A 56,952-nucleotide genomic window follows, 5' to 3' on the forward strand; every position below is an offset into this window, starting at 1 on the left:
CCTGCCTGCCGAGCCTCCCCCCTCAAACGGCCGCCGGGCCTGTTTGGCGACAGACAGGCCCGGTTCATGCGCCTTGGCCGCGAAGTCGGCTTCGGCGCAAGTGCCCAGGGCCGCATGATGGGGATTTCCAAGCCGACCCGGTACGGGTATGTTCAGCGGGTCAGGCAGGAGGAAACGGTACATGACAGCTGCCATCAGTCTCGAAGCGCGCATGGATCTGTTAAGCGAGTGCGTCAATATCGGCCTTGGCCGGGCGGCCGAGGCGCTCAATCGCATGTGCGACAGCCACGTGAAGCTCTCGGCCCCGGAAATCCGGATCATGAGCCGCCCGACCCTGACCGCCGCCACGGCCGGACGCTGCCCGAGCCTGTGCGAGGGCGTGTTCCTGCCCTTTGTCGGCCCGATGATGGGCATGACCGCCCTGGCCTTTGCCTACGGCGACGCCGCCAAACTGACCAGCGGCCTGACCGCCGCCATGGGCATCGACGACCCCTCGGAGGCCATGCGCGACGACACCCTGCGCGAGGTCGGCAACGTCATTTTGGTCGGCGTGCTCGGGGCCATGGGCACCGTGCTTGGCCTGCACGTCGTCTACCAGCCCCTGACCACGGCCAAAAGCCTCGACCCGCTCCTGGCCGTGGCCGACGCCTGCAACACCGTGACCCTGTATGTGCGGGCGCACTTTGCCCTGGAGCGTTTCCAGGTCACCGGCGACATCATGGTGGTCCTGGCCCAGGAAGGCTTCGACGCCCTGATGGCCGCCATTGACGCCAAAATCCTGGAAATAAACGGGTAGCCGCCGTGGCCAGCATTGTCCTTTTGTCGCCGACGCCGCCGGACCTCTCGGCCTTTGGCGTGCGCAGCCTGCAAGCGAGTCTGACCGGGGCCGGCCACGACGTGCGGTTGATCCTCTTTCCCGGCAGCATCGGCCTGTCCCAGGAGGACGGGTCTTTCGTCTACCGCTATTCCGACGCGGTCATCGAGCAGGCCCTTGGCCTCACGGCCGGGGCCGATCTGGTCGGCGTGTCGTTTTTCACCAATTATTTTGACCGGGCCGTGCAGCTGACCGCCGCAGTGCGCGAGCGTCTGGGCATCCCGGTCGTCTGGGGCGGCGTCCACGCCACGGTGCGCCCCATCGAGGCCCTTGAGCACGCCGATTTCGTCTGCCGGGGCGAGGGCGAGGCCGCCCTGGACGCCCTGGCCGCAGCCCTGGCAACCGGCGGCAGCCTGACCGACATTCCGGGCCTGTGGACCATGGGCCAGGACGGGGTGATCGACAACGGTCTGGCTCCCCTGGTCCCTGATCTCGACGCCCTGCCCTTTTTCGATTTCAGCGGCGAAAATCAGTACGCCCTGGCCCCGGAACTCGGGCGCATCGTGCCGCTTCGCCCCGAAGTGCTGGCCCGGGCGCTCCCAAAGCTCCCGTATTTCGGCGGCCGGCTGCGTACGGCCTATCGCACCATGACCGACCGAGGCTGTCCGCACAGTTGCTCCTATTGCAACGTGCCGACGGTCAAGGCGCTTTTTCGCGGTGGCGGCGTGCCGTATTTCCGCCACCGAAGCGTGGCCCACGTCATGGCCGAACTGCGGGACATCACCGCCCGCTATCCGTTCATTGAAGCGATCCAGCTGTTCGACGACACCTTTTTTTCCCGCCGTCTCGACTGGCTGACCGAATTTGCCGCCGTCTATAAGAAGGACATCGGCCTGCCGCTCTACTGCCAGGCTTCGCCAACGACCCTTGATGCGGCCAAGCTCGATGTACTTATCGACGCGGGCCTTTGCTACGTGGAAATGGGCATCCAGACCGGCAGCCCCAAGCTGCGCGAAATTTTCGGCCGCCCCGAAGACGAAGCCACGGTCATAACCGGGGCCGAACTCTTGCACGCCCGCCGGGGAAAACTCCTCACCCCGGACTACCACGTCATCATCGACGCGCCCTGGGAAGACGAGGCCGATCTACTGGCCACCGTCGGCCTGCTTATGCGTCTGCCCAAACCCTTCGGGCTGGCCATCGCCAGTCTGGTCTATTTCCCGGAAACCGAACTCTACCGCCGGGCCAAGTCCGAAGGCCGCATTGGTGATGAGGAAACGGACATCTACCGCCGCCCGTTTTACATCGCGCCCCGGCGTAGCTACCCGGCCTTCCTGCTCTATCTCTTGACCTTCCAGCACATCCCGGCCCGGGTGTATGCCGCCCTGGCCTCGCCGGGCCTAGTGCGCTTTTTTAGCCGCCTAAATCCCGTCTGGCTCTACAAGGCCGCCTACGTGCTCGGCGAAGGCCTGCGTCTGGCCGCCAAAGGGGCAAACGCCCTTGGGCACGGCGACCTGGGCCGCATCACCGCCTTTGTGCGCCGCACGCTTCGCCACGACCCGACCGTGGCCGGGCGCATGGGGTAAGGCGAAAAAAAACAGGCAAAAATGCCGGGCGGCCGGAGCGTTACTTCATCCCGTCGGAAGCATCCCCCGCAACACCCTATGGCAGGCCGGCCAGCTGCCGCAACCGCTCCTGATAGGCCGCGCCCACGGCCTGGGGAGCGTGGCGGCTGGCGATCAGGTCCCGCCCGGCCTGCGTCCGCTGTCGGGCCAGTCCCGGTTGGGCGACCACCAGCCGCATGGTCCGGGCCAACTCGGCCCGGTCCGGCTCGGCCCAGAGCATCCCCTGGCCAAAGGGATATTCCCCGGGGCCGACCGGCACGAGACGATAGGCCACCGGGAAGCCTGTCTCCGGGGTCAGAAAATCGGCGTTGCCGGAATGCCCGGTGGCGATGACCGGCTTGCCCAGGAGCATGGCCTCGGCCAGGGTCCGGCCGAACCCCTCGGCCCGGTGCGGCGACACATAGGCGTCGCAGGCGGCAAAGAGTCCCAAGGCCTCGCCCCGATCCAGGGTGTCGGCAAGGATGGTGATACGGCGATCGGCGGCGGCAGCGGCGGCCAGGGTGCGCCAGCGCGGATCCTCGGCCCGGGGATTCATGGTTTTGAGCACCAGCCCCACCGGCTCGTGTCCGCCGGGAAAGGCCTCCCGGAAGGCGGCCACGGCGGCTAACGGGTTTTTCCGGGTGAGATAGGAATTGGCGTCAAAGACATAGAGAAACAAAAACCGGTCTTCGGGCAGGCCGAACCGGGAGCGGGCGATCGGCGTCAGGCGGTCCACGGTCACGGCCATGGGCATGACGCGACAGGGGACCGGGGCGGTGGTGGCAAAGGCGTCCCGGGTATAGACCGTGGACAGCCACAATTCGTCCACCAACCGGTAGGCGTCGGCCATGGCCTCGGGCCAGCCGGGCAATTCCCAGGGCCAATAGCCGATGTTGACGCGCCCGGCGAAGAGTTCGGCGCCGCGCTCCAGCCACAGCCGGGTCGTGTCCAGGCCGGTTAAACAAAAAATATTGACCGGATAGGGCAGCTCATCACTGATGCAGGCGTCAAGCCAGGTATCCGCCTGCCGGGTTCCTGGGCCGGTTTTGATGTTGACCACGGAAAAGGGCACACCGGCTGCGGCCAGGGACTCGGCGCACATGCGCGAATCCTCGCCGATGCCGAGTTCCCCCCGGGCGTAGCCAATGATGTTGACGCCAAACCGATGGCGCGGGGGCGTGGCCGGCCGGCAACCGACGACAGCCGTGGCGAGGCCCTGGATTGGCGGAATGGCCGGCGACGGCAGAGCCCGCGCCCAGGCCATGATGGCCGGACGCTGTTCGGCCCGGGCCGGATCGTAGGCGCTTCGGGCCTCTTCGTCAGAAAACCAGGCCAGAAAGGCCTGCCGGGTCAGGCCCGGCAGCTCGGGCATGTCAGCGGCAAGGGGCAGGGGCGGGGTCCAGGCCAGGGGGCCGGTGTGGCGCATTTCGACTGCGCCGTGGAGCACATACCAAGCCAGCAGGCTAAGCGCCCCTTCGGGCGTGGCCGGATCAAAGGCCGGCCTGACATCAGGCCGGGAGGCCCAGGTCAGCCGGGCGAGGCGCGGCAGCGGCAGACCGAGCGGCGGCAGCGACGGCGTGACCGGCTCGAACAACCAGGCCTGTTGCCGGGCGTCGAGGAGATAAAAAAGATCCATTTCCGGTACCGCGCTGGCGTAGAACCAGGCGACAAAAGCTGCCCGGCCGGCGGGGGTGTCGTGGTCATAGGCTGCGGTGTCGCGGCTGCGAAAGCGCCAGACAAAATCCATCAGCCGGGTAATGGGGACGTCATCGCCGCCCATCGCCGGGAAAAGAGCGACATTGACCAGGGCCACGTCTTGCGGCCGGGCCGCCGTTGCTACGGCCGGGAATTCCCGCCAGGCGCTGGTCAACCACCAGATCAGAAAATCCGTCTCCTGGGTCAGGCCGACCCGACGCAGTTCGGCCCGGATATCATCGCGCAGATGCCAGGCCAACCGCATTTCCGCAGTCAGGCACCCGTTAATGGGGGGGGTCTCTTTCATAGGCCACCAGGGTAAAGCAGGCGCGGCTCCCTGGCAAGATCGTCCCCCGGTCGCCGCGGCAACAGTGGTTCCCGTCAGGCGCAAGCACCAACGACCACGGGCCTCTCGCCTCTTTTCCTGTGCACCTGTCGCCAACCGGCCCGGCAACGCCCACTGTCAAAACAAACACCCCTCAGGAGGGGATTCCAAAGGGACTCAGTCCCTTTGGCCGCCGGAGGCCTCTTCTCCCCTACCTCCCCCGACGCCGCCACAACTTCGCCCGCAGCCCCGAAAAAACTTCACCGGGCGTGGCGTCGTCGGCCGGGACGCCGACCACGACCAGTTGCGGGGCGCGGCCGGCAGCGGCGAGCTGGGCGGCCGCGTCGGCCACGACCGGGGCGGGATCGACGAAAAGACGCACGGCCAGGAGCGCGGCGTCGGCGTGGCGGGCCAGGGAACAGGCGTCGCCGCTGGCCGTCACCGGGGCGGCGATGACCACGACGGCGTCAAAACGCCGGGTCAGGCCGTCGAGCAGTCCGGCCAGGGCCGGGCTGTCCAGCAGCCGGTCGGCGTCCTGGGCCGCAAGTCCTGGCTCGCCGGCCGGCAGCACGAACAGGCCGGGTTCCTCGCCAGGGAGGATCACGGCGTCCCGAAAGACTTTGCCGCCCACGGCTTCGGCCAGTCCGGGACCAAGGGGCAGGCCCATGCGGACGTGGAGCGTGGGGTGGGCGAGCGCCGCATCGACCAACACCACCGACCGGCCGGACCGGGCCAGGGCCGTCCCCAGCCCAACGGCCGTATCCAGGGCGTCGGCCGGGCCGGGGGTCGCTTCGGTGACGAGGAGGAGCTTTGGCGGAACGCCCGAGACCGGAAAAAGGGCGTCGCGCAGACGGCGAAAGGCCTGGGTCCTGCCCAGCCCGGGCCGCCTGGGCAGGCTGACCGGGCTGGTGGTCCCACAGCCGGCCAGGGACGCGGCCGAGGCCACGGCCGGGTCAGCATAGGCGGCCACAAACGCGGCGCACATGGCCAAAAAGCCGCCCAGGACAATGCCGACCGCCAGCATCAGGGTGAGCTTTGGCCGCATGTAGTCGTCGATCTTGCCCGGGGTGGTGGCCGGCTCGATCACGTGGGCAATGGACAGATCGAGCGACTGCCCGGCCACGGCCGCGCTGTGCAGCTGGTTTAAATTCGACAGGAAGACCTCGCCGGCGGTCACCCGGGTGGTCATCAGGGCATCGGCGGCGGCCCGGTCGGGGAAGGCCAGGATCTGTCCTTCCACGGCGTCGAGCAGCGTGCCGTAGGCGGCGTCCTGGCTCTCATACCCGGCGGCCTGGGCGGCGTATTCGGCTGCCCGTTCATTTAAATAGCTGAAGGTCTGGTCGGTGGAGATGGTTTCCGAGCCAAAGACCTTGAGGGATTCGCCCTTGATCAGCCGCTTGGCCTCCTCGATCTTGCCCTCGATCTCCTTGACCGCCGGGTGCTCGGGGGTCATGCGCGATTTGGCCAGGGCCAGATCCATATAGAGGTCACGCAGGGTGAGCTTCAAGGAATCGACCAGGGCCGAGCGCTGGATGGATTCGCCGGACTTGCGGAACTCCGGGCGTTTGGCCGCCTGGGCCTTGACGTTGGCCAACATGCCCTGGGCCTTGAGCAGCTCCAGGCGGTTGGAATCGCGCGCGCCGGACAGAATGTAATAGCGATCGACCAGCTTTTCGGCCTCGCTGTCGAGCTTGACGATTTTTTCGCGCTGGCGCACCCGGCCAAGTTCGGCCAGGGCCTTTTCATAATCCGCCTTGGCCCGCACCAGCTCCTGGGCCGAGGCCTCGGCCAGCCCCTGGCATTCGGCCTGGCGCATGGCCGTCTCGCGGGCGGCAAAGGCCTTGGCCGCCGTATTGGTCATGGCCATGGCCAGTTCCATGGAGTCAGCCGAGCTGGTGAATTCCAGAATGTCGGCCGTGTCCATCATGGCCGCCTTGAGGTAGGGCCGGGGGAAGATCAGGTGGACCAGGGATTTGTTGCTCAGTTCTTCATAGGTCATGGGCCGGCGCAGGATGCCGGGCAGGAAATGGTCGGTCAAAAGCCGCACAAAGGGGATGAATTCGATGATCTGCAGCGACTTCCGTTTGCGGGTCAAGTCCAGTTCAGTGATGACCGCGCCCATGACCGGTATGGTCTGGCCCAGTTCCTCATAAGTGGCGCGCTCGGCGTCGGTCAGCGAAGCGGCCCCCATGGCGGCCGAATCCAGGCCAATGCGCGACAGCAGGCTGGTTTTGTTGGACGAATGATATAAATAGACCTTGGTCGAGGCCACGTACTGGGTTTCGCACAAAAGCGTCAGGGCGCAGAGCCCTCCGGCCACGAGGCCAAAGACCAGCAGCATAAGCTTGCGGCGACGCCACAGCAGGGCAAGGAGTTGGCGCAGTTCCATAGGTTACTGCACCGAAATGACGCCGCCCTGGCTGTTGCTGAGGTATTCCCCGGCAACTGGCTGGCTTTGTTGGATAACGGTGGTGGTCGTATTCACCGGCCCTTTGCTTAAATCGTTGATGGCGTCGCGCAGCTGGGGCAGGAAGATGACCAGCCGCTCGGTGTTGATAAAGGCATTGACCACGGCATTTAAGTGCCCCAAAAATTCGTCGAAATCGGCCCAGGCGCTCTTGGGCACGTACAGGACGTCGCCGCCTTCGAGATAGCGGTCAAAGCCGGCCGTCCCCTTGCCAAGGGACGTTCCAAGCTTCATATCCAGGACGTAGGCCTTGGGCGCGTCGGAATCAAGACCCCGGAAGAGCACCACCGTGGACTTGCCGGCGTTGTCGGAAAAGCCGCCGGCCCGGGCCACGGCCTCAAAGAGCGGAATATCGTGGTCAACGGGCACCACGCCCTGGGTCTTGACCTCGCCAAGGACCAGGGCCGTCTGGCTGCGGATGGTGGCGGCGGTGACCGTCACCTGGGGATCGACCAGATATTTGGCATAGGACCGGGTCAGGTCGGCGCGCAGCTCCGAGATGGTGCGCCCGCCGGCGGCCACCTCGCCAATAAGCGGCAACTGGATGCGACCGGCCTCGTCCACGCGCGCCGTGGCTTTCAGGTCGTCCTGACGCCACACGGCGATGCTCAGTTCGTCGCCGTAGCCGAGCGTGGCCCGCCTGGCCGCCACGGCGGCCGACTGGGCTTCGGGCCGGGTTTTGGAGGTGGCCGTGGCCGGCGGCGGGGCCGTCGGGCGGGCACAGGCGCACAGGCACACAGCCGTCGCCAGATACACAAGCAGGATGCGGGAAGGCATAGTGGCGCAGACGGGCATGGCGGTCCTTTCGCTCTCAGAATCGATCCCGCCACGACTACGGGATTTCAGGGCCATCCGCAAGGCGTGCCTCCCTGCGTTGTGGTCCACGGCGAACTGGTGTATGGGCAAGCCGCGCCGGCCAAACAGGCCTGTTTGTCGGACAATCCGGCCAAAACGCCGCAAACAAACCGCCTTTGGGCGTACTATGACTGATATGAAAACCATCCTCGGGCTGGCCCTGGCCCTGCTGCTCTGGGGCGCGCTCCCGGCCGCCGCCGAAACCGTCACGTTTTTGGGCAAGGCCTACTGCCCCATCAAATACGACATCAACTGGCCGTTTGTCACCAAGGCCAAAAAAACCCCGGTCCAGGGCAGCGGCGTCCAGGCCAACGTCTACGAACTGCCCAAGGAAAGCTTTGAGGAAAAATCCGCCGCCGAACTCGGCTCGGATATGCGCCGGCTCACCATCCTAAGCGCCCCGATCCATGTCGGACAGCGGGTGCAGGAAGACGAGGCGCTCATCACCTACGAACTGCCGCTGGAAAGCCTCATCGTCGAAAAGGAAGCCCTGTCCCGCACGGAGCTCAACAACGCCGAACGGGCCTTGAGTTCGGTGCGCTTCCGCCTCAGCTGGCTGGAGTCCCACCAGCAGGACCTGGAAAACATGGCCAGCCAGCAGTCCGCCGCCCCCATCGACGTCAGCAGCAACGCCAAGGACATCAGCGCCCTGCTCCTGGAACGCGAGTATCTGACCGAGGAGCTGGAACTGGCCAAGCAGCGCTATGACAATACCCTGCTGATCGCCCACTCCAAGTTCGGCAAGAATATCGATCTGAAAAAACTGCCCCGGCAAGGCTTTGTCCGTTCGCCCACCGACGGCTACGTGCTGTGGGTCAATTCAAGCCTCGTGCCCGGCATGTCGTTCACCAAACAGGCCGCCCTGGCCACCGTCGGCAAGCTCGATCCCATTCTCATCCGGGCCTCGGTCCACGAAATCGCCGTCCAAAAGCTCAAGGTCGGCGACCCGGCCACCATCATTTTCCACGCCTGGCCCAAGGAGCCCTTCCAGACCACCATCTCCAAGGTGGACTACGTGGCCCAGCCGGCCATGCTCCAGCAGCCGTCCTTTTATCTGATTGAGCTGACGCTGCCCAACCACGATATGCGCATCAAGGAAGGGATGCGCTGCGACGTCGTGGTGAATCTCAACTAACGCAAGCGGAACCCCATGCGCGAAATCGTCCTGGCCATGGTCGCCAATTGTCTCGTCTTCACCGGCGTCGGTCTCGGTCCCATGGCCGCCCTGGCCCCGCGCGTCGGGCTGTTGGCCGTCCTGGCCATGGCTCCGGCGGTCGGCTATGCCCTCTATTCCGTGGCGCTGACCTGGTGGCTGCTCCAGGAAGGATCGGCCGGCAGCGCGGCCTGGCCCCTGGCCGGGGTCCTCCTGGCCGTGTCCGCCGCCTGTCTGGCCCTGGCCTGGAAATCCGTGCGCGCCCGCCTGCCCGTCGTGTCCCGGCGTCGGGCCGTGGCCGGCCTTCTGGGACTGGCCATGTGCCTGGGCCTGCTCATCGCCCCCCTGGCCGCCGGCAACAAAGGTTACGCGGTCTTTCGCGGCAATGCCTCGGATTCGTTTATCTACATGTTCCTGGCCCGCTACTTTGACGAATACCCCCGATCCTGGGCCTTCGAGCGGACCGAGGAACAGGTCACGGCCGCCGCCCCCATGCTCGGCCCGGCCCGCAACATGTTAAACATGCGCTGGACCTCCGGGGCCATGCTGACCGCCGGCTCCCGCCTGGGCGGCATGGGCATCCTCGATTTCCAATATCCCTTCACCCTGGTCAGCTACCTGCTCTTTTTCGCCGCCCTGCTCCCCTTTCTGACCGCCATGGGACTCTCGGCCCCGGCCGCCGCCCTGTCCGCCCTGGCCCTGTCCACCGGCTTTTACGCCCAACTCGTGCTGGATATCCGGGCCTTTTCCCAGATCAACACCCTGCCCCTGGCCATCCTTCTGATCTACGTCCTGTCCCTGCCCACGCCCCAGAGACGGTCCGGGGCGCTGCGCCGCACGGCCTTGCTCGGGTTTTGCTACCTGACCACCTTCGTCAACTATACCGAAATCTTCCCCATGATCTTCGGGGCCGCCGCCAGCTATCTGACCCTCAAGGCGGCGCTGTCGCGCCTGACCCGTCGAGAACTGGCCATCCAGTCCGCCGGCTTTGCCCTGGGCATGGCCGCCACCTGGCCGGTGCGGTTTTTGTGGGAACACATGCTGGCCCAGATCCATTTCACCGAGACCGCCCCCCAGCTGTGGAGCGAGGCCTATTTCACCTGGCTGTTTCACAACGTGCCGGCCGGCATCTTCGGCCTGCCGCTTCTGGAAAACGGCTTTTCCCGGCTGCCGGGCTGGGGCTTTCTCGACTGGCCGGGCTGGCTCGTCACGGTATTCGCCTGTCTGGTCTGCGCCTTTTTTCTTCTCGGCGGACTGCGGGCCATGGCCGACCGCAAACGGGATGCGCCCCTGGTTGCCCTGGCCTTTGCCGCCGCTTCCCTGGCCGCCTTTGCCCTGTTTTGCTACAAGGACAAACCCTGGGTGGCCGGCAAAGGCCTGTCCTATTTCTATCCCTGCGTCACGGCGGTATTCCTCTACGCCGCCCTGGCCCGGCCCATGGCCCGCCCCCTGGCCAACCGGGCCGTGGGCCTTTGCGGGCTGACCCTGGCCACGCTCTTCCTGGCCAGCCAGTTCACCGTCGCCGGGCTGCGTCCGGCCTACGCGGCAAAGGACCTCGATTACCCCCGCTACGTGCGCAACCACGGCCGCTACCGCACCATCGACTGCGAACTGGCCCCCATCCGGGCGGCCCTTCGCCGGGCCAAGGCGGAAAACGTCGCCATCTGCTCGGCCGATCCCTGGAAATGGGCCTTTCTCGGCCTGGCCCTGGACGGCCCGGTGCACGTGGACTCGCCGGCCCGCCTGGCCACCCTGCCCGCCGATACCCCGGTGTTCGTGGCCCTGGACCGGCCCATCGCCGGCGCTCCGGCCGAACTGGCCCCGTTTCTGGCCGGTGAAAACGCCACCTTTGCCCTGTACCGGCTGCCGGCCGGCCGACTGGCTGCGCTCTTGCCGTCGCTTGCCTGCGAAACGAACCCGTAAGAGGAGAGGAGGCAGAAGAGGCCTCCGGCGGCCAAAGGGACTGAGTCCCTTTGGAATCCCCTCCTGGGGGAAAGTTGCTTTGCCTGTGGGCGTGGCCGGGCCGGTGAGCGGCGGTTGGACACGGATAAGAGAGACGGGGCCAGGCCGCGTCCGCGACATTTGTTTCGGCAAAAACCCGGTACAGCAGACAAGTAGCATTTTTTTCAGCCAAAAAGCGATTGCATTTTGGCCGGGACGCCACCTGGGCCGTGTTTATCGACTGGGCTCTCCCTGTTTACGAATGCCGCCCTTCGTGGTAAAAGCGACGATGCCCGAGAAGCAAAGTTACACACCGCGTATTTCTGTAGTCATTCTCTGCTATAAAGCCGGGAACAGCATCCCCGCCTTCGTCCAGGACGTCTGCAACGCCATGGACCGCTTGGGCAACGACTACGAGCTGGTCCTGGTCGGCAACCGCAATCGAGGCGACACGACTGATCCCACGCCGGCCGTTGTCCAGGCCCTGGCCGCGGCCGATCCCCGCATTATCGCCTTGTCCCTGGAAAAACGCGGCATGATGGGCTGGGACGCCCGCACCGGCCTGGCCGTGGCCACTGGCGACATCATTGCGCTCATTGACGGCGACTACCAGATGCCGCCTGAGGACCTCGAACACGTCTGCCGCCAGCTCATCGACGACGACCTGGACCTGGCCATGACCTGCCGGGCCGTGCGCAAAGACGGTCTGCTGCGGCGCATCAACAGCCGCATGTACAATCTGCTCTTTCGGGCGCTCTTTCCCGGCTATCCCGTGCGCGACGTCAATTCCAAACCCAAAGCCATGACCCGGGCTTTTTTCAGCGCCCTGCGCCTGACAGCCGACGGCTGGTTCCTCGATGCCGAAATCATCATCCAGGCCCGACGCCATAAGGCCCGTCTCGGACAGATCGAAACCGTCTTTCACGAGGGCAACCGCAAATCCTTTGTCCGCCCCGACGCGGTCCTCGAATTTCTGCGCAATCTGCTCGCCGCCCGATTCAAGGAATTTTTCATCCGATGAACATCTTTGCCACCGGCGCGTCCGGAGGGCTTGGCACGGTTCTTTTGCCGGCCCTGGCCGCCGCCGGGCACACGGTCACGGCCCTGGCCCGAAATCCCCGGGCTTTGCCCGCTGTTCCCGGCTTGCAGGCCGTCCAGGGCGACCTGCTCAACCCGCTCTCCTACGCCGACGCCCTGCCCGGCCACGACGCCGTGCTGCATCTGGCCGCCCTGACCCATGCCCCAAACGCCGGCCTGTATCAGCGGGCCAATGTCGCCGCCACCGCCGATCTGCTCGCCGCCTGCGCTACCCACTGCCGGGAAGCCCGGTTCGTCCTGGTAAGCACCCGGGCCATCGGCCAGGCCTGCGGCGACTACGGCCAGTCCAAGGCCCAGGCCGAGCAGCTGGTGCGCGCCTCGGGACTGCCGGCCGTCATCCTTCGCCCGGCCGAAGTCTACGGCGTCGGGCGCGGCGAGGCCGTGGCCGCCCTGGCCCGGCGCTGCGCCCGGGGCGGCATCCTGCCCCTGCCCGGCCAGGGGGCGCATGTCCTGACCCCGGTCCATATCGATGACCTGATCCCGGCCTTCCTGGCCGCCCTGACGCGCCCGGCCGCCCTTGGCCACACCTACACCCTGGCCGGCGACCCCATCGCCTTTGCCGCCCTGGCCGGGGCCATTGCCGCCCACCATGGCAAGACGCTCATCAAGATCCCCATCCCCTTGCGGCTCATCTCCCTAGCCGCCTGGCTCGCCGGCCGGATGCTCAAAAATCCGCCGTTGGTGCCCGATCAGGTGGCCCGGCTGACCTGCCCCAAGGACGCCGACAGCACGGCCGCCCGCACGGACCTGGACTTTTCGCCGCGCCCACTGGACATCGCCGCCATGCTGGCCGACTAACCCGCCCGCGCCCGAGCTCGCCCGGCCACGTCGAAGCATTTTTCGGCTCCGTTTGCATTGTCGCCCTGCTCGCCGGCCCATCCGGCCGTACCCCCCGGTTCCCCCCGCCACGCCGTCGTCCGGTGCTGCGCGGGTTCATTCAATCAATAAAATCAGTCAATTATTCACGGTTGCCAAAAGTGCCGTCCGAGCGCAACCCCGCGCCCGGACGGCATTTTCCCGGCTGGACCGCCCTGGGACAGACCAAAAGCGCGGATTTTACCCGGCCGGCCCTGGTTTGCGACAGGAATCGACTTGTTTTTGTCCCGGGCCAAAAAATGAAAAAAGATTTGGTCATTTCCCCGGCCCATCCTTGACGCAGGCCGCTTTTCGTGGACTCATGAGAAGGTAAGAGGCCGGCCGCACGACGCTTTGCGAAATCGCAACACACTTAAATGCTTCATATTGCCTGACAAGCCCCATGACTACGCCCAAGCCCTGGCCGGCGTAGCCGGGCATATTTGGGCCTTTGGCCGCAGCTGCCGGGTCAGCGGGCGATTTGTTGACAAATTTGACCCGCAGTGAAAATAATGGATTCGGGGAAATAAGGGAGGAAGGGAAATGCCAAAACCCGTCATTATCACCGTTGGCAACAACAAGGGCGGCGTCGGCAAGACGACGACCATCGTGAATCTTTCCGCCGCGCTTGCCCGGGAAGGCAACGCGGTGTTGGTGGTGGACGGCGACCCGCAGTCCAATACGACATCCACCCTGCTGCCTGATTTAGGTCTGCGTGAAAATTCGTCGCTTGTCAAAGCGTTGGAGGATCCGGAAGGGGCTTTTTCGCCCAACGCATGTGCCACGCGCACCGAACACCTTGAAATCCTTCCCAATTCCATTCGCTGCATGGAATGGGAGGTCCGTTCCTATTCGAGCATCGACTCGGTGTTGGGCTTTTCCCGACTGATGCAAAACGACAAGGACATCGGCCGCTACGACTATGTCCTTATTGATACGCCGCCCAATATCGGGCCGATGCTGCGAAACTCCCTGCTCATTTCCGACTATGTCCTGGTGCCCTGCCCGGTTGGCGACCAGTACGCCCTGGACGGATTTTCCACCTTTATCCAGGTGCTCTCCCAGGCCAAGCAGCAAAACAAGAAGTTGCTGCTGCTTGGCGTGGTCTTAACCAAGTACGACGGCCGGGCTGTCACGCACAAAAAGAACAAGGATCGTATCCGGGCTTTCTTCGATGCCAAGGGGATTCCGGTTTTCGATACCGAGATCCGGGTCAACATCGACATTGATCGGGCGCATTCGCACCGAAAGACCATTTTCGAGTTCGATGCCACCAAGTCCGGAGCGCAGGATTATCAATCCCTGGCCAAAGAGGTTTCCGCCCGTGTCCAGAAAGAAGCCTAGGGAAATCGAGGACCAGCCCTTTGCGTCGATTCCGCCCCGGGAAACTTTTGATGCGTTCCCGGATCTGACGGCCTTTCCAGAAAGCGCCATTGCCTTCCTGACCGGCCGGGCATCGGGGGTGGAAGCGTCGCCGGCCGAAGCCGGGGCTCACGACACTACTAAGCCAGTCATAAAACCAGTCAGCCAGTCAACCAATACGCCAGCCGCAGCGTCGGACAGACAGTCCGACGCAAAGCCGGGCAATCCATCTGTCACCGGGACAGACCGTGGGCCAGCCTCTTCGTCGGCCCCTGAATCAGCCCACCAGGCCGACACCAGTCCAGGCCGCCAACCGCCCGCCCCGGCCCCGGGACGTCTGGACACCTCCGGAACGCCCAAAACCCGTGAGCAAGGGACGGCCCAGACCGTTTCGCGCCCGGACCAGGACCCGGTAGCCAAGGCTTGGGCCTCGGGCCAAGAACCGGACCCGAAACCGGAGTCCATCACCCGCCCCGCCTCGACCAGACGCCCCGCAGCCGCCGGCCCGGGGCGTTTTGCCGCCGTTTCCGACCCGGACGCCCGGGAACAGGGAACCGGGCAGGACAGCGCGGTTGCCGTCAGCCCGGCCAGGGAACCGGGGGGCGCGTCCCGTCCGGGACCGCAGAATTGGGCCGGCCCAGACGAGGCCGCAGCGAAACAGTCCCCGGCCAGTGCTTCCGGTCCGGACCAAACCAATGGCCGGGACGCAAGCCGCTTGCCCGGCCAGGTCGGTTCGGCCGGCCTGACCGAATCGGCCGCCCCGGCCGAGCACGCCGGCGGCAGCGCCGAGAGCCGTACGCCCGCTGCCCATGACCGGGACGAGGCAGACGGCCGCGAGGCCTCCGACCTTGGGGCAACGCCGGGGCCGCACGGTTCTGCCGGTTCCGGGAGCAGCGTCCCGGTTGTGCGCCCAGCCGAAACCGACCGCCTGACCACCGCCGCACGGGCGGCGGCCGGCTCGGACGCTTTGACTGATGACCCTGCAGGCCCCTGGGCCAACGCCCGGCCAGCTGGCCCAGCCGAAACGGTCGGGCGAAAGCCGGTTGCAGACGGCCCGGCCACCTTGACCGGCTTGCCCGACCCGGTCGGGCCGGTCGAGGGAACACTTGGCCTGAAGACGGCCGACGAAACGGACGAGCGAGGCAACGGCCGCAGCCAATCAAGCTTGTCCGGGTTTGGTTCCGAACGGGAGGCCCGGCCGGCGGCGAACGCCAGCCCCGGGCCTCTGGTCAGGCCCGCTTCCCCTCGTGTCGCGGCTGGTCCGACGCAGCCCGTTGACGACTGGAGCGGTCGCCAAGCCAATCAGAAGACCATACAAGAGATCAATCAGCCAGCCACAAAAAGGGACCGGCAGCCAGACGCAGAACCAACCCCTGGAGCAGCCGGCCGGCCGCTCAGCCAGAGAGCCGCACAAACCGCCACAGCGTCGCCCGGTCAACCGGCCCGTTACCCCGTCAATACGGCCCACAACCAACCGGCAAACCTGTCCCACAGCGCCACACCAGGCCGGCAGACCCCTGCCCCAGCCCACCCGGCAACCAGCCCGTCAGGCAGCCAGCCGCACAGCCTCTTTGTCGGCCAGACTAAAAGCCGCATTCCAGGTATGGCAGACGCCCTGGCAACCAGCCACACGTATAACCCGACACAAAGCCTAACAGCAGACCCGTCACAAAACGACTGGCAACCAGTCGGCCGGGTCAGCGTGGCTGATCGGCTCAATCCCAACCAGCGAAAGGTCCTTGATCTGCTGTTGGCCGCCAAACCCTACATCGTCAAATTCCGGGACATCGCCCTGGCCCTGGATATGCGCGAAGCCTCGGTCCGCACCATCTTGCGCCGGCTGGAGGCCTTGTCCTTCCTGTCCTTTAAAAAGGCCCGGGACGGCAACATTCAGGGCGTCACCGTCACCTTCAACCAGCATATTATCGAACAGTATCAGTGCGACCAGACACTGAGCCTGTCTCTGACTCCCTTTGCTGGCCTGACACGAAGCCTGCCCCCAAGCCAGCCGCAGCCTGTTGCGCCAAGCCCCTCTCCAAGCCCGCAGCAAAGCCAGCCGATCACCGGGTCAGCCAGCCTTGAAACCAGCCAACCCCCCTCTGATTTGATAGATAGAAAAGAAAATATCTCTCTTTCTGAAGACTTTGGCTGGGACGACAGCCTGCTTGACATCATGTGGCCGCTGGTGCGCGAAACCGGCTTTGGAGTGGAACAAATCGTCTCCGCCGCCCGCACCCGGGCCAAGCTTGGCAAGGAGCTTGACCGGGACCGGGTGAGCCTGACCCTGGACCGGGCCGAATGGGAGCTTTCGACCATCGGCCATCTGACCGAGTTGTCCACCAGCGAACGGGTACGAAATCCCGCCGGCTATATCTTTACCGCCCTGGCCCGGTGGGGGGTTTTGCGGGCGCACCCCCAGTACGTGTCCCGGGAAGAAGAAGAGGCGGGCAAGGCGGCCGAGGAATTGCGCCGCCGGCGCGAGGCCTCGGAAACCATCGAGGCCGAGCAGATTGAGGCCTTCAAGGCCAGCCTCACGCCCGAGGAACTCGAAGCCCTCTTGCGCCAGTGTCCGGGCGGCAACCGCGAGATCTGGCTCAAGGTCTACTGGCGACGCCATGTCCGCGACGCGCAGTCCTGAGTCGGGGGTCGCGTCGTCGTTGCGGGCCGGGGTGTGGCCAAGCGGCGAACGGGCCTTCGAGAAGCGGCGGTTTTGCCAACCGCCTCCCGATCGGCTTGGGGCTGGGAGCGCCGGGCCGGCCGGATAGCCGGTTGAGCCTGGGCGCGTGTGGCCAGAGAGGCAGACGGCCGGGCAACGTGGCCAGGTCCGTCGCCCGGCCCAGGCGCGCAGCGAAAGCCTGGCTGCGGTGAAGGGTCTTGCGTCATCCGTCATCGCTTGGCGCAGGGGTGCGCGGCAAAAACGCCTGCGCATTCGCCCCTGGCTCGGGGATGGGCAAGGACGGACGTTTGACCGAAATAACGACAAATTGACTGTTTGGCGCACCTTTCTCCCCCCGGGGAATGCCGGGTACGCGCCATGTGGGCCGGGAGGCCCTGGCAAAGGGGGGGAAGCCGTTCCCGGGCTTCCCCCAGGCCGTGGCCATCCCCGGTCGGGGCAGACGAAAAGGGATGCCTGTTGATCGGTGCGGCTGCCGTCTATTTTGCCGCTGGCGGGAAAAAGACCGGTCCGGGGATTGTGCTGGCAGGGGGTGGTGGTTTACCAAATGGTAAGAATTGTCGGCCGGCTTGGCCGGCCAGGGGCCACGGCCGCCGGCCGGGGTTCAAGTGAGAGACCCCCAAACATCGGGAGACGACCATGCTGCGACACGTTTCGGCGGCCCTGGCCGCGCTGGCCCTGGTTGGCCTTATCGGCGGCTGCGCTGCGAAAAAAACCGCCAAGAAACCCTATGCCACAACCGACGAAGTGTTCGCCGTCTATGACGCCAACAAGGACGGCAAGATCACCAAGGACGAATTCATGGTCCGTATGAAGGACAAGCAGAAGGCGGAGACCGCCTGGAAGCGTCTGGACACCGATAACAACGGCTTTGTCGAGCGAACCCTTGACGGCGACGCGCCGCTTCGGGTCTGGAACGATGTAGAGTCCGAAAACATGCCGTAGGCCTCCGAGCTTTGGCCCTAGGGCCGTGCGGTCTGAACCGACCAGTGGAGCTACGGCTTGGCCGTACGCTGCTGCTCTGTGCGGGAGTTCGCGGGCCGTCGGTTGTTTGCGCCGCCAAGCCTTTGTGCCCGGAGGGTCGGACCCAGGCCCGGTTGTTGCCGGTGCCGGGTGCAGGCAGGGCACGATGAATCCCCGGCCGGCTGGGGAACGAGTGGCATCAAGCGGCCGTCTCCGATCAGGAGACGGCCGCTTTTCGCGTGTGGCGCTTTGACCGGGTCTGGTCGGTAATGGCAAATAGCCGAGACCGACTGTTGTTCCGGGGCTCTTGGAGCGGGGGAGGGCTGGATCTTTGAAAAATTCCAATTGCGACCTTGAAGTCAGACGTGCTGTCGCACCAACGTTCCTCTTGGCGTCCCAAAACAACGACACCCAGCCAGGGCCACGTCTTTGGCCCATCATGAGCACTGGTCGTTGGGTGTGCCCATGCCTCGGACAGGCCTATAGCGTTGCTTCAAGGCCCCTTGCCTCGCAGCCGTTTCTTTCCGTTGACCGAGATACGATTCACAGATACCCCTAACATACATATTGTAATTGTATCTCTCCCTACCGATTGAAAGAACGAAGGAGTTTGTATGGGCCGTGCCGGTCGAAGATTTCTGGCCACCGTCGGAGCCGTCAGTATCGTCTTGCTCGCATTGGTCGTTTATGCCGCTGACGATACTATCCTGATGTATTTGCCAGCCATTGTAAAAGCCCAGACAGGCGCAGTGAATCCGGTAGGAACATGGTCGGGGACGGGTGTTTCCGGGGCGCATTCTGGCGATGGGACCAATGATCAACGCTGTGCCGTACCCAGTATAACACTGACAATATCCGGCACTGCCGTGGATGGGTTGTATACAGTATCTTATGTAATTCCAGGTTTTTGTATGGGTACCTGGAATGGATATATGGCGCCGGCGGTGTTGGTTGGAAACAGATTGCTTTTTAATGCGATACATTTTTCGGATATTGGGAGTTCCGGTTCCACCAAGAGAATGGCCATGGACCTTCACGGCGAAGTAGTCATCACTGGAAATACTGCTTCCCTGGTTATTCAAAACAATGGAAGCTCAGCTGTGACCGCTACGACGACTGAAGAAGCAATCGCTTGGATTATTGGTGGACAATTGACGAGGCAGTAGCCAGCCTGTCGCTTCTTGATGAGACAAAGAGCGCTTGGGGCGTCTGGATTGTATCAAACACGCAACTATGCGTATTTACCCATGGGCTTGCCCTGGAACGTGCTGTCCAGGCAAATAAAACAAGGGTTTCCGTTGAGAGAGTACAGGGTAACGCGTAGGAATAAGTAGGATTTTGATTGTTGATGAGTTTTGGCAGGGCGTCTACAAGACAGCATACGGAGTGTTTTACGCCAGTACTTCTTTGTTTATATAACAATTTTTGTATGGTGGTTCACTGTTGTGTCGCAACAGCAACGGCAGTCCTGTAAAATATAATCGCTCCTGGTGCCTGGCAAGGGGTGTCAGGCAGAAGTACGCCACAGCTTTAGACAAACCGGAAATTTTCCGATAATACCTGTGCCATGCGAAACCGTTGCCAGGGCGTCTTCGTCGGGCTGGTCCTGACTATGGCCTTTTTTGGGGGGCAGGCGTGTGTTGCGATCGCCGCCAGTCCGCCGCCCGCCGTTTTGCTGCTGGCCTCCTACCATCACGGCGACCCCTGGTCCCAAAGCGAAATCGACGGGTTCGAAAGCGGCCTGACCCAGGGCGAAGCCCGGGTTTACGTGGAACACCTCGATGCCAGACGGTTTCCGGAAACAGCCGATCAAAGCCAATTCGCCGCCTATCTGGCGGCCAAATACCACAAGACCCCGGTGGCCGTCCTGGTGGCCTGCGACGACGCGGCCCTGGATTTCTGGCTTGGGCAGCGGGCGAAACTGTTTCCCGACCGGCCCCTGGTCTTTTGCGGGGTCAATGATTTCAACCTGGCCCGCCTTGCCGGCCAGGACAACATCACCGGCGTAAGCGAATCCCCGGACGTGGTGGGCACCCTGGAGCTGGCTTTGGCCCTGGTGCCCGGGGCGCGGATCGTGCTGGCGTTTGGCTCCGACGGCTCGGTCACGGCCCGGGCCAACATGGAACGGTTTCGGCGGGCAACCGTGGCCCTGGAACGCCGGGTGCGGCCGGTTGAGATCTTAAACGCCAGCCTGGAAAGCGCGGCCGCCGCCCTGGCCAGCGCTCCCACCGACGCCGTGGCCGTGCGCCTGACCCCGCTGGCGTCCGGCGAGTACGCGGACTTTGTGCGATTGGGCAATGACATCACGGAACTGGCCCGGGTTTCCTCGATTCCGATGTTTAGCCTGTGGGATTTCGATCTGGGCTATGGGACCGTGGGCGGCCGGGTGGTGCGCGGTTTCGCCCAGGGCCGGACGGCAGCGGGGCAGGTGGCCGAGATTCTGGCCGGCCGGCCGGCCCGGGATATTCCCGTGCAGGATGTGCCGTCCGAGGCGGTGGTGGATTTTCAGGCCATGGCCCGATTCGGCCTGTCCATGGATCGGGCGCCGGCCGGGGCGACCGTCATTAACGAGCCGGCCACGGTCTACGAGCAGCACAAGGGGCTCTTGTGGGCGGGAGCGGCGGCCCTGGCGGTTTTTGTCCCCGGAGCCTTCGTGCTTGGCTGGCTGTTGACCGCCAGACGAAGGACCGAGGCCCGGCTTTTGGAAAGCGAACGCCGGTATCGGGAATTGGTGGAATGCGCCAATTCGCTGATCCTGCGTTTTGACGCCGCCGGCCGATTGCAGTTCGTCAACGAATACGCCGAACGCCTGCTGGGCTACACCCGGGAGGAGATGCTGGCCGGCAAGGCGGTCTTCTGGCCGGCTGCGCCGCCGGACCTGTCCAGCCTGCTGGCCCGGGCCATGGCCGCGCCCCAGTCCCTGGCCAGCGGCTCTTCCGAAAACGAGATTACCAGCAAGGACGGCCGGCGGGTGTACCTGCATTGGAACAACCAGCCCCTTTTCGACGCGGCCGGCCGGTCCGAAGGCTGGCTGGCCGTGGGATCGGACATTACCGACCGGCGGCTGGCGGAAGAAGCGCTGGCCGCCCGGGCTCTGGCCGAGGAAGAATTATCCCTGTTCGGACGCGAGTTGCTGACGGATGCCCCGGACGCCGTGGACCGGGCCCTGACCCGGCTTTTGAGCGCCTTTTCCCTGGGCCGGGCGACCTGGTTTGAAAATGTCGAAGACGAAACCCTTGGCCTGTGCAGCCGGCTGGCCGGGGAGGCCTGCGCGGCCGGGTTGACGCTGCGGCGCGGCCAGCCGGCTCTGGAACGTCTTCCCTACAGCCTCGACGGCTTCCAATTGGCCGACCGTCTGGCGGCCGGCGAGATCATCGCCGGAGCGGTGGAGGACTTTCCCCAGTCGACGCAAGCGGTGCTGCAGGACTTTGGCGTGACGGCGGTGCTGATCGCGCCGGTTGCGCAATTTGGCCTGTGGTCGGGATTTGTGGCTGTTGGCGAGGTGCGCGCCCCGCGCCGGTTCACCCGCCAGGAGCAAACCCTCTTGTCCACGGCGGCCAGTCTGCTTTCAGCCCATTTTTCCCGGCGCCGCTAGTCTCCAGCCGCCGTCATCCGGTTTTTTAGGGCGTCTTTTCGAGCAGATGCCCGGCCAGGGCGTCTGCAGCCAGTCGTTCGCCGGTCTCGTTGAAATGCGTGTCGTTTTCTTTGTAGCCGTTGGCCACGCCGAGCGCCTGGAAAGCAGGAGCGAGGTCAACGCGTTCCATGGAAGCCGCCGTCAGGATGCCGTTTATCTTGTCCAAATAGGCCCGGGCGTCGATCGCCCGTTTTTTTTCGCCGTTTCTGTCTGCAATGCGCTTGGCCCGCCAGTCAGGGATAAACAGGCAGTCCGGGGTGACCAGGGCCGTCAGGCGGGCTCCGATGTCCCGGCATTGCCGGGAAAGGTCGGCCATGAGAAAGCCCGTGATGTCCACGGCGTCTTGAAAGGCCTTGGGCAGGGCCTCGGTGGGCAGCAGGAACATGTCGGCCATGTCCAGGTCGTTTGGGTAGTCCCAGCCGTCGAGATCGCGGCGATAGGCGGGGTTTTGGCGCAACTGGGCCAGAAAATAGGCCGCTTTGGCGTCGTTGCCGTGCAGTTGCAGGTCCGTATCCGCTTTCAGAACGGCGTCCTTCAGCCAGCCGTACAGATACAGCGAGCCCAAGAGGGAGTCGAGCCCCTTGTCCAGGCGTCGGAAAATCGAGCGTTCCCTGGGGTCGGGCAACGGGAGCAGGGCGCTTGCCCTGGAACCCGGGACCGGGGCGATCTTGCGGTACTGCGGCGTCGGCCCGTCTATCTTTTGGTAAAACGGCATATAGGGCGTGGCCGGATCGAAGCCGAAGGCCACGGCCTGCAGGAGCGAGGTGGTGTTTTGAATGGTGGCGTGGTTGACGACCACGACAACGATGTCAGGCTGCAGCTGCTTCCCGAAGGTTTCGAAATAGGCCATCTGTCCGGGCAGGCCCATGCCGGCAAAAGCCAGGGGAATCACCTCGTAGCGGGTCCGGGGATCTTTGGCCTGGAGGGCTTTTTCCAAAAAGCCGGCAATCGGGCGGCCCGAGACGAAGGAATCGCCCAGGAGCAGCACGCGGCGCACGCCTTGGGGCTTGGCCAGGGTCCGTTCCTGGTCGATGCAGCCAAAGGAATTGACGACCGGCGGCCTGGACTGCGGCTTGTAGGCGATGCCGACGGCGTCGTTGAAGGTCCACTGGGGCGGGGAAACGTAGGCGCTGGTCAGGCGCAGCCACAGTTCGCCGCCAAGTCCAAGAAGCGCCAGGAGAAGAAGCGGCAACAGAGCTTTTGCGGGTTTGGACCGCAGGAGCGTATCGAACATCATATCCCTTTGGAGCATTGTGGCAGGGGCCGCTGCCGTTGGGGGCAGCGGCCGTCGCCAAAAATCCCTTGAAAACGTCTCCCAGCCAGAGGGTCCGGGGGGATAATCCCCCCCCGGCCGCCGGAGGCCTCTTCGCTTTCCTCTCCGGCTTCATCCTCTCTTACAACTCACCGACATCAATGCCTTTCTCTATCTTGATACGGGCCTGGAGCCGTTCGAGCCGGGCGGTTAAGTAGGCCAGTTCGTAGGGTTCGGGCAGTTCTTCGAAGTCGCTGCGGTCGGCTTCGTAGATTTCAAGGTCAATGACGGCGCGTTCGGCCACAAGACGCACGTATTCGGCGTAGTCCGGGAAATCGAGGGGTTTGCCGGGGGCGCGCAGGGAACGGGCGAAGTCAAGGGCTTCGACGTAGGCGGCGGTATCGAGCATGGTGCTGGAGCGTTCGGGCATGGCGGGCTCCTTTGGTTGGCCGACTGGTTGATGGTTTGTTTGAGTGGTTGATTGATGTACGGTTAGGCTGACTGACTGGCTTACTTCAGATACCCCTCTCTTTCAAGATACAACAGCACGTCCTGGGCCGCTTCGCTCGGGCCGAGTTCGGACGTATCGATATGGATTTCAGGCGAAAGCGGGGCTTCATAGGGGTCGTCGATGCCGGTGACGCCCTTGACCAGCCCGGCCCGGGCCTTGGCGTAGAGCCCTTTGCGGTCGCGCTGCTCGCACACTGCCAGCGGCGTGGCCACGTGGATCTCGATAAAGGCCCCATGGGGGGAAACGAGGTTGCGGGCGACCAGCCGGCCGGCGGCGTAGGGCGCGATGGGGGCGCAGATGGCAATGCCGCCGTTTTTGGCGATTTCGCTGGCCACGTAGCCGATGCGCGCGATGTTGAGCTCGCGGTGCTCGCGGGTAAAGGTCAGTTCGCTGGACAGGTGGCGGCGCACGATGTCGCCGTCCAAAAGCGAGACCGGCCGGGTGCCCAGTTCCATAAAAAGCACATAGAGGTGTTTGGCCAGGGTGGATTTGCCGGCCCCGGACAGGCCGGTCATGAACAGGGCCAACCCCTGCCGGGCGCGCGGCGGCCTGGCCTGGCGCAACTCCTGGGCGATCTCCGGCCGCAGATACCAGGCCGGAATGTCCAATTCATATTCCAGTCGCCGGGTCAGTTCGGCCGCATCGAGGTTTTGGGCGCACTCCCGGGCTTTTGCGGTGTCGGCCGGGACATAGCCGGCCGTGGCCGGATCGTAGGCCATGGGCACGGCGGCAACAGCCGTGGGCACGCCCTGGCCGGCGTGGGCGCGCACCAGCTCGAAGGCGGCCTGGCGAGGATAAAACGGCGCGTCCGTGCCGGCAAAGGGGTCGGCGTGTTCCGGGGCAACCAGGGTGTGGCTGGCCCCGAGGTTGTGGTGAATGACGGCCTCGAAAAGGGCTTGCCGGGGACCGGCGGTAAGGACGGGCAGGGGGAGGAGGGCCAGCTGGGCCGTGTTTCGGGGAAAGGCTGCGGCCGCCAGCCGGGCGCAGCGCACGCCGGTAAAATGGGCGGTTCCGCCGGCCAGGGCATCGCCAACCGTGCGCAAGAGGAGCAGGCGCGCCCCGATCGTGCCGGCGGCTTGGGCAAAGGAGGCCCGCTCCGGCTCGGTCAGGACGCCGGAAAACTGGCAGGCCACCACCGAGCGCCAACCGCGTTGGGCCAGATTGGCCTGGACGGCGGCCGGGGGCAGGCGCAGATCGGCGCAGTCCGGGTGCTGCGGCAGGCTCAGGCCGCAGACCTCGCCGGCCACGAGCCAGGGATGCCGGCGGCCGGCCACGGCCCTGGCTCCGGGGTGGGCCGCCAGATCCAGCGCGGCAAAGAGGGTTCGGGCTTCAGCGGCCGGGTCGACCTCGAAGACCTCGGAAACGACGACCACGGCCAGCATGAAGCCTTCGCCGTCGCGCAGGGCCAGCTGGGACCCGGGGGCCAGGGTCTGGGCCAACTGGGCCGGGACGTCGAGTGTCGCCGGCATGGGCATGAGCTGGCCGTCGGCCAGACGCATGGCGGCCAGGACGCTGTCGTAGTCGGCCCGGGACAGGTAGCCGGTCAGGGGAAACAGCGCCCCGGACAGGAGCAGTTCCAGGGTGAGGAGCTGGTCTTCCCGCAGGCTATAGGACGGAAAGGCCACGGAGGCGGCCTTGAGCTCCTCGGCCTGGCGGAAGTGGACCAGCAGATTTTGGGCGCGGCTCTCCATGGCGGTCGATTGCTCCTTGCGAAGGACTCAGTAGGCAGGCCAGGCCGGGTAGCCGGGACCGTAGTAGGGCGGCGGCGTATCCGGCGCGCCGGCTCCCGAGCGGCCGGATTTGGCCGGGGTTTTGGACGCGGCTTTCGCGGCGGCCTTGCCCGCCGGCTTTTCAGCCGCCGCCCGGGCGGCGGCCAGGGCGTCGATGCGGCCGGCCAGGGTCCGGATGTCGTTGGTGAGACGGGCTGTGGCTTTGGCCTCATCGGCGGCCAGGGCGTCGATTTTCTTGGCCAGGGCGGCCACGTCGCCGGCCAGGTTGGTCAGGCTGGCCAGCTGGTCGGCCTCGGCGGCCGGGGTTGGGGCGGAAAGCGCCAGGGCGTCGAGCCGGTTGGTCAGGGCGGACAGTTTGGCATTGGCGCGTTCGGCGGCAATGCCGAGCCAGATGACGCCGACCAGGGTCAGGAGCAGCAGGGTGGCCAGGGCGGCCTGGATGGCGACGCGCCGGGCGGCTTCGGGAATATCGGGCAGCATGGGGACCTCCGTGGCCGACGGGGGCGAGACAAAAGCCACATCGGCCGGGAAGCTGTAGCAAAAATTATGCCATATTCAAGGATCTTGAGGATTTTTTTTCTTGACCCCGTTGTTGAGCATGCGCACGAATATTTCTCCGGTCGAGGTCGAAAAAACGATCTTGCGCCCGGCCTCGCCGCCCACATTCGAGGCCGCCACCCGCAGCCCGAGATCGGACAAGGTGGCAAAGGCCGTCTCCACATTGCGCCGGCCAACCGACATTTCCTCGGCAAAAAGGGCGCTGGCCCCGCCAAAGACCTTGCACTCGATGTGCGAGAGCTTCACCCCCCGCCGGATGAACCGGGACACCAGCACATTGATGGCCGTATCGACGAATTTATAGGGCGAATCAACCGGATCATGCAACCGGTACTCGCCAGCCCGGGGGAGCAGGGCGTGAAAGATGGCTCCCAACCCATGGCGCGGGGCGAAAAAGGTGACGGACACGCACGAGCCCAGCACGGTATGGGCCATGGTCGGACAATCGACTAAAATACCCTGGGCCACGTTTAGAAAGGCAATTTTGTGATCGGGAAAACGGTCTAGAAGGCCTTGCATGGAAGTGCATCCTCCGGGACGCTGTCGCCGCCGTCCAGGGGGTTGTCGGCCAACCCCAGGCTGGCCAGGGCTTCCAGCAACGTCTTGGCCGCAAAGGGTTTGGTGACATAGGCCTGGGCGCCGGATTCGAACTGGGCGCGCAGCATGTTGGCCGGATCGTCCAGGCTTGAGAGCATGACCGCCGGGGTGCGCTGCTCGGGTTTGAAACCGGCTTCGGCCTCCAGACGGCGGATGCCGGCCAGGGCGTCGTGCCCGCTTAACACCGGCATCAAAATATCCATGACCACCAGATCAAAGGGTTGGTTGGCCTTTAGGGCGGCGGCAAAAAGCGCCAGGCCCTCCTTGCCGTCGGCCGCTTCTTCGACCGCAAAAAGGCCGGTCAGGGCCTGGATGATCAGGTGGCGCTGGTAGCGGCTGTCGTCAACAATCAGGGCACGAGGCATGGGCGCGTCTCCGTCAGGGTTGTCGGGCTTGGGGATGGGCGGCGGCCTGGGCCGCGTCGAGCAGGCCAGGCACGTCCAGGACCAGGGCCATGTCGCCGGACTCGGTGACCGTGCCGCCGAGCACCCCCTCGATGCGGCCTAGCGCCCGGCCAAGATGCTTGAGCACGGCTTGTTTGCGGCCGATGACGGCATCGACCACGATGCCGACCCGGCCGTTGCCCCGGCGCACCGTCACCACATGCGGGACGGCCGCCTCTTCGCAGGGTAATTGGAAAAACCGGTGCAGCCACAACAGCGGCATAGGCAGGCCGCGATGTTCCATGACGCCCAGGCTGCCGGTCAGGTGCTGCCCAGGCGGCAGCTCCAGGCATTCCTCGACATAATCGAGGTGCAGGTAATAGGCCTCAAGGCCGCAGCGCACTTCCAGGCAGTCGATGATGGCCAGGGACACCGGCAGGCGGATGGTGAAGGTCGTGCCCCGGCCGGGTTCGCTATCCACGGCAATGCTGCCGCGAAGGGCGTTTATGCCGTCGCGCACCGCGTCCATGCCCACTCCCCGGCCCGAGACCGTGCCCACGGCTTCGGCGGTGGACAGGCCGGGCAGAAAAATAAGGTCCTGGGCGGCCTTGGGATCAAAGGTCCGGGACGGGTCCTGCCGGCCGGCGGCCACGGCCTTTTGCCAGAGCCGGCCGCCGTCGATGCCGCCGCCGTCGTCGGCCACGGTGATGACGACGTCCGAACCGTCCTGGCGGGCCGACAGGCGGATCGTGCCCCGGCGCGGCTTGCCCATCAGTTCCCGCACCGCCGGCGCTTCGATGCCGTGGTCCACGGCGTTTCGCAGCAGATGGATGCACGGCGTGTTGAGCTGTTCGATGATGGTCTTGTCAAGCTCGGTGTTCTCGCCGTCCATGACCAGCTCGACGTCCTTGCCAAGACTGGCGCAGGCGTCGCGCACCAGGCGGCGGTATTTGGGAAAGCTCACCTTGATCGGCAGCATCCGAAGCCCCAGCACCTGATCGCGCAAGAGCGCCGAGAGCCGTTCGACCTCCTCGGCCACGTCCCGCAGTTCCTGGTCGCTCCGGCGCTTGGACAAGGCGGCCAGCCGCGCCTGGGCGATGCCCAACTCGCCCACCCGGTCCACCAGGATATCCAGCTCCAGGGCCGGGATGGACAGTTTGCGGATGCGGTCGTCATCGGATTTTTTCAAATTCGCCGCATCGGCCTCGCCTTCGCCGGCGGCGTCGTCCGGACAGGCGGCGGGCGGCGCGGCGTCCGAATCGGGCGACGGGGCCGGGGCGAGCAGGGTGCTTAAGCGTTCTTCATGGGCACGGATGTCGCGGCCGGCGTCGTTTCGGACGTCTTCGGCCATGTGGCGCATGGTGTCGAAGATGGCCAGCAGTTCGCCGATGAGGTCGGCGGTAACCGGCAGGCGCTCCTGGCGCACGAGATCGAGGACGGATTCCACGGCATGGCCGAGTGCGGCCAGATTGACTGCGCCGATGGCTCCGGCGTCGCCCTTGACGGTATGGGCGGCCCGGAAGATGGCGTTGACTTTGGGCACGAGGTCGCCGGCCTGGACGGTTTCCAGGTCCAGGATGGCCGCTTCGATGCCGCGCAACTGCTCCTGGCAGCTTTCGGTGAAAAGCTCATAAAGGGTATCATCATCGGCCATGGCGTATAACGGTTTCCTTCCTTGCCGTCATACGATGCAACCGTCCGGGAGGCAAGGCGATAAGCGGGGTGATTGCGGCGCGCGGCGCTCCGTTGCCGCCGGTTGTCGGCACGGTCTGGACTTGCCGATCAGATCATTTGTCATTACAAAGTGTCTATGCAATTCGCCTGGGACGAGGCCAAGCGGCTGGCAAATATTGCCAAACACGGCGTGGATTTTGTTGAAGCCAAGCGGCTGCTTGGGGATATGCCGCTGTTGCTGGACGACGACCGCCGGGATTATGGTGAGCGCAGGTGTCTTGCCGTCGGTCCGGTGGACGGGCGCTTGTTAATCGTCATTTTTACTATGCGGGACGGGGTGTTCCGAATTGTTTCCGCCCGTAAGGCGAACGCCCGGGAACGGAGGAAGTATGCCGATCAAGAGGATTGAAGACGGTAAGACTATCGTCCACTCTACAGCCGAGGACGTGCAAAATCTGCCCTCATTGACGGATTGGGCGCGGGTTGATGCCATGACCGACGAGGAATTGACCGTCAACGCCTTGTCCGACCCGGACAATCCGCCCCTGGACGACGCTTTTTTCGACCGGGCCAAGCGGATGCGGCTCACGGATTTTCTGCCGGCCGGAAAAGAAAAGGTCTGCCTGCGCCTTGACCGCGACGTGCTGGCCTGGTTTCGGGCCAACCGCGAAAAGGGCTATCAGACCGCCATAAACGCGGCCTTGCGCGCCTTTATCGCGGCCCAGCAAGACCATTCGCGCCGCTGAGTTTAGAACCTTCGGATTTAATTCCTTTTCCCGGCAGGGTAGCACCCTTGACCTACCATAAGCTATCGCTTATATTTCCCCTATGGCTTGGTCAGTTGAGTACCTAAACGCCCTCATTGAGGAGGAGTACAAAACCCTCCCCGGAGACATCCGCGCCCGGTTCTCGAAGATCATGCGTATGATCGAGGCCTACGGCCTCCCCCAGGTCGGCATGCCCTATGTGCGCCACGTCGAAGGGAAGCTTTGGGAAATGCGGGCAAGCGGCCGGGATGGTATCGCCAGGGGTATGTACGTGGCCGTGAGAGCCCAGCGTGTGGTGCTGGTTCATGTGTTCGTGAAGAAGACTCAGAAAACGCCCCGGGAAGAAATCAGAAAGGCCCTGGCCAACGCCCGGGAGGTGGATGATGGGAAAGAGAATTCTTGAAGACCATGATGCGTGGATGCGGGACGATATGCAATACCGCGAAGCCTACGAGGCTTTGGAACCCGAATTCGCCGTGGCTGAAGCCCTTGTGAAAGCCCGCTCCGAAGCGGGCATGACCCAGGCCGACGTGGCCGCCTTGCTCGGCGTCAAGCAACCGGCCGTCGCCCGGATCGAAGCCGGAAAGAACGTGTCGCTCAAGACGCTGGAAAAGTACGCCAAGGCATTAGGCCGCCGCATCAAGATCGACCTGGTCCACATCTAGGCCCCTCTCCAGGCGGGATTCCAAAGGGCTCAGCCCTTTGGCCGCCGGAGGCCTCTTTCGCCTTCTGTCTCCTGCCTTCATTCTCTTCCCCTCACCTCACATATACCCCAAATCCGACAACTCCTCGGCCATGGCGGCCGCGCCGTCGTCGTCGGCTGCGCCCACGCCGGCTGACGCGGCGGCCACGGCACCGACGATGGGCCGGGCGGCCAGGGTTTCGGCGGTAAAGGCTTGCGTCAGCACCCGGCCGTCCATGTCGCTGGTGGCGGCCTCGCCCAGGGCGTAGAGGAGCGTTGGCGTCACGTCCGGCATGGCGGCGTCGGTGAGCGTGATGCCAGGGGCAACGCCCGGCCCGGCCAGGGCGAACACGCCGTATTGTTCGTGGCGGCCGCTCCATTTGTGGCCGGCGAAAAGGCCGGTGGGCGCACCCTGGTCGTAGAGCGCGATTTCGTGGGGCACAAGCACCTGATAGCCCGGCCCGCACAGGGTCACCACATCCGGCGCGCCGGCCACGGCCTCGCCCTGGTAGAGCTCCTCCCGGGCGTAGACGGCCATGAACGGGTGCGCGCCGGTGTCGGGATCGACAATGGCGAGCAGGCCTTCCTTGAGGCGGGCGATGAGCGCTGGCCGGTCGGCGTCCTTTACTACGGCCGCATTGAAAAAAAGACCGCCGGCAATGCCTTCGGAGACGCAGGCCGAGCGCTGCCAATCGACAATGGAGGAAAAGAGGTTGTTGATGCGGGCGTGGATGGCGGATTTGCCCCGACGCCGGGCCTCGATGACCGAGGCCGGCAGCACGGCCTTGGCAACGGCGCCCACAAAGCGGCGCAGGGCCGAGGGCGGCCGGCGTGCGCCAAGGGTCGCGCCCAGGTCGCCGGTCAGCAGCAACAGGCCGTTGTCTATGAGCCACTTATTGAGAAAAATGGAGCGCCTCAGCGGCCCGGCTCCGTGGTCGGAGACAATGGCCACGGCGGTTTCCTCGCCGGCAGCGGCCACGATGCGCCCCAGGGCCGCGTCCAGGCGTTCATAGACCAACTCGATGGCCTCGCCCAGTTCGGCGTGGCGCGGGTGGGCCGGGTCGCGGTAGCCCCAGAAGAAGTGCTGCACCCGGTCGGACTCCATGAAGACCGAACAGAAATAATCCAGCGGCTGGCGGGCCATCAGCCACAGGGTCAGTTCGCACCGGGCATCCACGCCGTTAAGCAGATTGTCGAGATATTTGACCGGGTCCGGGTCGAGCATGGGCGATTCGCGGCAAGTCCCGAATTTCGCTTCGATTTCGCGCCGGATTTCCGGCGGATACGTGAACTCTTCGATGTGGGTCGGGGTGAACATGCCCGGAATGACAAAGCCGTTTACGGTATCCGGCGGCCAGGTGACCGGCACGTTGACGGCCCCGGCCGGCCGCGCCCGGTCGGAGAGCACCCGCCACACAGGCGGCACCCGGCGCATGGCCGCCGACACGAAGCGCACTTCATGGCTGGCCGGGTCCAGGGTCAGGGCATCGAAAATGCCGTGCCGCCCGGGACTGGCCCCGGTGGCAAAGCTGGTCCAGGCCACGGGCGTGACCGGCGGCACGGTCGAACACAGCGGCCCATGCGCCCCACGGGCGAGCAGCGCGGCCAGGGCCGGCATCCGCCCCCGGGCCATAAGCGGCTTTATGACGTCGAAGGTGGCCCCATCCCAACCGATGACCACCACCCGTTTGGCTGTCACGGACATTGCTTGCTCTCCTGGCCCAGATCGTGCCGGGCCTGACGCACTTGACGCAGCTCGGCCAGATCGCGCCGGCTGATTCCTTTAAGTCCCACCATCACCACACAATAGGCCACTACCCCGGCAACAGCGCCAACAATCGGCGTCTGGCGCAGCAGAAAACACGCGCCCAGACAGGCTCCGCCGGCGCAGGCCACCCGCAACAGCGCCGGGACGGCCAGCGGCGTATAGCCATGGCGCGCCCCGAAGCGCGAAGAAAACACCAGCAGCCAGGCGTAGGACCCAAGGGCCACCCAGGCAGCGCCGAGCGCCCCATAGCGCGGCACGACCACGGCGTTTACGCCAAAGGCCGCAACCAGGGCCGCCGAGGCATAATACAGGGCATAGCGCTGCCGGCCAATGGCCACCAGCAGATTATTGACCAACATGTCGAGCGCCAGAAGCGGCAGGGACAGGGCCAGCACCCGCATGACCGGCGCAGCCCCGGCATATTTGCCGCCAAAGAGCAGCACGCAGGCCGGTTCGGCGTAAAAGGCCAGTACGATCGCCGGCAGGGCCATGCCTTGCAGGGTGTGGCGGAAAATCAGGCGATAGAGCCGCCGGGCCGTGTCGAAGTCCACCGGGGCCAGCCGGGCCAGGGCCGGAAACACCGCCAGCATCAGCGCCTGGGGCACGATCTCGATTTTGAGCAGAAATTCATGCGGGGCCTGGAAATCGGCCACAGCCGCCAACCCCGACCACCAGGACAGGGACAACGTGCCGGCCCGAAACAGGTTTTGCTGGAAAAAGACACCCAACCCCACCACGGACGAAGCCAGAAACAGCGCCCGCATGGCCGGCCAGTCCGGGACAAACGACGGACGCGTCAGCCGCCCGGCCACCCGCCACACCAGGACGACATGGAGCAGCGCCGCCAGCAAAAGGCCGCCCAGGACCCCGGCAACGCCCAGGCCGCGCCACAAGGCCAGCCCCACCAGGGCCATGGAGGCCACACCCGAAATGACCGACAACGGCGGCTCATAACCCATGCGCTCGTGGGCCTGGAACACCGCACACCCGAGCATCGAAAACGACCGGCAGACCTCCAGGCCAAACGCCAGCCCCAAGGCCAGATACATGGAGCCGCCGTAGCCCGAGAAAAATCCGGCCGCCGCCAGTCCCAGCCCGGCTGCGAGAGCCAGCACGCCCCGCAACAACACCGCCCGGCCAACCACGGCCGCCGCCGTCTCGCGGTCGCACACCATCTCCCGGATCATCACCTGCTGGATGCCGAAATAGGTCAGCGCCGTCACCGCCCCGGCCAGGGCCGAAACCGAGGCGTACCGGCCGAAATCGTCCACCGGCAGGACCCTGGCCGCAGCCAGCAGCACGAAAAAGCCACTGACCGTCTGCACGCCGCGCGACGTGGCCAGGGCCAAAAAATTACGCACAAGCGATCGCGGCCGATGGGGCTGGCCAGGAGGCGGAGCATGGTGTTGCATCAGGTTTCCTTTATGAGCAGAAGGCAGAAGATGCCTCCGGCGGCCGGGGGGATGATCCCCCCGGACCCCTGCAATGGGAAAGTTTTCAAGGGGTTTGGGGTGTTGGCTGGCGATTTGGCCCCCAGAGCAACAGTGGTTCCCGTCAAGTGCAAACGCCAACTGTTGCGGCCCCGGCCCTTACTCGTTTTTTCTTACCCAACTTCCGGTCGGCGACTTGGCAACGCGCCCGGTCAAATCAAACTCCCCCCAGGTGGGATTCCAAAGGGCACTGCCCTTTGGCCGCCGGAGCAACGGTGTTCCCAGTCAACTGAAAAGCTGTGATTCACGCCGCGTTTGCGCACTGTGCCCAAGGCTGACCGGATCGCACCATCGCATTCAGAATCGTTATGAGCTTTCGCATGGAGGCAACGGCAGCGACTTTATGTGGCTTGCCTGCTTCCTTGAGGCGATTGTAAAAATCTCGTATCACTGGGTTATATTTTTTGGCAGACAAGACTGCCATATATAAAACGGAACGGACATCACTGCGACCACCCCAAACACGACGTCTTCCCCGATGTTTCCCACTATCGCAATTGAGAGGTGCAACACCAACAAGCGCAGCTATCGCCCGGCGATTTAATGTTCCAAGCTCAGGGAGATTGGAGAGGAGTGCTCTTGAAAGGACATCTCCGACGCCGGGAACACTTCGAAGTAAGTTATCACGTTCTCTCCAAATCGGACTGGCGCGCACAATCTTTCCAAGATGGGTGTCAATTTCTGACAATCGCTCTTCTAGCCAATCGATATTCTTCTCGATGTCATGTCTTACTGAGCCATAAGCCCGAGAAAAACGATTTTTCTCCATGACAAGCATTCGAATAAGCTGGTTACGCCTGGACATAAATGCACTCATTTCTTGTGCTTGCTCGTCCTTAAGAGGACGTACTTCAGGCTCCATTTGCTTGCCAAAAAGGGCTAATATCTCAGCATCAATCTTATCCGTTTTAGCCAATCTCCCCTTTGCCCTCGCAAAATCACGAGCCTGGCGGGGATTAATAACTACAACAGGGAACTTCTTGAGACTCAACGCTGTTGCAACAGGAATTTGAAGACCGCCTGTCGCCTCAATAATAATAAGATTCGGACGAAGTTTAGAAAATTTCCTACAGATAGCTTTAATGCCATCAGGGTCGTTGATGAATTGCAGATCGTTCCCATCGGGAAACGTGTGAACATCCAGAGTTTCTTTAGAGACATCAATCCCAATAAAGCACTCAACAGCCATGTAAAATCCTCCAGCACCCAGCCTTGTGATACGGGCTCTTAGCCCAAGCAACGGTTCGGGCTTCATGGAAGAAAGGGGACGACGATCATGGCTCCGGCTCGAGCTTAAAACTCAAGGCAATTTCGACCTATCGTCCCCGGGACCCCATCAAGTTATCCCCGATGGAGAAACATACAAGGCACTCTTCCTCTTCTCTCGCTCAATCAATGGCGCTCCCGCAGCGTACGGTCGAGCGGCGGTGCTTTGCGGGTTGGCACGAGGGCGACGGCCGGGCCGGAGCTGTGGCTGGTGATCGGTCCGGTCGGCAGGGTCAGGCCGGCAAAGCCGGTGTTGGCCAGATCGGCTTCCAGGGTCAGCCGGGTTTCGCCGGTGCTGTACAGCCGAGCCCCGGACCCGGACAGGGCAAAGCGCAGATAGAGCCGGTTGGCCGGGCGGTCCAGGCGCACCCGGCCGGCCTGGCGCATTTTGCCGCCGTAATAAAAGAAGTAATCGCCAACGCTGTGCAGTTCGTCCAGGTCGTAATAGGTCGCGCCGTCGGTGGACCACTGGGCGGTCACTTGATTGTGCCCGGTGTGGTCGGTGAGCGTCATGGGATACCAGGTGGCGGTAAATCCGGTAATGGGGGCAAGGGTCTTCGGCGCGCTTAGGGCATAGGTGAGAAAGCACGGGGCGTCGCCGTAGCAGGTGATGGCCGGTTCCCCGGCAACCTTGGCCAGGGCGTGGGCCAGGGCGGTGTTGGCGATGATGTCCGGCAGGGGCCGGTCGAAATCGGTCTGGAACAGGAGCCGGCCCCGGCCGTCGTCGCCAAGGCTCAGGGTCGCGCCGGCCGGGGCGGTCAACGGCAGGGTGAGTTGGGTTTGGCCCAGGGTGACGGTCTGTCCGGCAATCGTCCCGGTCGCCCACAGTCCCCGGGCCTGGGTCTGGCCGGCAAAGCCCGAAACCAGCGGCGTTTGTTCCTTGCCAATGGCTGTATAGGGCCGGTCCAGCAGCGGATCGAAGTAGCGAGCCCGCACCCGGCCGTCGTCGTCGGAAAGCGTATAGACCGGCGTATCGTCCGGATAGGCGGCCAGATAGGCGGCCAGGGCCTCGGGACCGCCCAGGTGCAGGCGGGCATTCGCCTGGTCGGCAAAGCCGTAAAGCGTGTTGCCGCCCATGAGCCGGCCGTCGGGCAGACCCGGTGAAACCTCGGTGTTGGCGGCCAGGGCGGCGGCGGATTGTTCCCAGGCCGGCGGCAGGTCGGCCGGATCGATGCTGGCCGGCGGCTGGGTTTCGAGGCTCGAGAGTTCCACAAAGCCGTCCACAAAGCCGGCCACGGCGTCGATGACCAGACTGACTTGCCCGGTGGCCGGATCGGGCGGCGGCAGGGTGGCAGCTGCGGCATATTCGCCGGCCCCGGGCTGGAAATCGGCGGCCGTGACCGTGAGCAGCGGTTGGGCCGTCTCCGGCGTGGCTCCGGCCCGCAGGGTGATGCGGCCCTGGGGCCGGGCGGCATGGCCCCGGCGCATGGCAAAACTGAGGCGGACCGGCGTGGGGCCGGCCACAACGCCCGGCGGCACGGCAAAGGTGAAGACCGCCCGGCCGGGCCGGCGGCAGTCGTACAGGGCCAGGGTGCTGTTGCCTATATCCGGGGCCATGTTGTCCAGGAGTGCGGCGTCGGCCAGGGTCGAGAGGTCGTCGAATTCCTGGCGATACGGGGCCAAAAGCGGCAGCGGGGCGCGGTTGGGCAGGCCGATTTTGGCGATGTCGGCCCAGAAGGTCTGGCGCACCGGCCGGGCATAGGCTGGCGTGGCATGGTCGGGATCGTCGGCCGGGGACAGGAAAAAGGCCCGGTGGTAGGCCCGGGAAAAGGGGTCGGCGGCGGTCTCGAAGCTGCCGGCCAGATACCAGTCGGCAACGATCTTGAGGTGGCGCGGGCGATAGTAGCGGATGGCGTCCACATTGGCCCGGGCGGCGGCCAGATCGGCCAGGACGGCCTTGACGCTCGGGCTGTCGCGCTTGGCGTAGACGGACAGGGCGGCAAAAGCCGGCAGGCAGGCGGCTACCCCCAGGGCTACGGCCAGGACGGCCCCCAGGGATCCGCGTCCGAACCGGCCGGCCAGGGCCAGCAGGGCGTCGGCTCCGCCGGCCAGCAGGAAGCAAAAAAGGAAAAAGATGTTGACCAGATAGCGCACCGACACATGGATGTCCGTGGGCAGGGACGCGGCCATGGCCAGGGCGGTCAGCGACCAGACGGCCAGTCCGGCCAAGGCCCGGCCCCGGCCGACAGCCAGGAAGCGCACAACTCCCAGGCCGGCGACGGCGGCGAGGATGGCCGGCCAGGGAATGGGTCCCTGATACTGCCAGGCGGCGAAACTGCGCAGCACCGAGCTGAAGCTGACCGAATCAAAGCGCGCCTCCACCGGGGCGGACCCGGCAATGGTGCGCATTTGGAAGAGATGGGCGGGGATCCAGGGCACATAGGCCAGGACCACGACCAGGGCGGCAATCCCGGCCCGGGCGAGCAGCCGCACCGCCTCGGGCCGGCGTCCCTGGCGGGTGAGAAGAACGGCCAGCCCGACGACCATGGCCCCCTGGGCCAGGAAGGTGGCGGCGGCCAGATAGGAGGCGTAAAACATCAGCGTATTGGCCACGACAAACCCGGCCCAGTCGCGCAGCCGGTCCCGGTCCATGGCCTGCAGTAAAAAATACAGCGCCGTCAGGGCACAGAGCAGATAGAGGGCATAGGGCCGGGCTTCCCGGGAATAGTGCACCGGGAACAGCGAAAAGGCGCAAATGGCGGCGGCGGTCAGGGCGCAGCGCGGGCCAAAGAGCCGGCGGCCAAGGAGCCAGACCACCGGGATGGTCAGCGTGCCGGCCAGGATGCTTGGCGCTTTGACCGCCACGTCCGAATTGCCGCCAAGGGCCAGGGACAGGTGGACGAGCAGATGAAACAGCGGCGGCGAAGAATCCAGGCTGACGTCGCTTGGACCTTCGCTGGCCAGGGAACGCAGCAGATCGGCCACGGGCCAGGCCGCCCGGCCAAGGGTCACGAACTCGTCCCACCAAAGGCCCACCACATCCACGGCATAGAGACGCATGGCCAGCCCGGCCAGGGTGAGCAGGGCGACCAGGGCCAGGGAAAGCCGCCAGGGCACGGCGATGTCCGGCAAGGCAGGGCGGGCCAGGGGAGCGGTCACGGCGGGGTGTCTCCGACCAGATTGCCGTCGAGCATGGCCCGTTCGGCCGGGTTGAGGGCGGCTCCGGCCGTGGCGATGGCTTCCCGGGCCGTGGCCGCCTCGATCTCGGACAGGCCGCCCAGGCTCTCGGCCCGGCGGCAAAACCAGTAGGCCCAGTAGGCATCGGCCGGGACGCCGGCCCCATGGGCAAAGGCCAGTCCCACGGCCAGCACGCCCTGGGGCGAGCCGGCGTCGGCGGCCCGGAAATAGGCGGCGGCGGCCCGGGTGGGATCGGGCGGTCCGTCCAGGCCGGCGGCCGTGATGAAGCCCAGGACCACGGCAGCGCCGGGATCGCCGGCCGCTTCGGCGGCGTGCAGGCAGGCGGCGGCGGTGGCCCCGTCCGGCGGCGTGGTGGCCAGGGCGGCAGCCGCCCGCTTGGCATAGTCCTGAGGCTTGGCCGAAGCGACCCCGGGACAGGCGGGGGCGGCCAGCGCCGGCCGGCAGCAGGGGCCGGGCAGGACAAGGCTGGCGCAAAACCCCAGGAACAGGGCGCGGCAAAGGATCGGGCTGGCGTGCATGGCGGCGCAGCATACGGACCGGCGCGGCGGTATGCAAGGGCCGTCGGGCGGCCTGACATAATGGAAACCAGTTTGCTGCGCCTTGCCAATGGCAGTCAATTCCATCATAGTTTTAAATAACCCAGCATCATCTTTTGTTGGCGACTGTCAGAGCGGTGTCGGCCAGGGCCGAAGCGATAGGCGTATGCAATGCCCGGAACGGAGAAAGTATGAAATTATCTGCCAAGCTCGCCGGCTCGTTTGCCGTTTTGTTGGTCTTGCTGTGTGGCGTCGGCTTTTTTGCCATCGTCGGCATGGGGGAAATCAATAAAGATACCCATGATCTGGCCAGCAACTGGCTGCCGACAATCAAAGTGGTGGGAAAGCTTGGCAATCAGATTGCCAAGTTCCGTCGGCTGGAGCTGGCCTACCTGCTGGCCTACAACAAGCCGCAGACCCGCGATTACGTCAAAGAAATGGTCGAATCACGCAGCATTATTGACAAAATCATTGCGGCCTACAAGCCGCTGATGACCGAGAAAGAGGAGTTTGAGAATTTCCCCAAGTTTGAGGCCGCCTGGAAGAAATATCTGGCCATGAACGACAGGATTTTGGAGTTCGTACGCCAGGGCGACGGCGAGGCTGCGATCAAGCTGTGCAGTAGCGAGGGGGCCGCGCTGTTGCAGGAGTGCCAGGAGAGCCTCGACATCATCATTGACGTCAACGACAAGGGCGGCGAGGCCTCGGCGGCGGCGGCGCTGACGGCCTACAACACCGGTCGCGCCATGGTTTGGGGCTGTCTGGTCGTCGGGTTGCTGCTGGGCCTTGGCCTGGCCGTGTGGCTGGTTAAAAACGTGCTGGGCCAGCTGGGGCAGGACCCGGGCTATCTGGGCGAAGTGGCCGGGGCAGTGGCCGCCGGCAATCTCGATGTGAAGCTCGCTCCGGTTGTCGGCCAGGGCGGGGTGTACGGCGTTTTTGTGGCCATGATCGCCAACCTCAAGGCAAAGATCGCCGAAGCCGACCAGAAAACGAGCGAAGCTGAGCGCCAGACCGAGGCGGCCCGCGAAGCCACGGCCCGGGCCGAGGAAGCTGCCGAAGCCGCCGGCCGGGCCAAGGCCGAGGGCATGTTGCAGGCGGCCGGCCGCCTGGAAGGCGTGGCCGGCGTGGTGGGGAGCGCGTCCGATGCCCTGTCCGGCCAGATCGGGCAGGCCCGAAACGGGGCTCAGGCCCAGGCCGACCGGGTGGGCGAGACGGCTACGGCCATGGAAGAGATGAACGTCACCGTGCTTGAGGTGGCCCGCAATGCCGGGCAGGCCGCCGATACCTCGGCTGCGGCCCGGGCCAAGGCCGAGGAAGGGGAGAAAGCTGTCGGTCGGGTGGCTGAATTTCTGGTCCGGGTCCGGGACAACGCCCACCAGTCGCGTCTGGATATGGAAACGCTTGGCAAACAGGCCGAGAGCATCGGGCAGGTGCTTGGCGTCATTTCCGACATTGCCGACCAGACCAATCTGCTGGCCTTAAATGCCGCCATTGAGGCGGCCCGGGCCGGCGAGGCCGGACGCGGCTTTGCCGTGGTGGCCGACGAAGTGCGCAAACTGGCCGAAAAGACCATGACCGCCACCAAGGAAGTGGGCGCGGCCATCGGCGACATCCAGTCCGGGACGCGCAAAAATATCGACAATGTGGCCCAGACCGTGGCCGCTGTCGAGGAAGCCAGCGGACTGGCCGCCAACGCCGGCGGCACCCTGGGCGAGATTGTTCAGTTGGTGGATGCGTCGGCCGATCAGGTGCGCTCCATTGCCACGGCTTCCGAACAGCAGTCGGCCACCAGCGAGGAAATCAACCGCAGCGTGGAAGACATCAACCGTATTTCCCTGGAGTCGGCCGAAGCCATGGATCAGGCCGGCCGGGCCGTCGAGGAGCTGGTGGAGCAGGCCCGTGAGCTGTCCCAGCTCATTGCCGAGATGCAGGCCGAGGGCGGCGGCCGCCCGGCCGCCCGGTCGCTGGCCGGCAAAGCACCAGCCCGGACCGTCTCCCGGACAGCCGCCAAACCCTTGTCGGCCGGGGGCCGCAAGCCGCGCGCCCTGACCTGATTGACGCCGCCGGCGTTTCCACGGGCCGCCCGGACCACGTGTCCGGGTGGCCCGTCGCCATTTGCCGGCCTGCCGTCTCCGTGCTACCCGGTGCGTGCGATGACCAGCGCAAATCTTTCCATCCCCGACTTCCCGGTCAAGCGCCAACGGCCCCCTATCTTTTTCCGTGCGCAACGGCCGCCCACCGGCTCGGCAAGGTCCACAGTCGAATCAAAATCCTCCAGGAGGGGATTCCAAAGGGACTCAGTCCCTTTGGCCGCCGGAGGCACTCTTTTTCTTCTCTCCTCAACCTCTTTGGAGTGGTGATGCAAACGCTACGCGACGCCCTGGTCTGGGTGTACTGGCACCCGTTTAAGCGCCTCGTTCAGGCGTTGCCGCCCCAGACGGCCCGCGCCCTGGCCCGGCTGCTTGGCCGGCTTATGGGCCGCGTGCCCAATGCCCGGCTGGCCGGCATGGCCGAGGCGGCGCGTTTTGTGCCGGGCGTGCCCGACGATCCGGCCGTGCGCCTGTCGCTGGCCAGGGCGGCCCTGGTGGAATTTTGCCAGACCGATCTGGAAGTGCTGCTCTTTCCGACGCTGACCCCGGCCCGAACCGCCGCCCTGGTCGGCATCGAGGGCCGGGAGCATCTCGACGCTGCTCTGGCCGGCGGGCGCGGCGTCATGCTGGCCTTTGGCCATTACGGGGCCAACCAGATGATCATGGCGGCCATCGGCCACGCCGGCTACCGCATGTGCCAGCTCTCGGCCCCGGCCACGGTCTTAAACGAAAAGCTGCCCGAGGCCCGAAGCGCCGCCGTGCGCCGCACCCGGGAGTTGCGCTGGGCTCATGAGCAGACCTTGCCGGTCAGCCATATCGACGTGTTCGGCAGCCTCAAGGCCGCCTTTACCTGTTTGCGCGGCGGCCATGTGCTGGGCGTGGCCGTTGACGGCGGGGGCGGCGAGAAGCAGGCGGTTGTGCCGTTTCTGGGGCGCACGGCGTCGTTTCCCCTGGGGCCGATGCTTCTGGCCGGCAAGACCGGCTGCGCCGTTGTGCCGTGTTTCATGGAGCGCGCGCCAAACGGTCGGCTGACTCTTCGCATCGAGCCGGCCCTGCCGCTGGCCGTTGCCGGGGAGGGGGGGCTTGCGCCTGAGCAGGCGGCAACCGCCAATACCGCAGCCGTGGCCGCGCGCCTGTCGGCGGCGATTATCGCCCACCCCAGCCGTTACCTCTACTTCCTGGCCTTTCGCCTGCACATGGCGGCCTGCGGCCACGATGCCTTTTTTGTAGATGCGGGCGCGTAATCTGATAGGATTTCGCCCGGCCCAACCGTTGGCCCGACCGTATTTTCTTTGCCTTCAACCCGGCCCTGTGCGGCCAGGAGACCGTTATGGACGCTTCCATTCTTGCCTTGCCCGTGCCTGAAAAGATCGCCCTGTCCAAGCGCATTGTCGCCGGGGCCATGGACCGCTTTGGCGACGTCTTCTGGATCGCCTGGACCGGGGCCAAGGACAGCACCCTGGTCCTGTGGCTGACCCGGGAACTGTGCCGCGAGACCGGGCGGGCCATGCCGCGCGTCTTGACCATCGACGAGGGCGACCCGTTCCCGGAGATCCTGACCTTTCAAAAACGGCTGGTGGCCGAGTGGGGGCTTGACCTGCACGTGGCCGCCAACCACGAAATTTTAGACCGGAAGCCGCAGATTGGCGACTACATCGACCTGACGGGCCTGTCCGAGGCCACCCGGGCCGAGGCGGCGCGCACCGGGTTCACCGGCCCGGGCTTTCCCTTTGATCCCGAGTCGCCGCTTGGCAACCAGCTCATGAAAGTCGCGCCCATGAACGCCTTTTTGCGGGAGCACGCCGTGGCCGCCCTGGCCACGGCCATCCGCTGGGACGAGCACCCGGCCCGGGCCGAGGAACTTTACGAGAGCCCGCGCGAGGAGCCGGCCCATCTGCGCGTCCACCCCATCCTGCACATGCGCGAAGCCGACGTCTGGGCCATCACCCGGGGCCAGGGCCTGCCCTTTTGCGAGCTGTACCACCAGGGCTACCGCAGCCTGGGGACGCTGTCCGGCACGGTGCGCCAAAGCGATCTCCCTGCCTGGGAACAGGATCTGACCGATCGCAGCGGCGAGCGGGCCGGGCGCGACCAGGACAAGGAAGACGCCATGGAACAGCTGCGGGCGCTGGGCTATATGTAGTTGGGGGCGGCTGACGTCGAACGAATCGGCGTCAGCGGGCAGGGGCGGCCAGGGTTGGTCCGGACACCACGCTGCGCAGCGCCCGTTCCCGCCGGGACATGCCGCACAGGGTTCGGGCAGTGCGCATGTTTTCGCATTGCTCCCGATGACCTGTCCGGGTTTTGCGGAACAGCTGAAACTTGAGCAGGCGGTTCCTGACGCAAGCGAAGGCGTCATGCGCAAGGGGCGCTTTACGCAAGAGCAGCGGGTCGGCATTGTGCGCGAGGCAGACATCCAGGTGGGCAGAAGGATGCAGCGTTGAAATCGGTGGGGGTGAAAAACAATTCGGTCCTTCCGGGTTTCCCGTGGGTAGCTGACCGATTATGGTTCTCCCCGGAGGACTGAACTGTCCAGTGTAAATTGTCTAAAGACTGCTTAATGATCATTTGCCAACACATGTGCGCTACAGGGCAATGCAATTAGACCGGCAGTGGGCGTCCAAATTCGATTGAGCCGTCTCCGACTTGACGCTGCTTTGGAGGATCTTGGATGATACTAATCACAGGAGCCGCTGGCTTTATTGGATCCAACTTTGCCGCTGCGCTTAACGAGCAGGGTATGAATAATCTTGTTTTCTGTGATCGATTGCGCAGCGGGGGGAAATGGCTCAACGTCCGGAAACGCCAGTTTGACGACTTTGTTTTTCCGGAAGACCTGCCGCAGTGGTTGGCCGGCAGACACGGCCGGTTGCGCGCTGTTTTCCACATGGGAGCCATCTCTTCCACCACCGTCGTTGATGGTGATGCCGTGTTGCGGGAAAACCTCAAGTGCTCCCTGGCCCTGCTTGACTGGTGCGCCGTGGCAGGCGTTCCGTTTATCTATGCCTCGTCAGCCGCCACGTACGGTAACGGCAGGCAAGGCTTTAACGACGAATTTACATCACAAGCTCTGGCCCGACTGACGCCGCTAAACCTCTACGGCTTCAGCAAACACGCCTTTGACGGCATCGTTTGTCGCCGGCGGGAGACCGGAGGAATGCTGCCGCCCCAGTGTGTGGGGCTCAAGTTCTTCAACGTGTTCGGGCCAAACGAACTCCACAAAGGCTCCATGCAGAGTGTGCTCACCAAGGTATGGCCGGATATTGCCCAGGGAAAGGCTGTCAGGCTTTTCCGTTCGCATATCCCGGAAGTTGAGGACGGTGGGCAACGACGGGATTTTGTGTACATACGCGACGTGGAGCAGGTCATGCTGTGGTTGCTTGAACATCCAGCAGTCAGCGGTCTTTTCAATGTCGGCACAGGGACGGCGAGATCGTTTAAGGACTTTATCGGGGCTGGATTTGCGGCCGCCGGGCGCAACCCGGCTATTGAGTACGTGGATATGCCTCTGGAAATCCGTGACAAATACCAGTATTTTACCCAGGCTGACCTTACTGGCCTGCGCGGGGCCGGCTACCAGCGCCCCTTCACCCCCCTCCAAGATGCCGTGGCGCACTACGTACAAAATCATCTCTTGCAGGAATGCCCATACCGGTAAAATCCGCGCTCAATTCTAGCTGACTGGAAACATGCCATGCTGTCAACCAACGAATCCTCGAATCTGCTCGGCTTGTGTGAACGCCTCTGCCAAGCGCGTGTCCTTGTCGTCGGCGACATTATGCTGGACCAGTTTGTGCGGGGCAAAGTGGTGCGGATTTCTCCAGAGGCCCCCATTCACATTCTGTCCATTGCTGATGAAATCTCCATGCTCGGGGGGGCTGGCAATGTGGTGCGAAATCTCGCTACCCTCGGCGCGACAGTTGTCTTTGACGGTGTGGTGGGTGACGACTTGGCCGGTAAGACTGTCAGGGACCTCCTTGACAGCTATGCCAATGTCCAAAGCCATCTGACCATGGAACCCAACCGCATGACCTCAGTCAAGACCCGCTTTGTGGCCGGCCCGACGCATCTGCTGCGTACCGACGGGAGACCCTGGCTCCGGTGTCCCTGGCGAGCAGCCAGGCGCTCCTGGATCACCTGCGGGAGACGATCCCCCAGGTGTCAGTGGTCGTGGTGTCTGAGTATGGGAAGGGTGTCCTGACACCCGAAGTGCTGCGTTCACTAATGGACATCGCCGCCGCGCATCAGGTCCGGGTGGTGGTCGATCCCAAAGGCACGGACTACAGCCGGTACCGCGGGGCCCCGGTCATCACGCCTAACCGGTCTGAATTGGCTGCCGCTGCCGGGGTGGAACTCGTTGACGAGTCTTCCTACAAAGCCGCAGCCAGAATAATTCTGACCACCTGCATGCAGACGCAGTGTTGGTCACCCGCAGTGAAGAAGGCATGAGCATTTACGCCGCAGGAGGCGACGACTACCATATCCGTGCCACCGGGCAGGAAGTCTTCGACGTGTCTGGAGCCGGTGACACGGTTGCCGCCATCCTCTCCACCGGACTGTCCATCGACGCTTCGTTGCTGGCCTGCGCGTGTGTGGCCAACTTGGGTGCCGGCATCGTCGTCCGCAAGGTGGGGACAGCTGTGGTGCATCCTGACGAATTACGCCAGAGCGTGGTGCAGTCTCTTGTGACCGAGTCAGGTCCCCAGGCCCTGTCCCTGGAGCGGATCGTAGAATGCGTGCGGTTGTGGTGAAGCATGGGGCTCTCCATCGGTTCCACCAACGGCTGTTTCGATCTGCTCCACCAGGGGCATACCACCATGCTGGCCAAGGCCCGGTGCGAGTGTGACCGGCTGACTGTGGGGCTTAACTCCGACGCCTCCATCCGCAGGCTCAAGGGACCGTTGCGACCCGTGTAAAATGAGGAGGCCCGGTCCCGGCTGTTGGCTTCGCTGATGGCTGTGGACGCCGTGGTTCTCTTCGACGAAGACACGCCACTCGATCTTATTCGTGCCATCAGGCCGGACGTGCTGCTCAAGGGCACCGACTACGCCTTGGATGAGGTGGTTGGGGCTTATATCGTGCAGGCCTATGGCGGACGCGTTGTGCTGATCGACCTGGAGCCGGATTGCAGCACCACGGATATTATTCATCGTATTTTGAAAACGAACACCCTACATTGATGTACTCTCCCGCTTGGTGAACGAACGCGGAGCCCTCTCGCTGTAAAAGGGCATTTCCGCCTAGAGTATTCGACGATCTTTTGACCAGTATTACTTTGATAATATTGGATAATACTGGACATATTGTCCGGGCTGTGGTCCTCACTTCCCTTCCTGGCGACCCTGCCACACTGAAGACTGTGCAGCAGCAAGAGGAAATCGTCGCAATGGTGACGTCAGGCCAGAAGACGGGAGCTGACGCCGCCAGGTTGTTTCGCGTACATCCGTCCACTGTCGCTCGAATCTTGGCAAGGCACCAACAATAGTGGGGAAATCATGGTTGCGACTTCTTCCGCTTTCTGACTCGCCTCAAACGGTATGTCACCTCATGATGTGGCCAAGAACAGCGGAGTGTCCGCGCAGACGCTGTAACGCTGTATCCTGCCTCCGCCCACCCTTCGCGTGCATAAATTTCCGTTCGGTGACGTGACCCCTAGCGGGCCAGCCTGCCCGCGCTTGCGCCGGCACTGGATGGGTGCTAAAAAACTGGGCGCATCTGAAGGGACTTGCCTGCCGTTGCGGCTATTTGCGCTGGGTCGGCAAAAAGACCCGGAGTATCCCGACAAACGCACCGCCGAGATCTTTCCAAGCCCAGTGCCACAGGAGGGAGAAAAAGCCCTCTTTATAGGCTCCCTGGGTATGGAAGGTTATATTGTTGCCCACCCGTCCGTAGAGACTCGACGGTCCGGCTTGCGGATGGTGGGATTCGGTCGGCGTGGATGCCGCTGCCTGTTCGGGCTGGGATTCGGATGGGTTCTTGAATTGGAGATCCAGTCGTTCCGGTATTTTTCCATCGATCATGGCAGTCTCTCCGGGGGAGGGCGGCCATGTCGCCGCCCATTTTGTTGATGCAACCCTAGGGGCTGCATCGTAATTTTGCAAGCGCCCCCCGGGTGACCGGCGGCCCAGCCGGCGGCTCATCCTGCCGTCGACCGGGTCGCCACGGAGTTTTGACCTATGACCATGGAAATGCTCACCCGTAATTCCGGATTGGTGTGTTTTCTGCTGGTGGCCCGGCACCATGCCATTGATCTGACGGCCGATTCTCTGGCCCACAAGTATGGCATTCACTCTGAAGATCTTGCGCCGGTACAGTTGCTGCGCATGGCCAAGGACGTCGGCTTCAAAGTCAAGCAGACGAACCTTGGTTGGAAGAAGCTCTTTTTCATGGGCAATGTTTTTCCGCTCATCGTCCGATTGCGGTCGGGCAAATACGTCATTGTCTCGGGCGTACGCGGTGAACATGCCGATGGCGATCTGGTCGTCGTGGATCCGAGCCTGGGGTCGCTGGAATTCCAGTTTTTCAAACGTGAGGTCTTTGAGGAGCTCTGGGCTGGCGAAGTTATCCTTATTAAAAAGATTTACAGCGTCAAGGACACTCATAAACCGTTCGGCCTAGACTGGTTCATTCCGGAAATGGCGCGGCACAAGAGCCTGTTTCGGGACGTTGGTCTGGCCACATTTGCCGTCAACCTTCTGGCCATGGCCTTTCCCGTGTATGTTCAGCTTGCCTTTGACAAAGCTGTAGCCCATCGGGCCATGTCCACCTTGCTCGTGCTGTCCATTGCCATGGCGGCTGTGATGGTGGTAGACCGTATTTTACAGTTTCTCAAGGCATTCATCATTTTATTTGCCACTAGCAAGATTGACCTGCGCCTGGACAAGACCATTTTCAGCCATATTCTACGGTTGCCCATCGACTTCTTCGACTACACACCTATCGGACTCATCACCCGCTACATGTTTCAGAAGGAGCGTATCCGGGAGTTCATGACCGGCTCGCTTTTAACGACGCTGTTCGATCTCAGTATGATCATTGTCGTGGTGCCAATTCTTTTCTTTTACTCCTGGAAATTGACTTTTCTTGTGCTAGGCATGACAACTATCCTTACTATCGTTATGGCCATGACTATGAAGACGTTTCGCTATCAGATGCACCAACTCCAACACGCTGAATCCCTCAAGAATCAGTACATGGTTGAAACACTGCGCGGTATGAACACCATTAAGTCTTTAGCTCTTGAACCTCACCGTTTTCACCGCATCGAGTTAGACGCCGCCAGGACCATCTCTCGTCACTTTACCATCAAGAAACTGTCGTTGACTGTCCAGGGGGTCAGCGAGCTTCTCCAAGCTTTGCTGCGCCTCGGCATCATTTGGTATGGTTCGATACTCGTCATTGACCAGGAAATTACGGTGGGCGGGCTCATTGCATTTTTGATGATAAGCGGCCTCATTACCGGACCGATGTGCACAATCGTCTCGCTGCTGCACGAATATCAGGAAGTGGCCGTCTCTGTGGGTCTGCTCGGGCTCGTTCTCAATCGTCCCACGGAACAGCCGCTCAACACCCGGGGCCTGACCTCGCCCATTGCCGGTTCTATCGGCATCGAGCGGGTGACCTTCCGCTATAAGCAAGGTGCTCCACCGGCTTTGTCCGACATCACGCTGCACTTCCCGGCCGGCTCGGTCATCGGAATAGTGGGCCGTTCCGGCTCGGGTAAATCCACCCTGACCCGCCTTATCCAGGGGCTTTATCCGCTCCAGGAGGGGCGCATCACCCTTGACGGGGTGGATATGCGTGATTACGATCTAGCACATATGCGTCGTTCAATTGGCGTCGTGCTCCAGGAGAGCTTCCTGTTTGAGGGTACCGTCCGGGAAAACATAGCGGTCACCAAGCCCTCAGCCACCTTTGAGGAAATTGTGTTCGCTGCCCGCATGGCCGGGGCTGATGAATTCATTCAGACCCTGACCAATGGCTATGACACGCCACTGTACGAGGGTGGTTCCAACCTCTCCGGCGGCCAACGCCAGCGAGTTTCCATTGCTCGGGCTCTTTTAACCCAGCCCTCCATCCTCATCCTCGACGAGGCCACGAGCGCCCTTGACGCCGAGTCCGAAGCCATTATTCAAGCTAACCTGACGGCTATTGCCAATAATCGGACCATGCTCATTGTCAGCCACCGTCTGTCCATGTTGACCATGTGCCATTCCATTATCGTCCTGGAAAAGGGGCAGCTGATTGGTAACGCTCCGCATGAGGAGCTGTTGCGCACCTGTCCGCTATATGCTGACCTGTGGTACAAGCAGAACCGTCATATTCTCGGCGCATTGCAGGCCCAGGGGCTGAATCAGCCGGGTTAGACGTCGATCCGGTCTTCCTTTCAATTGCACTTGCAGGTTCGGAACGAATGAGACGGGCAGAGGTCTGCAGTTGCAGATAGACGCAGAAACCCAAGACAATGTGGGCCCAGGTGCACGGTCGGTCACAAGGATTTGGTCTTTGCGCGTCCGGTATTCCTCCAAGTGGGGTCAGCCGGGTGGGGAAAAGGGACTCGTCACTGCATCGGCAGTTTCATGACAAAAAGACTGAGCGATCCGTCTTCATCACGAAAGACATTGCCGGTCAGGGTGACGGTCTGGCCCTTGAATTTTTTGTGGAAGGCTTCTTCCTGCTCCAGCGTCACCTCTTCCGGGGTGAGCACCATATAGCTAACGCCCTGGTCCGTGGTCAAAAGCAGACCGTCGCTATAGTCGTCTTCAATCACGCCGCTGATGGATACGCCGGATTTCAGCGGTTTGATATCGTCTTCCCCGGCAGCTGCGGCAGAGTTGCTGCCGGTGGCGACCACCAACAGGGCCACGACCAGCAGCCAGACCAGGGGAGCCAGGGGCAGGGGGATGCGATAGAAGTATGTCATGCCGTCTCCGCGCAGCCAAATCTAGAGGGTACACCATCCGGGCCGGCGCGCATGGCCCGGACGACTTGCCTTTATACTGGAATTCCCCGGTCGGCAATCATCATGAAGTGACCAGAATGCCTTGCCAAAATCCACGCAGACGCAGTATGTCGGCCCATACTGGATCGGAGGTCTGATGGTTGCTGATGCGTGTGTGACCCTGGCCGGTCTGCTGCGGCGCAATGCCGGGCAGCGCGGCGGCCGGGCGGCGGTGGCGGCTGGCGAGGCGACCGTGACCCACGAGGCCTTGGCCGAAGCGTCCTTGCGCGCGGCCGGCGGCCTGGGCGAACTGGGCCTCTCCCCCGGGGAGCGGCTGGCTGTGTTTGCCCGCAAGACCCCGGCGGCGGTGACGGCCTTTCTGGCGGCAGCCTGCGCCGGGGGCGTGTTTTTCCCGGTCGATCCCAACCAGCCGTCGGCCGTGACCCGGGACATTTTGGCCCGGCTGACCCCGGCCGTCATGGTCGTGGCCGCCGAATTCCTGCCGGTCCTAGCCGCCCTCTATCCGGCCGGGCCGCCCTTTGCCCTGGTGGTCTGCGACGGCCCGGCCCCGCCCGGCCTGCCGAGCCTGGCCGAACTGGCCGCCGGTCCCCTGCCGGCCACGCTGCCCGAGGTCGGCCCGGATGATCCGGTCTATCTGAATTTCACCTCCGGCACGACCGGCGCGCCCAAGGGCGCGGTGACGACGCTTACAAACCTGATCGCCAACACCACCGCGGCCAACGAGGCCTTCGGCCTCACCCCGGACGACGTACACCTGTGCATGATGCCGGTTTTCGTCCATCCCCACGAGACGCTCCTGCGCCCGCTGCTTCTGGGCGGCGCCATGGTCCTTTGCGACCGCGTCTCGGCCCGGGCCGTGGCCGAGGCCTGCAGCCGCCATCAGGTGACGGCGCTGATGGCCGTGGCCGCCATCTACGAGACGCTTTTGCGCCAGCCGGCCGGGCCGGGAAGTCCGCTGGGGAGCGTGCGCATCGCCGAGTCCGGCGGCATGCACGTGCCCTCGGCCCTGGCCGCCGGGCTGCGCCGGCGTTTTGGCCTGGATATTTTGCCGGTCTGGGGCAGCACCGAGACCACCGGCGTGGCCCTGGCCAACCGGCCGGGCGAGGCCTATGCGCCGTGCTGCCTGGGGCGGCCGGTGGCCGGCTACGACGTCCGGGTGGTGCGCGAGAGCGGCGAACCCTGCGCCCCGGGCGAACCCGGCGAACTGGTCGTTTCGGGGCCGGGCGTGTGTCCGGGCTATTTCGGCGAGACGGGGCAACCGGAATTTCGCCTTTTCGGCGGCCGGTTTCGCACCGGCGACGAGGTCTTTTTCGACGGCTCCGGGCGCTATTTCTTTGCCGGCCGGCAATCCATGCTGCTCAAAGTCGGCGGCATGAAGGTGTTTCCGGTCGAGATTGAGGAAGCCTTGCGCCAGCACCCGGATGTGGCCGAGGCCGTGGTCATTCCGGTGGCCGACGACCTGCGCGGCGAAGCGGCCAAGGCCGTGGTTGCGCCACGGGACGGGGCCACGCTGACGGCTGGCCAGCTGCGCCGGTTTCTCTCCCAACGCCTGCACCGCCTGAAAATGCCCCGCGTCATCGAAATCCGTGACGCCCTGCCCCGAACCCCTGGAGGAAAAATCGCATGGCGCGCCCTCGTGTCGGATTAGCCCACGGGATCGTGGGCGAGGCCCCGGACGCCTTTACCGCCGCCGGTCTGGCCGCCGTGACCGCTCTCGTCGCCCGGGCCATTGCTGCGGCCGGTTGCGACCTGCCGGCCCTCGTTGGCGGCAAGTCCGTGCTTCTAAAGCCCAATCTGGTGCGCCCCAATCCCAACAGCCCGCGCTCGGTGGTCACGGACGAGCGGGTCATCCTGGCCGCCATTGATCTGGTGCGGGCAGCCGGGGCGCGCGTGGTCCGGGTGGGCGACAATCCGGGCTACGGCCTGTCGCTTTTTGCGGCCATGGCCGGCATGACGGACTTTACCCGGCGGCTGGCCGAACACGGGGCCGAGCTGGTCCACTTTGACGCCGCCGACCCGGTGGCCGTGCCCAATCCAACGGCCCTGCTTTTTGACCCGGTGCCCCTGCCGCGCGTGCTCCTTGAGGCTGACGTCTACATCAATATCCCCAAGATGAAGACCCATGTGCATACGTTGGTCACTCTGGGCATCAAGAACCAGTACGGCCTTATTCTGGACGATAACCGGATGCCATGGCATCGAAACGACATCAACGTCAAAATCATCGATATTTTGCGAGTGATAAAGCCCGATCTGACCGTGGTGGACGCCTTGTGGGCGGTGCAGGGGCAGGCCCCGCTGTCCGGGTCGAGCGTGCCGGACATGAACGTCATTGCCGCCGGCGTCGATGTCTGCGCCGTGGACGCCGTGTGCGCCGATCTCATGGGCATCGCCGCCGATGAAGTGGCCATGCTGCGTCTGGCCCGGCAGGAGGGCCTTGGCGAAACCGATCTGGCCGCCATTGACGTGGTTGGCGAGGACCCGGACCGTCTGCGCCGCCGGTTTGCCCGGCCGGTCTTAAGCTCCATGGGGGCGTATCCGGCCGTGCGGGTGATCGAGGGCGGGGCCTGCCAGGGCTGTTTGTCGGCGCTGCGCCATGCCCTGGACAAGCTTGGCAGCGAGGACGGCTTTGCCGGACGCGAGGAGTCCACGCTCTATGTCGGCGTGCCCATGCCGGAGATGGTCAATTTGCGCAATGTCCGCGGGCAGCTCTGGTGCTTTGGGGCCTGCAGCGCGCCGCTGATCTACAATACCCGCCAGCCCGGCCGCATCGCCCGGCATATTCCGGGCTGTCCGCCGCATATTTTGGACTTTTACAAGGCCTACAAGGTTGAAACAGCCCGGGCTTGCAAGCCGTGACCGGGAAGGAATCCCAAGAGACCATGCTCGTTGCCCTCATCTCCCCTTATCCCGACATCACCGCCTTCGGCGTGCGGGCTATTGCGGCCTATCTCAAGGCCAATGGCGTGGCCGTGCGCCTGATTTTCCTGCCCGATCCCCTCGGCGACGCCCTGACCGACGCGCCCGAGCGCTATCCGTCCCGGGTCATGGACGACATGGTCCGGCTGTGCGCCGACTGCGATCTGGTCGGCGTGTCGCTTATGACCAATTATGTTGACAACGCCGGGCAGATCACCCGGGCCGTCAAGGCCGCCTGCCCGGCCCCGGTGCTGTGGGGCGGGGTCCATCCCACCATCCGGCCCGAGGAGTGCCTGGAAACGGCCGATCTGGTCTGCGTTGGCGACGGCGAGGAAGCCATTTTGGACGTGGCGCGGGCCATTGCCGATGGCGGCGACCTGACCGCCATCGCCAATATCCAGGCCCGCCGACCGGATGGGAGCATTGCCCGCAATCCGGTGCGGCCGCTGACCCAGGATCTGGACGCCCTGCCGGCCCCGGACTGGTCCCACGACGACCACCACATCTGGGACCCCAACCGGCCCGAGGCCGGCGTTGTGCCGCTCACCCCGGCCGTGACCGAGGCCTTCCTGGCCCGGGGCACGGTGTCGCAGATGCTCGGCAAGATCGGCTACCAGACCATGACCGGCCGGGGCTGCCCCCACCGCTGCGCCTACTGCGTCAACGACGCCGTCAAGTCGCTGTACGGGGCCAAGGGCTATCTGCGCTGGCGCGGGGTCGACCATGTCATGGCCGAGATCGAGGCGGCCAGGGGCGTGCTCCCGGGCATTGGCTATGTCTGGATTTCCGACGACGCCTTTTTCGCCCGGCCGCTGGCCGACATTCAGGAATTTTGCCGGCAGTGGAAGGCGCGCATCGGTTTGCCGTTTAGCTGCCTGGGGTCGCCGGCCACCATCACCCGGGAAAAAATGGACGCGCTTCTGGACGCCGGCCTGTTCTATCTCCAGATGGGCGTGCAGACCGGTTCGGCCCGCATCCAAGAGCTTTTCAACCGCAAGGCCATGGGCAACGACGTCATGCTGGCGGCCATGAAGATCATCAATGAATCCAAAGACCGCATGTTTCCGCCCAGTTACGATTTCATTTTGGATACGCCCTACGAGACTGCGGCCGACCGGCTGGAATCGGTGCGCTTCATTGCCCGCATCCCCAAGCCCTTCCGGCTCCAGCCCTTTTCCCTGGTGCTCTATCCCGGCACCAAGCTCCACGCCATGGCTGCGGCCGACGGCTTTTTAACCGACGAGCGGCGGCAGGTGTATACCAAAAGCTATACGATGCGCCGGCCGGATTACGTCAATCTGTTGATTTTGCTGGCCAAGGGCGGGCGCATGCCGTCGCGGCTGCTGGCCGTGCTGGCCTCGGACAGCCTGGGCGGGGTCTTGGCGCGGCCGGCCTTTGATCCGCTGTGGCGGGTGCTTTTTTGGCTGATGGAACCGGCCAAGCGGCTGCTGCGGGCCGTGGCGGGGCGGTCGTGAAAATCGCCCTGGTCCAGTCCTGGCTTGGGCCGCAGGCGGGCGAGCCGGTGTTTCCCATCGGCCTGGCCAGTCTGGCCGCCAGCCTGCCCGGCCACAGCGTGGCCGCCTTTGATCCCAATGTGGCGGGCGGCGACCCCATGGCCGCCCTGGCGGAATTTTTGCGCGATTTTTCCCCCGATATGACGGGCGTGTCCCTGCGCAATATCGACTCCACCAACACCCGGGTCAATGTCTCGTACTTAAAGCCCTTCAGCGACACCCTGGCCGTGGTCCGCCGGGAAACCACCGGAGCGCTGGTGGTCGGCGGGGCCGGCTTTTCCATGTTCGCCAAGGCCATCATGGCCTCCTGGCCGATCATCGACTACGGCGTGGCCCTGGAAGGCGAAACCGCCTTTGCCGCCCTGGCCGACGCCCTGGCGCGCGGCAATGCCCCGTCCTCGGTGCCGTCCCTTTTTTGCCGGGACGCTGCGGGCGACGCCTTTTTTACCGGCGAATCGGCAAAAATAGATTTGTTGATGCTCGCTTCCCCGGACTTCTCCCTCCTGCCGCTGGCCCCCTATGCCGCCGTGCCCTGGGGGGTTGGGGTCGAGACCAAGCGCGGCTGCGCCTTGTCCTGCGTCTACTGCCCGTATGGGTTTTTAAACGGCCGGCGCTACCGGTATAAGGCCCCCAAGCAGGTGGCGGCCGAAATCATCGCCCTGCGCGATGTCCACGGCGCACGGCGGTTTACCTTCCTCGATTCGGTTTTTAACGTCCCGGTCGACCACGCCCGGGCAGTCCTTGACGCCATGATCGCAGCCGGGGCGACGCTCCCCTGGTCGGCCTGGTTTGCCGAGCGCGGGCTTGACCGCGATTTCCTGGAACTGGCCCGCCGGGCCGGTTGCGACACGGTCATTTTTTCCCCGGACGCCTTTGGCGATGCGGCGCTCAAAAAACTCGGCAAGGCCTCGAGCGTGGCCGAGATCAAGGCCGCCTACCGCCTCGTGCGCGACCTGGGCTGCTTTGAGGTGAGCTACAATTTCTTCAAGAACCCGCCCGGCCAGACCCTTTCTGCCGCCGTCGACATGGTCCGCTTTATCGTCAAGGCCCGGCGCGAAATGGGGAAAAAAGCCCATTTTGAGCTCAACAGCATCCGGGTGGAGCCGCACACCGCCCTGGCCAAACTGGCCGAGGCCGAAGGCCTGATCGCCCCGGACACCGACCTGCTGTCGCCGGTGCTGTATTCCCAGAAAAAGACTGCCTATATCGAAAAACTTTTTGACATCCTGCTCCGGGCGGCCGGAAAATAGCCATGCGGGTGCGCGAGAGTCTGGCCCGCGATCTGCTGCGGCTGGTGGTCTGGTATCCCCTGCGCCTGGCGGCCGAGCGTCTGCCGCCCCGGGCCGCCCTGGCCCTGTACCGGGCCATGGGCCGGCTGCACGGGCTGCTGGCCCGGGGCCGGGCCGGGCGCATCGCAGCGGCAGCGGCGGCGGTTGTCGACGCCGAATTTCCACCCGCAACGCTAAAAAAAGCGGTGCGGGAGGCGTTTGCCACCCACTATGTCAACCAGCTCATCCTCTTTCAGCTGCCGCAGCTGACTGCCGCCAATTGCGATCAACTTATTGAATTCGACGGCCTGACCCGCCTGGAGCTGGCCCGGGCCGGTGGGCGCGGCGTGGTCCTGCCCATCGGCCATTTCGGCCCGACCCAGTTGCCGCTGGCCGCCCTGGGGGCGCTCGGGTTTCCCCTGGTCCAGATCGGCAACCTGTCCAATGCCGGGCTGTCGTTTATCGGCAGGCATGTCGCCTTCCGCCTGCGCCAGCGCTACGAAGCGCGCATCCCGGCCCGCATCGTGCCGCCCGGTCCCGGCACGCGACTGGCCCTGGCCCATCTGCGCCGCGGCGGGGTGGTCATGACCACGGCCGACGACGGCCCGGGGCAGCCGCCCTTTGGCCGCCACGCTTTTTTCGATTTTCCGGGCGGGCAGCTGTCCGTGCCGCTCGGGCCGGCCCGGCTGGCCCTGGCCGCCGGCGCAGTCCTGATGCCGGTTTTTCTCCAGGCCGGGACCGGTGCGCCCTATCGCCTTGTCATCGGCGAACCTATCGATCCGCCCCCGGGGGCCGGCCGAGACGAAGCCGCTTTGGCCATGACCGCCGCCTGGGTGGAGCGTTATACCGCCCGGGTCCAGGCCGCTCCAGGCTGGTGGCACGGTCTGGAAGCACATCTTTTTCCTTGAATCCCGGGCTTGCCTCGGCCACAATCCCTCCCTCACCCCTCAAGGAAGGACGCCTCGCGCCATGAAAAATTCCATGAAGCTCTCTATTGTCATTCCGGCCTATAATGAAGAAGGCAACATCACCTCCACCGTGGAAGGCATCCGCGCCGTACTGGTGCGCGAGTCGATCCCTTACGAACTGGTGCTGGTCGACGACAACAGCGCCGACGCCACCGGGGCCGTGCTGGAAACATTGGCTGCGGCCGATCCCGGCATTGTGGTGGTGCGCCGGGAACCGCCGCGCGGCTTTGGCCGGGCCGTGCGCTCGGGCCTGGACCGGGCCACAGGCGAGGTCATCATCATCTGCATGGCCGATCTGTCCGACGACCCGGAAGACATCATCAAGTACTATCGCAAAATAGAAGAGGGCTTTGACTGCGTCTTCGGCTCGCGCTTCATTCGCGGCGCACGGTGCGTCAATTACCCGCGCTTCAAGCTCTTTTGCAACCGCATCGTCAACAAGGTCATGCAGCTCATGTTCTGGACGCGCTACAATGACCTGACCAACTCGTTCAAGGCCTATCGCTCCTACGTCATTCGAGACATCTGGCCGCTTAAGGCCTGTCATTTCAATATCACCATCGAACTGTCGCTTAATACCCTCATTCGCAACTACGCCATCGCAGAAGTGCCCATTTCCTGGCAGGGCCGCACCTGGGGCAGCTCCAACCTGCACATCTCCGAGATGGGGCGGCGCTATTTAAGCACGCTGCTGCGGGCCTGGTTCGAGAAAAATCTCATCCTCGACGACCTCATGGCCGAATCCATGGTCTGCCGCACCCGCTCCGTCGTGCGCGCCGCCGGCATCGAAGGCCGCGTGGCCGATCTCGAACGCCGGCTGGCAGCGCTGGAAGAGGTGAAGGGAGCGGCAAAAGAGGCATGAGAAGAGGAAGATGCCTCCGGCGGCCGGGGCTTTGCCCCGGACCCCACCGGGGGGAGTGTTCAAGGGGTTCTTGGCGCTGGCTGGCTAAGTGGTCGGTTGTGGATCGGAACAGCAGTCTGTTGTGCGTGCGGCATCCAGGCGGGCGCGGCCTTCCCGCTTGATCTCTTCGGGGTCCCAGGCCAGCGGTTCGCCGCTGTCGAGCCCTTCGCGGATGTCCTCTTGGAGTCGCGTAAGCTTGGCGGCCTGCAAACGGTCCTGCTGCTCCAACAGCCGCAACGCCTCCCGGACCACCTCGCTGGCCGAATTATAGAGACCGGACGCCACTTTTCCCTTGACCAGCTGTTCCAGCTGCGGCGTAAGATTGACGTTCATGGACGCACCTCCTGTCCCGTATGGTCAGAGGATAGCGGCCTGTCAAAGATTGTCAATCCTGGACAGGCCAGGAGAGGGCAGGGCGGCTCGGACCTGCTTTAATTTATTGTGGGTTTCCAAAGGGCACTGCCCTTCGGCCGCCGGAGGCATGCTTCCCTCTTTGTCCAATAAAAGCCCAAAAGGATAGCCATGGCCGATATACTGG

At 64.2% G+C, this 56,952-nt stretch carries 51 protein-coding genes (1 of these 51 only partly in view); 32 read left to right on the top strand and 19 right to left on the bottom strand.

Annotated features, from left to right (window positions below; all coding sequences use genetic code 11):
• Positions 1–183: hypothetical protein (locus tag NY78_RS25610; protein WP_043639503.1), on the bottom strand; the 183-nt coding region annotated here is incomplete at its 3' end.
• Between NY78_RS25610 and NY78_RS18735 the strand changes: the two genes are divergently transcribed.
• Positions 182–796, top strand: a complete 615-nt coding sequence (locus NY78_RS18735; RefSeq protein WP_043639506.1) for a chemotaxis protein CheC — start codon at positions 182–184, stop codon at positions 794–796. The genes NY78_RS25610 and NY78_RS18735 overlap by 2 nt on opposite strands.
• 5 nt (positions 797–801) lie before the next feature.
• The gene (locus NY78_RS18740; RefSeq protein WP_043639509.1) at positions 802–2,400 is read left to right on the top strand and encodes a B12-binding domain-containing radical SAM protein; all 1,599 of its coding nucleotides are present in this window, start codon (positions 802–804) and stop codon (positions 2,398–2,400) included.
• 76 nt (positions 2,401–2,476) lie between these two features.
• Here the strand turns inward: NY78_RS18740 and NY78_RS18745 are convergent, their stop codons facing one another.
• The 3 genes from NY78_RS18745 to NY78_RS18755 all read right to left on the bottom strand — a co-directional run bounded on the left by NY78_RS18745 (position 2,477) and on the right by NY78_RS18755 (position 7,700).
• The gene (locus NY78_RS18745) at positions 2,477–4,420 is read right to left on the bottom strand and encodes a glycosyltransferase family 4 protein (protein ID WP_047960284.1); all 1,944 of its coding nucleotides are present in this window, start codon (positions 4,418–4,420) and stop codon (positions 2,477–2,479) included.
• Positions 4,421–4,649: 229 nt separating this feature from the next.
• A complete protein-coding gene (locus tag NY78_RS18750; protein ID WP_043639513.1) occupies positions 4,650–6,827 on the bottom strand; it encodes a GumC family protein in 2,178 nt (725 codons plus the stop codon).
• Between the two features lie 3 nt (positions 6,828–6,830).
• Positions 6,831–7,700 (bottom strand): polysaccharide biosynthesis/export family protein, encoded by an 870-nt coding sequence (locus tag NY78_RS18755; RefSeq protein ID WP_043639516.1) that lies wholly within the window; start codon positions 7,698–7,700, stop codon positions 6,831–6,833.
• A 187-nt stretch (positions 7,701–7,887) separates the two neighbouring features.
• On the opposite strand from NY78_RS18755, the gene NY78_RS18760 reads away from it, so the two are divergent.
• The 9 genes from NY78_RS18760 (at position 7,888) to NY78_RS18800 (ending at position 21,401) form a co-directional block, all read left to right on the top strand.
• Positions 7,888–8,895 carry an efflux RND transporter periplasmic adaptor subunit gene (locus NY78_RS18760; protein ID WP_043639518.1) on the top strand — a complete coding sequence of 336 codons (1,008 nt, stop codon included), beginning with the start codon at positions 7,888–7,890 and terminating at the stop codon, positions 8,893–8,895.
• Between the two features lie 15 nt (positions 8,896–8,910).
• Positions 8,911–10,836, top strand: coding sequence for a hypothetical protein (locus NY78_RS18765; protein WP_043639519.1), 1,926 nt, complete (start codon positions 8,911–8,913; stop codon positions 10,834–10,836).
• 307 nt (positions 10,837–11,143) lie between these two features.
• Positions 11,144–11,875: a glycosyltransferase family 2 protein gene (locus tag NY78_RS18770; RefSeq protein ID WP_197084273.1), complete on the top strand. Its 732-nt coding sequence runs from the start codon at positions 11,144–11,146 to the stop codon at positions 11,873–11,875.
• Positions 11,872–12,750, top strand: coding sequence for an NAD-dependent epimerase/dehydratase family protein (locus NY78_RS18775; RefSeq protein ID WP_043639523.1), 879 nt, complete (start codon positions 11,872–11,874; stop codon positions 12,748–12,750). The genes NY78_RS18770 and NY78_RS18775 overlap by 4 nt, the downstream gene beginning before the upstream one ends.
• Before the next feature lie 600 nt (positions 12,751–13,350).
• Complete coding sequence (locus NY78_RS18780) at positions 13,351–14,151, top strand: ParA family protein (protein ID WP_043639526.1); 801 nt, start codon at positions 13,351–13,353, stop codon at positions 14,149–14,151.
• Complete coding sequence (locus tag NY78_RS24880; RefSeq protein ID WP_156180992.1) at positions 14,132–16,807, top strand: hypothetical protein; 2,676 nt, start codon at positions 14,132–14,134, stop codon at positions 16,805–16,807. The genes NY78_RS18780 and NY78_RS24880 overlap by 20 nt, the downstream gene beginning before the upstream one ends.
• Positions 16,808–17,482: 675 nt before the next feature.
• A complete protein-coding gene (locus NY78_RS18795; protein ID WP_043639531.1) occupies positions 17,483–17,788 on the top strand; it encodes an EF-hand domain-containing protein in 306 nt (101 codons plus the stop codon).
• 632 nt (positions 17,789–18,420) lie between these two features.
• Entirely contained in the window at positions 18,421–18,972 is a 552-nt protein-coding gene (locus NY78_RS24885) for a hypothetical protein (RefSeq protein ID WP_156180994.1), read from the top strand.
• A 401-nt stretch (positions 18,973–19,373) separates the two neighbouring features.
• Entirely contained in the window at positions 19,374–21,401 is a 2,028-nt protein-coding gene (locus tag NY78_RS18800) for an ABC transporter substrate binding protein (protein WP_043639533.1), read from the top strand.
• Positions 21,402–21,426: 25 nt separating this feature from the next.
• On the opposite strand, the gene NY78_RS18805 is transcribed toward NY78_RS18800, so the two are convergent.
• The 7 genes from NY78_RS18805 to NY78_RS18835 form a co-directional block, all read right to left on the bottom strand.
• Positions 21,427–22,674, bottom strand: coding sequence for an alginate O-acetyltransferase AlgX-related protein (locus NY78_RS18805; RefSeq protein WP_043639536.1), 1,248 nt, complete (start codon positions 22,672–22,674; stop codon positions 21,427–21,429).
• A 160-nt stretch (positions 22,675–22,834) separates the two neighbouring features.
• Complete coding sequence (locus tag NY78_RS18810) at positions 22,835–23,122, bottom strand: hypothetical protein (RefSeq protein WP_043639539.1); 288 nt, start codon at positions 23,120–23,122, stop codon at positions 22,835–22,837.
• Between the two features lie 80 nt (positions 23,123–23,202).
• Entirely contained in the window at positions 23,203–24,894 is a 1,692-nt protein-coding gene (cysC, locus tag NY78_RS18815) for an adenylyl-sulfate kinase (protein WP_043639542.1), read from the bottom strand.
• Between the two features lie 27 nt (positions 24,895–24,921).
• Positions 24,922–25,413 carry a hypothetical protein gene (locus NY78_RS18820; RefSeq protein ID WP_047960285.1) on the bottom strand — a complete coding sequence of 164 codons (492 nt, stop codon included), beginning with the start codon at positions 25,411–25,413 and terminating at the stop codon, positions 24,922–24,924.
• A 75-nt stretch (positions 25,414–25,488) separates the two neighbouring features.
• Positions 25,489–26,010 (bottom strand): chemotaxis protein CheD, encoded by a 522-nt coding sequence (locus NY78_RS18825; RefSeq protein ID WP_043639543.1) that lies wholly within the window; start codon positions 26,008–26,010, stop codon positions 25,489–25,491.
• A complete protein-coding gene (locus NY78_RS18830; protein ID WP_043639546.1) occupies positions 25,995–26,453 on the bottom strand; it encodes a response regulator transcription factor in 459 nt (152 codons plus the stop codon). The genes NY78_RS18825 and NY78_RS18830 overlap by 16 nt, the downstream gene beginning before the upstream one ends.
• A gap of 13 nt (positions 26,454–26,466) precedes the next feature.
• Complete coding sequence (locus NY78_RS18835; protein WP_043639549.1) at positions 26,467–28,125, bottom strand: chemotaxis protein CheA; 1,659 nt, start codon at positions 28,123–28,125, stop codon at positions 26,467–26,469.
• 156 nt (positions 28,126–28,281) lie between these two features.
• On the opposite strand from NY78_RS18835, the gene NY78_RS18840 reads away from it, so the two are divergent.
• The 4 genes from NY78_RS18840 (at position 28,282) to NY78_RS18855 (ending at position 29,577) form a co-directional block, all read left to right on the top strand.
• A complete protein-coding gene (locus NY78_RS18840) occupies positions 28,282–28,554 on the top strand; it encodes a BrnT family toxin (RefSeq protein ID WP_043639551.1) in 273 nt (90 codons plus the stop codon).
• On the top strand, positions 28,535–28,891 hold the full coding sequence (locus NY78_RS18845) for a BrnA antitoxin family protein (RefSeq protein ID WP_082140099.1): 357 nt from the start codon (positions 28,535–28,537) through the stop codon (positions 28,889–28,891). Before NY78_RS18840 ends, NY78_RS18845 begins: the two co-directional genes overlap by 20 nt.
• Before the next feature lie 82 nt (positions 28,892–28,973).
• Positions 28,974–29,315, top strand: coding sequence for a type II toxin-antitoxin system RelE/ParE family toxin (locus tag NY78_RS18850; protein WP_043639554.1), 342 nt, complete (start codon positions 28,974–28,976; stop codon positions 29,313–29,315).
• Positions 29,296–29,577 (top strand): helix-turn-helix domain-containing protein, encoded by a 282-nt coding sequence (locus NY78_RS18855; RefSeq protein WP_043639556.1) that lies wholly within the window; start codon positions 29,296–29,298, stop codon positions 29,575–29,577. Before NY78_RS18850 ends, NY78_RS18855 begins: the two co-directional genes overlap by 20 nt.
• A 96-nt stretch (positions 29,578–29,673) precedes the next feature.
• On the opposite strand, the gene NY78_RS18860 is transcribed toward NY78_RS18855, so the two are convergent.
• The 5 genes from NY78_RS18860 to NY78_RS24890 all read right to left on the bottom strand — a co-directional run bounded on the left by NY78_RS18860 (position 29,674) and on the right by NY78_RS24890 (position 37,774).
• Complete coding sequence (locus NY78_RS18860; protein ID WP_043639560.1) at positions 29,674–31,299, bottom strand: alkaline phosphatase family protein; 1,626 nt, start codon at positions 31,297–31,299, stop codon at positions 29,674–29,676.
• Positions 31,290–32,774: an oligosaccharide flippase family protein gene (locus NY78_RS18865; RefSeq protein ID WP_047960286.1), complete on the bottom strand. Its 1,485-nt coding sequence runs from the start codon at positions 32,772–32,774 to the stop codon at positions 31,290–31,292. Before NY78_RS18865 ends, NY78_RS18860 begins: the two co-directional genes overlap by 10 nt.
• Before the next feature lie 322 nt (positions 32,775–33,096).
• Complete coding sequence (locus NY78_RS23960; protein ID WP_156180996.1) at positions 33,097–34,041, bottom strand: IS110 family transposase; 945 nt, start codon at positions 34,039–34,041, stop codon at positions 33,097–33,099.
• A 203-nt stretch (positions 34,042–34,244) separates the two neighbouring features.
• Positions 34,245–37,217, bottom strand: coding sequence for a glycosyltransferase family 39 protein (locus tag NY78_RS18870; RefSeq protein WP_043639563.1), 2,973 nt, complete (start codon positions 37,215–37,217; stop codon positions 34,245–34,247).
• Positions 37,214–37,774, bottom strand: coding sequence for a hypothetical protein (locus NY78_RS24890; RefSeq protein ID WP_156180998.1), 561 nt, complete (start codon positions 37,772–37,774; stop codon positions 37,214–37,216). Before NY78_RS24890 ends, NY78_RS18870 begins: the two co-directional genes overlap by 4 nt.
• A gap of 209 nt (positions 37,775–37,983) precedes the next feature.
• Between NY78_RS24890 and NY78_RS18880 the strand changes: the two genes are divergently transcribed.
• From NY78_RS18880 to NY78_RS25620, 9 genes are all read left to right on the top strand, one after another.
• Complete coding sequence (locus NY78_RS18880) at positions 37,984–39,846, top strand: HAMP domain-containing methyl-accepting chemotaxis protein (protein WP_043639565.1); 1,863 nt, start codon at positions 37,984–37,986, stop codon at positions 39,844–39,846.
• A 305-nt stretch (positions 39,847–40,151) separates the two neighbouring features.
• Positions 40,152–41,126 carry a lysophospholipid acyltransferase family protein gene (locus NY78_RS18885; protein WP_043639568.1) on the top strand — a complete coding sequence of 325 codons (975 nt, stop codon included), beginning with the start codon at positions 40,152–40,154 and terminating at the stop codon, positions 41,124–41,126.
• An 86-nt stretch (positions 41,127–41,212) separates the two neighbouring features.
• On the top strand, positions 41,213–42,025 hold the full coding sequence (locus NY78_RS18890; protein ID WP_043639572.1) for a phosphoadenosine phosphosulfate reductase family protein: 813 nt from the start codon (positions 41,213–41,215) through the stop codon (positions 42,023–42,025).
• Positions 42,026–42,553: 528 nt separating this feature from the next.
• Positions 42,554–43,540 carry an ADP-glyceromanno-heptose 6-epimerase gene (gene rfaD, locus NY78_RS18895; RefSeq protein WP_043639574.1) on the top strand — a complete coding sequence of 329 codons (987 nt, stop codon included), beginning with the start codon at positions 42,554–42,556 and terminating at the stop codon, positions 43,538–43,540.
• A gap of 120 nt (positions 43,541–43,660) precedes the next feature.
• Positions 43,661–44,083 carry a PfkB family carbohydrate kinase gene (locus NY78_RS25795; protein WP_269430880.1) on the top strand — a complete coding sequence of 141 codons (423 nt, stop codon included), beginning with the start codon at positions 43,661–43,663 and terminating at the stop codon, positions 44,081–44,083.
• Complete coding sequence (locus tag NY78_RS25800; protein ID WP_269430878.1) at positions 43,984–44,331, top strand: PfkB family carbohydrate kinase; 348 nt, start codon at positions 43,984–43,986, stop codon at positions 44,329–44,331. Before NY78_RS25795 ends, NY78_RS25800 begins: the two co-directional genes overlap by 100 nt.
• Positions 44,328–44,633, top strand: coding sequence for a PfkB family carbohydrate kinase (locus tag NY78_RS25805; protein WP_269430879.1), 306 nt, complete (start codon positions 44,328–44,330; stop codon positions 44,631–44,633). The genes NY78_RS25800 and NY78_RS25805 overlap by 4 nt, the downstream gene beginning before the upstream one ends.
• A 3-nt stretch (positions 44,634–44,636) precedes the next feature.
• Positions 44,637–44,798, top strand: a complete 162-nt coding sequence (locus NY78_RS25615; protein WP_231584043.1) for an adenylyltransferase/cytidyltransferase family protein — start codon at positions 44,637–44,639, stop codon at positions 44,796–44,798.
• 24 nt (positions 44,799–44,822) lie between these two features.
• A complete protein-coding gene (locus NY78_RS25620; RefSeq protein WP_231584044.1) occupies positions 44,823–45,062 on the top strand; it encodes a hypothetical protein in 240 nt (79 codons plus the stop codon).
• Between the two features lie 561 nt (positions 45,063–45,623).
• On the opposite strand, the gene NY78_RS18905 is transcribed toward NY78_RS25620, so the two are convergent.
• A complete protein-coding gene (locus NY78_RS18905; protein ID WP_043639577.1) occupies positions 45,624–45,902 on the bottom strand; it encodes a hypothetical protein in 279 nt (92 codons plus the stop codon).
• A 156-nt stretch (positions 45,903–46,058) separates the two neighbouring features.
• Between NY78_RS18905 and NY78_RS18910 the strand changes: the two genes are divergently transcribed.
• Complete coding sequence (locus tag NY78_RS18910; RefSeq protein ID WP_043639580.1) at positions 46,059–48,248, top strand: peptidase domain-containing ABC transporter; 2,190 nt, start codon at positions 46,059–46,061, stop codon at positions 48,246–48,248.
• A 194-nt stretch (positions 48,249–48,442) separates the two neighbouring features.
• Here the strand turns inward: NY78_RS18910 and NY78_RS18915 are convergent, their stop codons facing one another.
• Entirely contained in the window at positions 48,443–48,805 is a 363-nt protein-coding gene (locus NY78_RS18915; protein ID WP_043639583.1) for a hypothetical protein, read from the bottom strand.
• A 175-nt stretch (positions 48,806–48,980) separates the two neighbouring features.
• Here NY78_RS18915 and NY78_RS18920 point away from each other — a divergent pair, with 175 nt between their 5' ends.
• The 6 genes from NY78_RS18920 to NY78_RS18945 all read left to right on the top strand — a co-directional run bounded on the left by NY78_RS18920 (position 48,981) and on the right by NY78_RS18945 (position 56,375).
• Positions 48,981–50,492, top strand: a complete 1,512-nt coding sequence (locus tag NY78_RS18920) for a class I adenylate-forming enzyme family protein (protein ID WP_043639586.1) — start codon at positions 48,981–48,983, stop codon at positions 50,490–50,492.
• Positions 50,468–51,703, top strand: coding sequence for a DUF362 domain-containing protein (locus NY78_RS18925; RefSeq protein WP_043639588.1), 1,236 nt, complete (start codon positions 50,468–50,470; stop codon positions 51,701–51,703). The genes NY78_RS18920 and NY78_RS18925 overlap by 25 nt, the downstream gene beginning before the upstream one ends.
• Positions 51,704–51,726: 23 nt before the next feature.
• On the top strand, positions 51,727–53,238 hold the full coding sequence (locus NY78_RS18930) for a B12-binding domain-containing radical SAM protein (protein WP_043639591.1): 1,512 nt from the start codon (positions 51,727–51,729) through the stop codon (positions 53,236–53,238).
• Positions 53,235–54,527, top strand: coding sequence for a B12-binding domain-containing radical SAM protein (locus NY78_RS18935; protein ID WP_043639595.1), 1,293 nt, complete (start codon positions 53,235–53,237; stop codon positions 54,525–54,527). The genes NY78_RS18930 and NY78_RS18935 overlap by 4 nt, the downstream gene beginning before the upstream one ends.
• A gap of 2 nt (positions 54,528–54,529) precedes the next feature.
• Positions 54,530–55,453: a lysophospholipid acyltransferase family protein gene (locus tag NY78_RS18940; RefSeq protein ID WP_043639599.1), complete on the top strand. Its 924-nt coding sequence runs from the start codon at positions 54,530–54,532 to the stop codon at positions 55,451–55,453.
• A 61-nt stretch (positions 55,454–55,514) separates the two neighbouring features.
• The gene (locus tag NY78_RS18945; protein WP_043639602.1) at positions 55,515–56,375 is read left to right on the top strand and encodes a glycosyltransferase family 2 protein; all 861 of its coding nucleotides are present in this window, start codon (positions 55,515–55,517) and stop codon (positions 56,373–56,375) included.
• Positions 56,376–56,459: 84 nt separating this feature from the next.
• Here NY78_RS18945 and NY78_RS18950 read toward each other — a convergent pair whose 3' ends face one another.
• Complete coding sequence (locus tag NY78_RS18950) at positions 56,460–56,747, bottom strand: type II toxin-antitoxin system ParD family antitoxin (protein WP_043639604.1); 288 nt, start codon at positions 56,745–56,747, stop codon at positions 56,460–56,462.
• Positions 56,748–56,936: 189 nt separating this feature from the next.
• On the opposite strand from NY78_RS18950, the gene NY78_RS18955 reads away from it, so the two are divergent.
• Positions 56,937–56,952 carry the beginning of a B12-binding domain-containing radical SAM protein gene (locus NY78_RS18955; protein WP_043639607.1) on the top strand. Its footprint extends 1,457 nt past the window's final position, so 16 of the gene's 1,473 nt are visible here — the first part of the coding sequence; its start codon is at positions 56,937–56,939; the stop codon falls past the right edge of the window.

Origin of the sequence: Desulfovibrio sp. TomC, assembly GCF_000801335.2 — a bacterium.
GTDB lineage: Bacteria > Desulfobacterota > Desulfovibrionia > Desulfovibrionales > Desulfovibrionaceae > Solidesulfovibrio.

What these genes read in the sequence shown, in the direction of transcription:
- NY78_RS18945 (WP_043639602.1), top strand. Translation starts at nt 55,515, where the DNA reads ATGAAAAATTCCATGAAGCTCTCTATTGTCATTCCGGCCTATAATGAA.
- NY78_RS18890 (WP_043639572.1), top strand. Translation starts at nt 41,213, where the DNA reads ATGGACGCTTCCATTCTTGCCTTGCCCGTGCCTGAAAAGATCGCCCTG.
- NY78_RS18880 (WP_043639565.1), top strand. Translation starts at nt 37,984, where the DNA reads ATGAAATTATCTGCCAAGCTCGCCGGCTCGTTTGCCGTTTTGTTGGTC.
- NY78_RS18770 (WP_197084273.1), top strand. Translation starts at nt 11,144, where the DNA reads ATGCCCGAGAAGCAAAGTTACACACCGCGTATTTCTGTAGTCATTCTC.
- NY78_RS18925 (WP_043639588.1), top strand. Translation starts at nt 50,468, where the DNA reads ATGGCGCGCCCTCGTGTCGGATTAGCCCACGGGATCGTGGGCGAGGCC.
- NY78_RS18930 (WP_043639591.1), top strand. Translation starts at nt 51,727, where the DNA reads ATGCTCGTTGCCCTCATCTCCCCTTATCCCGACATCACCGCCTTCGGC.
- NY78_RS24885 (WP_156180994.1), top strand. Translation starts at nt 18,421, where the DNA reads ATGGGCCGTGCCGGTCGAAGATTTCTGGCCACCGTCGGAGCCGTCAGT.
- NY78_RS18805 (WP_043639536.1), bottom strand. Translation starts at nt 22,674, where the DNA reads ATGTTCGATACGCTCCTGCGGTCCAAACCCGCAAAAGCTCTGTTGCCG.
- NY78_RS18840 (WP_043639551.1), top strand. Translation starts at nt 28,282, where the DNA reads ATGCAATTCGCCTGGGACGAGGCCAAGCGGCTGGCAAATATTGCCAAA.
- NY78_RS18820 (WP_047960285.1), bottom strand. Translation starts at nt 25,413, where the DNA reads ATGCTGCCCGATATTCCCGAAGCCGCCCGGCGCGTCGCCATCCAGGCC.
- NY78_RS25805 (WP_269430879.1), top strand. Translation starts at nt 44,328, where the DNA reads ATGAGCATTTACGCCGCAGGAGGCGACGACTACCATATCCGTGCCACC.
- NY78_RS18735 (WP_043639506.1), top strand. Translation starts at nt 182, where the DNA reads ATGACAGCTGCCATCAGTCTCGAAGCGCGCATGGATCTGTTAAGCGAG.
- NY78_RS18915 (WP_043639583.1), bottom strand. Translation starts at nt 48,805, where the DNA reads ATGACATACTTCTATCGCATCCCCCTGCCCCTGGCTCCCCTGGTCTGG.
- NY78_RS18885 (WP_043639568.1), top strand. Translation starts at nt 40,152, where the DNA reads ATGCAAACGCTACGCGACGCCCTGGTCTGGGTGTACTGGCACCCGTTT.
- NY78_RS18860 (WP_043639560.1), bottom strand. Translation starts at nt 31,299, where the DNA reads ATGTCCGTGACAGCCAAACGGGTGGTGGTCATCGGTTGGGATGGGGCC.
- NY78_RS18845 (WP_082140099.1), top strand. Translation starts at nt 28,535, where the DNA reads ATGCCGATCAAGAGGATTGAAGACGGTAAGACTATCGTCCACTCTACA.
- NY78_RS18830 (WP_043639546.1), bottom strand. Translation starts at nt 26,453, where the DNA reads ATGCCTCGTGCCCTGATTGTTGACGACAGCCGCTACCAGCGCCACCTG.
- NY78_RS18940 (WP_043639599.1), top strand. Translation starts at nt 54,530, where the DNA reads ATGCGGGTGCGCGAGAGTCTGGCCCGCGATCTGCTGCGGCTGGTGGTC.
- NY78_RS25795 (WP_269430880.1), top strand. Translation starts at nt 43,661, where the DNA reads ATGCTGGACCAGTTTGTGCGGGGCAAAGTGGTGCGGATTTCTCCAGAG.
- NY78_RS18745 (WP_047960284.1), bottom strand. Translation starts at nt 4,420, where the DNA reads ATGAAAGAGACCCCCCCCATTAACGGGTGCCTGACTGCGGAAATGCGG.
- NY78_RS18775 (WP_043639523.1), top strand. Translation starts at nt 11,872, where the DNA reads ATGAACATCTTTGCCACCGGCGCGTCCGGAGGGCTTGGCACGGTTCTT.
- NY78_RS18780 (WP_043639526.1), top strand. Translation starts at nt 13,351, where the DNA reads ATGCCAAAACCCGTCATTATCACCGTTGGCAACAACAAGGGCGGCGTC.
- NY78_RS24890 (WP_156180998.1), bottom strand. Translation starts at nt 37,774, where the DNA reads ATGCACGCCAGCCCGATCCTTTGCCGCGCCCTGTTCCTGGGGTTTTGC.
- NY78_RS23960 (WP_156180996.1), bottom strand. Translation starts at nt 34,041, where the DNA reads ATGGCTGTTGAGTGCTTTATTGGGATTGATGTCTCTAAAGAAACTCTG.
- NY78_RS18825 (WP_043639543.1), bottom strand. Translation starts at nt 26,010, where the DNA reads ATGCAAGGCCTTCTAGACCGTTTTCCCGATCACAAAATTGCCTTTCTA.
- NY78_RS18810 (WP_043639539.1), bottom strand. Translation starts at nt 23,122, where the DNA reads ATGCCCGAACGCTCCAGCACCATGCTCGATACCGCCGCCTACGTCGAA.
- NY78_RS18910 (WP_043639580.1), top strand. Translation starts at nt 46,059, where the DNA reads ATGACCATGGAAATGCTCACCCGTAATTCCGGATTGGTGTGTTTTCTG.
- NY78_RS18950 (WP_043639604.1), bottom strand. Translation starts at nt 56,747, where the DNA reads ATGAACGTCAATCTTACGCCGCAGCTGGAACAGCTGGTCAAGGGAAAA.
- NY78_RS18850 (WP_043639554.1), top strand. Translation starts at nt 28,974, where the DNA reads ATGGCTTGGTCAGTTGAGTACCTAAACGCCCTCATTGAGGAGGAGTAC.
- NY78_RS18795 (WP_043639531.1), top strand. Translation starts at nt 17,483, where the DNA reads ATGCTGCGACACGTTTCGGCGGCCCTGGCCGCGCTGGCCCTGGTTGGC.
- NY78_RS18765 (WP_043639519.1), top strand. Translation starts at nt 8,911, where the DNA reads ATGCGCGAAATCGTCCTGGCCATGGTCGCCAATTGTCTCGTCTTCACC.
- rfaD (WP_043639574.1), top strand. Translation starts at nt 42,554, where the DNA reads ATGATACTAATCACAGGAGCCGCTGGCTTTATTGGATCCAACTTTGCC.
- NY78_RS18835 (WP_043639549.1), bottom strand. Translation starts at nt 28,125, where the DNA reads ATGGCCGATGATGATACCCTTTATGAGCTTTTCACCGAAAGCTGCCAG.
- NY78_RS25615 (WP_231584043.1), top strand. Translation starts at nt 44,637, where the DNA reads ATGGGGCTCTCCATCGGTTCCACCAACGGCTGTTTCGATCTGCTCCAC.
- NY78_RS18760 (WP_043639518.1), top strand. Translation starts at nt 7,888, where the DNA reads ATGACTGATATGAAAACCATCCTCGGGCTGGCCCTGGCCCTGCTGCTC.
- cysC (WP_043639542.1), bottom strand. Translation starts at nt 24,894, where the DNA reads ATGGAGAGCCGCGCCCAAAATCTGCTGGTCCACTTCCGCCAGGCCGAG.
- NY78_RS18920 (WP_043639586.1), top strand. Translation starts at nt 48,981, where the DNA reads ATGGTTGCTGATGCGTGTGTGACCCTGGCCGGTCTGCTGCGGCGCAAT.
- NY78_RS18755 (WP_043639516.1), bottom strand. Translation starts at nt 7,700, where the DNA reads ATGCCCGTCTGCGCCACTATGCCTTCCCGCATCCTGCTTGTGTATCTG.
- NY78_RS18750 (WP_043639513.1), bottom strand. Translation starts at nt 6,827, where the DNA reads ATGGAACTGCGCCAACTCCTTGCCCTGCTGTGGCGTCGCCGCAAGCTT.
- NY78_RS18905 (WP_043639577.1), bottom strand. Translation starts at nt 45,902, where the DNA reads ATGATCGATGGAAAAATACCGGAACGACTGGATCTCCAATTCAAGAAC.
- NY78_RS18855 (WP_043639556.1), top strand. Translation starts at nt 29,296, where the DNA reads ATGGGAAAGAGAATTCTTGAAGACCATGATGCGTGGATGCGGGACGAT.
- NY78_RS18865 (WP_047960286.1), bottom strand. Translation starts at nt 32,774, where the DNA reads ATGCAACACCATGCTCCGCCTCCTGGCCAGCCCCATCGGCCGCGATCG.
- NY78_RS18800 (WP_043639533.1), top strand. Translation starts at nt 19,374, where the DNA reads ATGCGAAACCGTTGCCAGGGCGTCTTCGTCGGGCTGGTCCTGACTATG.